This window comes from Rhodococcus sp. T2V, from assembly GCF_029269925.1.
Taxonomy (GTDB): Bacteria; Actinomycetota; Actinomycetes; order Mycobacteriales; family Mycobacteriaceae; genus Rhodococcus_F; species Rhodococcus_F koreensis.
Map to the genome: position 1 here is coordinate 1 of NZ_JARJBD010000031.1, position 55763 is coordinate 55763.

Below are 55763 nucleotides of genomic sequence, written 5' to 3' on the forward strand. Positions count from 1 at the left end.
CCGCCGTGATCGACGCCTACAAGAACCTCTCCCGCGTCGAACGCGACTTCCGCTCGCTCAAGGCGATCGATGTGGACCTGCGCCCGATCCACCACCGCCTCACCGACCGGGTCAAGGCGCACGTGCTGATCTGCATGCTCGCCGCCTACCTCACCTGGCACCTCCGCCAGGCGTGGGCGCCGCTGACCTACACCGACGAACACCCGCCGCACCGGGACGATCCCGTCGCCCCGGCGGCCCGCTCGGCCGCCGCCAACAGCAAGGCGGCCCGCAAGACCACCACCGACGGTGACCTGCCGGCCCGCTCCTACCAGGCCCTGATGGCCCACCTGGCCACCCTGACCCGCAACGACCTGCGCTACGGCGACGACGGACCGATCGTGGCGACCCTCGCCATCCCCACGCCCACCCAAAGACGCGCCTTCGAACTCCTCGACACCACCATCCCCCACACGGTCAGGTAGCCAGAACAACCACAACCGAAAACAACGAACCCCCAGCTCAACCGGGGGTTCGTCCGTCTTCAAAGCCGTAACTTCGGGCTAGGTCGCTACGCGGTGACGAGGTGGCGGCAGCTCATCCGCGGCGACACGGGCAGTTCCGTGAAGACGGGCTCGGACGTGTCGGCGGTCGCCACCTCCAGGTAGAGGTGGCTGCCGTCCGCCACGACGCCCTGCGGATGCAGGCCGATCAGCTCGGCCACCACGTACGTGGCACTGAGGCTGGTGACGTCGCGGATGATCCCGAGCCGCAGCAGCGACCTCGTCTCCGCGATGGCCTCCTGCTCACCGGCCCGCAGGACCAGTCGCAATCCGGGGGACAGGGCCTGGGCTGCCACGGACACCGCGATGTTGTCGAGGTCGTCGGAGCCGACCGCGGCCAGCGCCAGCGCGCGGCGCACGCCCAGCCGTTCGAGAAGTTCGCGGTCGCCGCCGTGCCCCACGACCGTCGGGATGTTCATCGACCGCACGAGTCGCAGGTTCTTGGCGTGGGGGTCGCGCTCGACGCCCACCACCGCGACCCCGAGCGCCTGCAGTTCCCGGCACAGCCGGAGGCCGACCTGGCCGAGACCCACGACGATGACGTGGCCCGACCGGGGCAGGACCCGGCTGCCCACCAGGCCGACGAGCCGGGGGCCGAGCAGGCGCTCGATGATTCCGGCGGTGAACATGGCGGTGAACACCACGGTGAAGAGCATCGCCACCGACGCGAACACGGCGTAAGCGGGGCTGCCGTGGGTGTCGGCTCCCGGGCCCACGGTGGTCACCACGCGGACCGCCTCGTTGAACGCGTCGAGCGGTGCCACGTGCTGACCGAGGATCAGCCACAGCCAGTCGGCGAACAGGACGGCGAGGAGTCCGGCGAGCCCACCGAGCAGGATGCGCGTACCGATGTCGTGCGACCGCAGCAGACCCGTCGCGCCGGTCGCCACCGTGCGCCACCAGTTCCGCCGGGGCAGGTCGACGTGCGCACCCTCGGGGTGGCCGTCGATCGTCCGGACCGTCAGCATGTGCTCGCCCGCGTGCCGGGCCGCGACGAGTTCGGGGTCCAGGCACGGACCGGCGAGCGTCGGCGCGGCGAGGTCTGCCGGTGACGTCACCGTGCACTGCGGGAGCAGGTGGGACAGCTGGTCCGCGACCGTGCGGTCGAAGATCGTCACCACCAACGGAATCGACGCCGAGATGTGCGCGGCGGCCAGCGCGTACCGCAGCGCGACGACGTCGTCGCGCACCAGGACCGCCATCCCGCGCGGTTCATCCGCCATCGCCAGGCGCAGTTCGTCGTCGTCGGGGGCGACGAGATGGCGGACGTCGAAGTCCCTTTCGCGAAGGGATGCACAGACCCGTCGGGCCACGGTGGTTTCGCCGATGACGAGATATGAGTCGTTCACGTGTGGTCCTTCCGGCTCGGGATCACGAGAGCGTACCCGAGATAAACCACAGATCCCACACGAGAACGTCTACCAACGAGTAGCCGGAACACGTTATCGGCCAATGAGTTTGCGATACATCCACCCTACTCGTCGGTAGGAGCGCCCCTGGATCGCCGGGACGAGTCGATCACACCGATCCGGACGAGGCCGCCGAGGGCCGCCGGGAACACCTTTTCGGCGACCGTGGTTGGGTGAGGCATGACCCTCGATGCGAAAGACGACCGGCGTCCACTTCTCGACCTCGTCGCCACACAACCGGGCCGTCCTCGCGACGGTCAAACGCGACGGACGCCCCCAATTGTCGAACGTGATCTATGCCTGGGATCCCGACACGCAGACGGCGCGGGTGTCGGTGACGGCGGATCGGGCCAAGACCCGCAACGCCGCGCGCGACCGCCGGGTGTCGCTGCACGTCAGCGCGACCGACTTCTGGAGTTACGCGGTGGTGGAGGGCGACGCGGAACTGAGCGCGGTCGTGGCGGACCCGCACGACGCGGCGGCGGACGAACTCGTCGAGGTGTTCCGGCAGGCAGCGGGGAAGGAGCACGACGACTGGGAAGATTTCCGCCGCGTAATGGTGTCCGAGCGCAGGCAGGTGCTCCGGGTCCGCGCGACGAATGTGTACGGCATGGCCCAGCTGCCCTGAGTGCGCGGAACGTAGCTGTGGCAGCGGATCGGAGGCGGTGGGACGATTGAGTCGTGCGCAAGAGGCGGTGGCCGGCGGCACCACCGCCTGCCACGGAGGGAATCGTGGTCCACGGGCCGGTCGAGCTCGTGACGAGCCGCGATGTGAGCCTGCGCCTGTCGGAGGTCGTCGCCCACCCGAAGGGCATGCTGCTGCGCATCGAGTTGACGGCGCGAGGCAGATCCGCTGATCTTGCCCGTCACGAGACGCGTCCGCTCGACGATCCCGACGACCCCTCGGCGCGCTGGTCGTATCTCGCGGTGAACGTCCGGGTCGACGACCTCGAGGGCGTCGCCGACGCCCGGCACCCGCATTCGACGTCGAAAACCGCGGCCGCGGACGCGTCCGAATATCACTCCGCGCCGCACTACTGGATCAGCGACTACCCGGAATCGGGAACCATCACGCTGACCGCGGGGTGGAAGGAGATCGGCCTGCTGCCGAGAACCCGGACGATCACACTCGGGCCCAATCCGAGTATGCGGCCCACCCGGTAGCACTACGGCCGGGAGAAATACGAAGGTGCCCTTCGGCGCCGTGGGAGCGTCGAAGGGCACCTTCGCCCTGTGAAGGGACCGCAGATCAGGGCAGGGGAACCCAGGTGCCGAAGAACCAGAATCCGTGCGGGCTCGGCGCCGGTGCCTGCTGCTGCGGAGCGTGCTGCTGCTGCGGCTGGGGCTGCGGTGCCTGCTGCTGCTGGGCGGGGACGGGGTTGTGGCCCACCGGGTCGGCGCTGGCAACGCCGGCTCCGATTCCGAGGGCTGCGAGGGCGATACCACCGGTTGCGACGGCCTTGGTCACGACGGACTTCATGCGGTTCCTCCTGGAACGTATCGGATGCTGTGTCAGAACTTCCTGACACAGATCAGAGTGCTCCCCGTCCCTGCCACAACTCTTCGCTCAGCCTGGCAATCTCCTGCACGTCAGCGAGGCTGCTCCGCCAGCTTGGCGGCGATCACCCCGTTGAGTCGCTGCAGACCGCTCGGCGTGATCCCGTGGATCTGGCTCTCGATGCTGCGCACGACATGGGTGTCGCTGAGGACCTTCTCGCTGGACTGGATCAGAACCGTTCCGGCACCGGTGAAGTCGAACTGCCGCTCCTCCCCGGAGTTGATGCCCATCATGTGGGCGCCCGCCGCGAGGAAGTTGCTGATCCATCCCTGGTCGTAATGGTGGCTCGGGGACGGGCAGTCGGCCCACCCGACGAGCGCCTCGGGGTCGATCCGCAGCGGCGGTTCCGCGAACATGACCGGACCGTTGGACGACGCCAGGAACTTCCCGGTCCCGATGAGTGTCAGGAATCCCGGCACGATGGACTGGTTCAGCGACAGACCCGGTTCGAACGCAAGGAGATTCGATGCCCGGATCGTGAGGTTGCCGTCGTCGAGGTCGTACGAGTTGATGTCGTATCCGCGGTCGCCGATGATCAGTTTCCCGAATCCTTCGGCCACCGCGTAGTCGCCCATGTACAGCGGCGCCGAGAACTGGTTGGCGACCATGTGCAGTGCGGCGCCGTGCAATCCGTGGGTCAGCGCCTGGAACTGCATCTGGCCGTAGTACGCGATCATCGCACCCTTGCGGATGAACCAGGGGGCGGTGAGGTCGATGCAGAACGCGTAGCTGTTGTCGGGAATGTTGTCGCTGGCGCCCAGCGTCGACGGATTGTGGATGGCGGTCACAGTTTCTCCTCCGAGGCCTGAACGTAGACGATTCCCTGACCGGTGCACTGCAGTTGCATCGCTTCTCCGACGCCGCGGCCCATGGCCTCGCGCCAGCCGACGGCGGATTTCAGCTCCACCTGGACGCTCCCGTACGTGCCGACGAACGCGTCGGGGTCGACGAACACCGGATTCGGTCCGCCCACCGGGAGTTCGATGAAGCCGCCGTGTGCGAGCAGGACCGCCGACCCGTACCCGGACAGCTGCGTCGTGAACATTCCGGTGCCGGACAGGGCTCCTGCCGCCGCGCCGCGCAGCGCGCCGAGCATGCCGCGCCCGCCGCCACCGCCGCCCTGACTCACCACCGAGACCACCGAACTCTGCAGTCCCGCATTGTGGGCGAGGAGCCGGGACGCCTCGACGCACAGGGCGCCGCCCTGCGACATGTCGACGACGTGCACCTCGAGCCCGGCGTGGCCGTAGTGCACCTCGCCCTGCCCCTGCGCCAGCATCGTGCGTTCGTGCTCGCCCTGCATCATGCGTCCGGCCATCCGGGTGAATCCACCCATGCCCGCCATCGACTGGGAACCGGGCACCTGGTGCGGAGAGAACTGGACCTGACCGGTGTAGAACAGCATCGCGCCGGTGCGGGCCACCACACCGCCTGCGGCGCCGACGTCGACCTTGACGACCTTCGAGTTCACTTTCGAGAAGACCATGGGGCTCACCGCTCTGCCGGTTGGATGGAGACGACGCCGTGACCGTCCCACTTGAGGGAGAAGGCCTCACCGTTGCCCTGGCCGACGGCGTTGCGCCACGACACGTCGGTCACGAACGACTGCGTCACCTGCCCGCGCGCCGAGACGAACGCGTCGGGATCGACTACGAGGGGGTACTGCGGCGACACCTCGAGGTGGATGAGCGGCCCGCCCGCCGACAGCAGGGCCACCTGACCCTGACCGGAGACGGTCGTGGTGAACAGGCCCTGACCGCCGACCCCGCCGCGCAGTCCGGTGAACGTGACGTTGGTGTTCAGGTTGCCGCTCAGCGCGAGAAGCTGCTGCGACTCCACCTGCAGGGTCTCGTTGGCCAGGTCGACGACCGAGACGTACTGTCCGCCCACCGCGAGATACACGACACCGTGGCCGGAGCATTCCATCAGCGACAGCGCCTCGCCCGTGGCACGCCGCTTCATCCCGGCGAGGACACCGTCGCCGCCACCGAAGCCTGCCGACTTGAAACTGACATTGCCCTCGTAGGCGATCATCGAACCCTGAATCGCCCGGATGGTGGTTCCGGCGAGCTGCGCCTCCACCACCTTCTTCGACTTGCCGAGCAGCCGCCCCATGGTGCCCTTTCCAGTGTCGAGCGGCAGTGCCCGTGACCGAGTCACGTGCACTGCCGCTGGATGTGAGTACAGGCAGAACCTAGCCGACGGACACCGGGTTCTGCTCGTCCACGTCGTCTGGTGCTTCGCCGACCGCCGCGGCCGCCTTGCGGTTGCGGACGATGCTGGAGATGAACGCGGCGCCGATGAGGGCGACACCGACGAGGCCGGTGATGTTCTCGTTGACGTGCACGCCGATCGAGACCAGCAGGATGAACGCGAGTGCGCCGATCGCCCAGTGGGCGCCGTGCTCGAGGTACACGTAGTCCGAGAGCGTGCCCTTGCGGACGAGGAACACGGTGATGGAGCGGACGAACATCGCGCCGACGAAGCCGAGGCCGAGGGCGATGATGATCGGGTCGGAGGTGATCGCGAAGGCGCCGATCACGCCGTCGAAGGAGAACGACGCGTCGAGGACCTCGAGGTAGAGGAACAGGAAGAACCCGGCCTTGCCGGTGGCCTTGGCCAGCGCGGTCGGCCCGCCCGAGGTGGTAGTCCCGGCGTCCTCGTCGCCTTCCTCGGGGGTGTTGAACAGTTCCCCGAGTCCGTTGACGGCGATGTAGGTGACCATGCCGAGGACGCCGGAGATCATGACGGTGGAGACGGTGTCCTCGGGGGCGATGTAGGCGGCGGTGAGCAACAGCAGGGCGCCGGCGACGACGACCTCGAGTTGGTCGAGCTTGCCGATGCGGGCGAGGGGCTTCTCCAGCCAGGACAGCCAGGTGATCTCGCGCTCTTCGAAGATGAAGCCGAGGAAGAGCATGAGCAGGAACATGCCGCCGAACGCGGCGATCTGCGGGTGCGCGTCGGTGAGCAGGGTTTCGTAGCTGGGGCTGCCGTCGGGGAAGTGGGAGGCGCCGTCGGCGGGCGGGTTGAGGGCCAGGTCGAGTGCGGCGACGGGGCCGAGGCCGGAGGCCAGCCAGACGATGACGAGGGGGAAGACCAGGCGCATGCCGAAGACGGCGATGACGATGCCGACGGTGAGGAAGATCTTCTGCCAGAATTCGCTCATCCGTCGCAGGACGGTGGCGTTGATGACGGCGTTGTCGAACGAGAGCGACACCTCGAGGATCGACAGGATCACGACGAGCATGACGGCCTGGGGTCCGCCGTAGATGGCGGCGATGATCAGCGAGACGATCGTGACCGCGAAGGACCAGCCGAATATTCGCAGAACCACGGAGCGTGGCCTTTCTCTAGTGGGCATGCAGGGTGGTTACTGCAGGGGACGAACACCGGGGGAGGGTGTCACGGCAATGCCGTGACACCCTCCCCCGGTCGGGGTACTGAGCGACCGTCAGACGTTGACGCCGTAGTCGCGGGCGATACCGGCCAGCCCGGACGCGTAGCCCTGGCCGATGGCACGGAACTTCCACTCCGTGCCGTGGCGGTACAGCTCGCCGAAAACCATAGCGGTTTCGGTCGACGCGTCCTCGGACAGGTCGTAGCGGGCGAGTTCGGTGCCGTTGGCCTGGTCGACGACGCGGATGTACGCGTTGCGGACCTGACCGAACGACTGCGAACGCGTTTCCGCGTCGTAGATCGAGACGGGGAACAGGATGCTCTCGATGTTCGCGGGGACCGCCGCCAGGTTGACGTTGATCACCTCGTCGTCGCCCTCGCCTGCGCCGGTGGTGTTGTCGCCGACGTGCTCGATCGAGCCGTCGGGGGAGCGCAGGTTGTTGAAGAACACGAAGTGCTGGTCCGACACGACCTTCTTGTCGGCACCCGCACCGATGGCGCTGGCGTCGAGGTCGAAGTCGGTGCCGGTGGTCGAGCGGGCATCCCATCCGAGTCCGACAGCCACCGCCGTCAGGTTCGGCGCCTCCTTCGTGAGAGAAACATTGCCGCCCTTGGTCAAGCTGACGCCCATTCAGGGGTCCTTTCGAGAGGAGGTGGGTGGACCCTCGACAGCTGTCGAAGTTCCGAGTTCGTCGTGCGACACCACGATAATGAATTTGTCCGACTTGTCCCATCCGTCGATCTGTCCACAGGTTTGTGCACAGGCAATTCCGGTCCACTCGGAGTTGTCGCCCCGACCAGTACGATTCAGGGCGTGACGAGCGGATGGGCGGGACGCTTCCGAGGAAGAGCCCGGGGCGACGACTCGGCTCGTCGCGCCCACGACACGATGGTCGCAGCGTTTCTCGATATGGACAACCGGCAGAGCATCGCCGCCGCGGCCGTGGACGCCTCCGCAGAGCTGACTCCGGAACGCGGAATCCGCCGGGCGTGGGAACCGGTCCGCGACGGGTGCTACCAGGCCGCGACGGCATACCTGGCGGCGGAAGACCGGTTCGACACCGTGCAGACGCCCGCGGCCGCCGCCGCGTACGAGCAGGTGACGCGGCAGTTGGTGGCGGCGACGCAGACCCTCGACGAGTTCTATCGCACACATCGAGGCCACCTCGAGGAGTCGACCGCGATGCTGGCGGCCGTACCCCAGGTTGCCCAGCAGGCGCTTCAGGTCGCTTCCGCGGCGCAGCACCGGGTGCAGACCGAGGGCGCCGCCTACGCCGGCTACCCGTCGGTGCGCGACCGGGGAGCCGCACTCGACGCCGCGGTCGTGGCGCTGCAGGGTGCCCGCGGCGCCAACCCGGTCCGCGCCTCGGCGGCGCGGGTGCGGGAGGAGGCGGCGGCGCTCGAGAAGGCGCTGGCCGCGGCTCCGTCCAAGGAGCGGGATGCCGCGCACGCCGTGTCGTCGGTGTCGACGAGGATCGCCGCAGTGCAGACTCGGGCCGAGAGGCTCGCGCCCGCCTACTCGGCCCTGCTCCGCGAATTCAACGCGGCCAGTTCGGCGGATCTCGTCCACAACGACCGCGAGAGCCGCACGCACATCGAGCAGGCGCAGACCGATCTGCAGCAGGCGCAGAAGGCTCTGACCGCGGGAAACCCCGAAGGGGCGCTGGACCTGACGGCCGCGGCGCGGACCCATCTGGTCGACGCGGAGGCGAACGTCGACGGCGTCACCGATCGTCTGCTGTTGCTGCGGGAGGTGCGCGAGAACCCGCGGTCGAAGGAGAACGAGATCAGATTTCGCCTCCGCGACGCCCAGATGTTGGCTGTCAATCGTGGGCTCGTGAGGGAATGGGGGTCGGTCCTGGACGCTCAGCTCGAGCGAATTGACCGAATTGCAGGGACACTGACCGGGCGGCATCCCGACTACTGGGCGTACGTCACCCAGCTCGATGCCGTGTCGGCGTTCATTGCCGAGGTGGTTCAGAAGATGAGAGGACACACAGCGCAGCGATGACACGGGGGGACGATGAGCATTAGCGAAGAGGTCACGACGGCGGTGCCGTCCGGTGTGACGACGGCGGTGCCGTCCGGTGCGACGACGGCGGTGCGGCACGTGCGGCACTTCCACCACCTCGATACCGAGACGCACGGCCGGCTGTTCCTGCACGCTCCGCAGGCGCTGGCGCCGGACGAGGACCGAACGGTGCTGGCCGTTGCGCTGGGCGCGACGCTGTACGTGCCTGCGAACAGGTCCGACCTCGCGGACACCATCCTGCGCCGGTCGGCTGACGGCGTCTGCTCGATGGTCCTTGACCTCGAGGACGCCGTGGCGGACGACCAGGTGGAATCGGCGTTGCTCAACGCCGTCGACGCGCTGGATCTGCTGGCGACCCGCGGTGGCGCGCGGATGCAGCTGTTCGTGCGGGTGCGGGCCGCCGAGGACCTGCGGCGGATCGCCGGCCTGCTGACGACCGGCGTCGAGGTGTTGTCCGGGTTCGTGTTTCCCAAGTTCGGAAGTGCGACGGGCGGTGCGTTCCTCGACGAGCTGGCTGCGGCGTCGGAGCGGCTCGGCAAGCAGTTGTATGCGATGCCGGTGCTCGAATCGCCCGCGCTGGTGCACCGCGAGTCCCGCGACGACGAACTCGCGAAGATCGGCGCACTGCTCGTCGAACACCGCGCGCGGATTCTCGCCGTGCGCATCGGCGCCACCGACATGTGCGCCACGTTCGGCATCCGCCGCGACCGCGACCTGACGATCTACGACGTGCGGGTGGTCGCGGACGCGATTGCCGGCATCGTGAACTTCCTGGGCCGCGCCGACGAGACCGGGCACGTCATCACCGGTCCGGTGTGGGAGTACTTCGCCGATCACGAGCGGATGTTCCGGCCGACCCTGCGCGCCACGCCGTTCGAGGAACACGACGAGGTGCGGTTCCGTCAGCAGCTGGTCAGCCGGGACCTGGACGGTCTGCTCCGGGAGATCGCCCTCGACCGCGCCAACGGCATCCAGGGCAAGACGGTCATCCACCCGACGCACGTCGCGGCCGTGCACGCGCTGTCCGCGGTGACGCACGAGGAGTACCACGACGCGCTCGACATTCTCGGCGCCGAGGGCGTCGGCGGCGTCCAGGCATCGGGGTACCGCAACAAGATGAACGAAATGCGCCCGCACCGCAGCTGGGCCGAGAAGACACTCGTCCGGGCGAAGGTGTTCGGCGTGACCAACGAAGGAATCACGTTCGTGGATCTACTGACCGCACTGGCCGTCCGATGAGTTCATCCACCGCCGTCCGCGCGGTGCCCTGGGCCACGGAGCATCTGGGGTTGACGCTCGCCCACGTGGATTCGAGTTCGGGGCTGACGATCCCCGAACTCGTCCAGCCGGGTCTGCGGCGCAACCCGCGGCGTGCCCATCTGCTCGTCTCGACGGTTCTCGGTAAGCACGTGCCCACCGACCCGACTGCGGTGATCGGCGCCGGCGACCGCCTCGGTGATCTGGTCGCCGATGTCCTCGGACCGGATGCGGACCCCGTCGTGCTCGGGTTCGCGGAGACCGCAACAGGTCTGGGTCATTGCGTCGCCGCGCGGCTGCGCGCCCGGTGCTACCTGCACTCCACGCGCCGGGACGTCCCCGAGATCGGGACGTCCGCCGGGTTCGAGGAGGGGCACTCGCACGCGACCAGCCATCAGCTGCAGCCGACGTCCGTCGAGTTGTTCGCGGGCGATCGTCCACTCGTCCTCGTGGACGACGAGATCTCCACGGGCGCCACCGCGGTCGACGCGATCCGCGCGCTGCACCGGCAGAACCCGCGCAGCCGGTACGTCGTGGCGTCGCTCGTCGACATGCGCGACCAGGGCCACCGGGACGCCGTCGACGCCGCGGCCACGGAACTCGGCGTGCAGATCGACAGCGTGAGTCTGGCGGTGGGGCGCACCGAGCTTCCCGACGGACTGACCGACAGGGTTGGTGCGCTTCCGGATCCCGTGCTCAACCCCGTCGGCGCGCGGACCGGGACCGTGGCGCGGGCCGACATTCCCTGGCCCGCCGCAGTTCCGGAGGGTGGGCGTCACGGCTTCCTGCGGGAAGACACCGAGGAATTCGATGCGGCCGTCACGTCGGCGGCCGCGGCGCTGCGTGATCGGCTCGACCCGCAGCGTCCGGTGATCGTCGTCGGACACGAAGAGCTGATGTACCTTCCGCTGCGGCTCGCGGACACGCTCGCCGCATCCGGGTTCCGGGTTCGATTCCAGACGACGTCCCGGTCGCCCGCCTACGTGCTCGACCAGCCGGGATACCCGCTGCGTCGCGGATTCCGCTTCACCGCCCCCGAGGACGGGGAAGAACAGCCGCGGTTCGTCTACAACGCGCAGTGGCCGGACGAGGACGCCGTCGTGGTCGCGGTCGTCGACGCCGCCGCCGACACCGACCGGCTCACCGCGCGCGGCGGACTCCTCGACGTCCTCACCGCGGCGGGAACCGATGTGCTGCTGGCCGTCGTGTCCGGCGCCGACCCGCGGTCGCTGCGGGCCGCACGCGCGGGTGCCTCGTCGTGACGGCACCGCTGACCGGCCCGGCGTTCGGTTCGTACGCCGCCGACGAGGTGGGGTGGCTGCTCACAGACCTGTCGCACGTCGACCTCGAGGCCGACGTCGCCGAGCGGGAGCGCCGCATCCAGTCGGGTGAAGCCCACTACGCGGAGACGCTGCCCATCGAATACCAGCCCGACGCGGAGTACCGCGAACTGTTCGAGAAGGTGCTGCAGGACAGCTCCATCCGGCTCGCGCGCGCGGTGGGGACGGTCACCGACCTCGTGCTGGCCGAACGGGGCCCCGACGTCACCCTCGTGTCCCTCGCGCGCGCCGGAACCCCGGTGGGCGTGCTCATGCGCCGCTGGGCGCGGGACCTCCACGGCCTGACATTGCCGCACTACGCGGTCTCGATCGTCCGCGACCGCGGGATCGACGCCGTCGCGCTCGACTACCTCGCGCGCCGTCACGATTCGAAGAACGTGGTCTTCGTCGACGGCTGGACGGGCAAGGGCGCCATCGCCCGCGAGTTGTCGCAGGCACTCGCCGAGTACCGCGAGGCCGGGGGCGCCGAGTTCGACGACGACCTCGCCGTCCTCGCGGATCCCGGGCACTGCGTCCGCACGTTCGGCACCCGCGACGACTTCCTGATCGCGTCGGCGTGCCTGAACTCCACCGTGTCGGGTCTGGTGTCGCGCACCGTCCTGAATGACACGCTGATCGGCCCCGGCGACTTCCACGGCGCCAAGTTCTACGCGCACCTCGCGGGCGAGGACGTGTCCAATCACCTCCTCGACGCCGTCAGCGCGTCCTTCGCGGATGTGCGCGAGCACGTTCCCGGCGATGTCGAGGAACTGCTGCGGTCGGACCGGACACCCACCTGGGACGGCTGGAAGTCCGTCGAGGCGGTCCGGGAACAGTACGGAATCTCGACGGTGAACTTCGTGAAGCCCGGCGTCGGCGAAACCACCCGGGTGCTACTGCGCCGGGTGCCGTGGCGGGTACTCGTCCGCGACCTCGACGCCCCCGAGCACGCACACATCCGGCTGCTCGCCGCCGCGCGTTCGGTTCCCGTCGAAGAGGTTCCCGGCCTGGCGTATTCGTGCATGGGCCTGATCAAGGATGTGACATGACCGCGCTGATCGCGACCGACCTCGACCGGACCATGATCTACTCGCGCGCGGCGATGGAACTCGCCGTCACTGAAAGCGACGTGGCGTCCGCGGCCGGCGACGAGAACCTTCTGTGCGTCGAGGTGTACGACGGTAAACCGCTGTCCTACGTCACGTCGGCCGCCGAGGCCATGCTGCGCAGGCTCACCGCGTCGGCGGTGGTCGTGCCCACCACCACTCGCACCGTCGCGCAGTTCGAGCGCATCGACCTGCCGGGGGCGCCGTGGCGGTACGCGATCACCACCAACGGCGCGAACATCCTCGTCGACGGCGTCCCCGATGCGGGCTGGCGGTCGGGCGTCGACATCGCGATCGCCGACGGCGGCGCGTCGCTCGTGGAGGTCGGGGCCGAGCTGAGTCGCCGGATCGACGACAGCTGGGTCCGGTCGTCCCGGGTGGCCGACGAGTTGTTCTCCTACCTGGTCGTGGACCTCGACGCGATGCCTGCGGGCTTTGTCGAGGAGTGGAACGACTGGTGCGGGAAGCGGGGCTGGGGAGCGTCCCGCCAGGGCCGCAAGATCTACACGATGCCCGACGCGGTGTGCAAGAGCCGTGCTGTCGCGGAGGTCCGTTCCCGGCTCGTCGACGACGGCGTGCTCGCGCCGGAAGCGCCGCTGCTCGCGGCGGGGGACGGGGCGCTCGACGCCAACATGCTCAGTGCCGCCGACGCCGCGATCCGCCCCCGCCACGGCGAACTCGAAACGCTCGACTGGCAGCATCCGACTCTGTCCGTGACCGGAAGCAGCGGGATCGCCGCCGGTGAGGAGATCCTGCGCTGGTTCGCGGACCGCGTCGGGCGGGGTGCGGGGACGACGGCGGCCGGAGCTCTTTTGTAGGTTGTAGGCAAATAGACCAAACGGGACAAACCCGACGCTCCCACAGTGAAGGAACCACCGCAGTGTCCACTCCGCTAGCCAAGGGTCAGAACGGCCCACTGAGCGTCGACGACGTCATCGTCTCCCTGGAGCTGACGGCCGCCGCCGACCTGTCCGCGTTGCTCGTCACGGATGCGGGGAAGGTCCGGTCGGACGCCGACTTCGTCTTCTTCAACCAGCCGTCCGGTCCCGGTGTGCAACTCGTGCCCGGGGCCCCCGGACAGGCGGCGTCGCTGAAGGTGTCCTTCGGCGCGGTGCCCGCCGACATCGCCCAGGTGCGCGCGGTCATCACACTCGACGACGCCACCAGCAACTTCGGTCGCTCCGCGCCGCCGACGGCCCGGGTCGCCGACGTCGCCGGAAACGCGCTGTACGAGTACCGGATCGACGGCCTGAACTCCGAGTCGATCGTCATCGCGCTCGAGCTGTACCGCCGCCAGGGCGCCTGGAAGGTGCGCGCGGTCGGTCAGGGTTACGCCGGCGGTTTCGCCGCGCTCGTCACCGATCACGGCGTGTCCGTCGACGACGCACCCGCACCCGCGGCCGCCCCGGTCCAGCCGCCGGCGCCGCCCGCCCCCGCTGCTGCCTACCCGCCGCCGGCCGCCGCACCGGTGGCACCGCCCGCACCCCCTGCGCCCCCGGCTCCGGCCGCTCCGGCCGAGGTCAGTCTCACCAAGGCGCGGCCGGTCAGCTTGAGCAAGGGCCAGAAGGTCACGCTCCGCAAGGACGGTGGCGTCGCGCTGACGTACATCCAGATGGGACTCGGCTGGGATCCGATCGAGAAGCGCGGCATGTTCGGAAACCGTTCCGCCAACGTCGACCTCGACGCGTCGGCGGTCCTGTTCGCGGACAACAACATGGTCGACGTCGCCTACTACGGTCAGCTGACGTCGAAGGACGGGTCGATCCGGCATCAGGGCGACAACCTCACCGGCGAGGGCGCGGGTGACGACGAGGTGATCCTCGTGGATCTCACCCGCATCCCGCCGCATGTCTCGACCATCGTGTTCATCGTGACGTCGTACCGCGGGCACACGTTCGAGCAGGTGAAGAACGCGTTCTGCCGCCTGGTGGACACCACGTCGAACGCCGAACTCGCCCGGTTCACGCTGCAGGGCGGGATGCCGTTCACGGGAATGGTGATGGCCAAGGTGTACCGGGTGGGCGGTGAATGGAAGTTGCAGGCCATCGGTGAGGGCATCCAGGCCAAGCACGCCGGTGAGGCCGCGCCTCAACTCGGCCGGTTCCTCGGCGTCTAGGGGCGGTTGGTGACGGTCCACCTCGTTCCGGGGCAGAACGCCCCGCTGCCGTCGCGCGTACTGTGTTTCCGCGCAGTCGACGCGACGCCGGTCGACGTCTCGGCGTTGATCGTCGACGGCGATCTCCGCGCGCTGTCCTCGGACCATTTCGTGTTCTACAACAAGCGGCGCGCCGCCGGCGTGGAACTCGACGCGGACGGAACGGTCCGGCTGCACCTGGACGAGGTGGACGCCGCCGCGGCGGGCGTGCTCTGCGTGGTCAGTGTCGATCCGGCATCTCCGACCGGTCCGGCGGTGCTGGCCCGCGAGGGCCTGTCGGCCACGCTCACCGATGAAAGCGGCCGTACCGTGGTCGTTTTCGACGTCCCGCTGGTCGGCTCCGAGGCGGCCGCGATCTGCCTGGAGATCTACCGCCGCGGCACCGACTGGAAGGTCCGCGCCGTCGGGCAGGGATACGACGGCGGCCTCGCCGAACTCGTCACCCGGCACGGCGTCGACGTGGACGAACCCGCGCACGCTGTCGCCGAGCAGGTTCCGGCGACGGACGGCCCGGCGGGCATCCCGCTCGACCCGGCCCACTCGTTCGAGAGAGCGTGGATGATCTTCGAGGACGCCGCCCGGTCGGCGGCCTCGTTCCGATCCTCCCGCGACTACGCGCAGGCGCGGCTGGACGACGAACTGTCCGCGTCGGTGGCCGACCCGTCCACCCGCAACAGTCCGGCGGTCGCGCAGTCGCAGGCCAGGGCGCAGGAACGCTGCGATGCGCTCGTCGCCGAGGCACAACGCAAATTCGACGGCGAGACTTCGCAACTGGCCGAGGAACTCCGCGTCATCGACCCGCTGCTCCCGCGATCGCTGGCGACGTTCGAATCCGCGGCGTGGACGAGCCCGGTCACTCACACCGCGGTGACGGACGGCCTGAGACTGGGCGAGTTGTCCGCACCCGACCTCGGTGACCTGCGGGTCCCGTTCTGCGTCCACTACCCGCTCGGGCGTCCCCTGTGGATCGTCGGCGAACCGGCCGAGGCCGCACCGGTGGTCGCGGCGCTGGCGGCCCGCATGCTGGTGGCGTCACCCGCGGCGGCGGGGCGGCTGGAGGTCGTCGACCTCAGCGGCTCGCTGCGCACGTTCACCGAACCCCTCGGAGCGCTCCTGGCCTCGCCCGTCGTGTCCGCGGCCTCCGACATCACCGCCCGGCTCACCGCGCTGTCCGAGAGTGTCGACCTCGCAGAAATGGCGGCCCGCAGCGGAATCCGGGATCGCCAGCCGGAACCGCGGCTGGTGATCCTCGGCGACTTCCCGCACGGGTACGGCACCGAGGACGCCGCCCGCATCGTGCACCTCGCCGACCACGGTCCCGCGGTCGGGACGTCGCTGATCATCGTCGGCGACAGCGCCGGCGCCGCTTCGGATCCGGGTGTCGCGGTGCTCGAACGCATCGCGCAGCAGGTTCCGACTTCAGGAGTCCTCACCGTCTCCGACCCATGGACGGGTAACGACTGGATCCTGACCCCCGACCGGCTTCCGGACCACCCCCTCCACCGGGCGTCGGTGCTGGATTCGCTGACCGGCCACGAAAGGTGAGCGCACAGTGACACGTCTTGCCCGCGGCGAGAACGTCGAGATCGTCTGTTCGCCGACGAGTGTCGCGGTCGCCGGCGCCCGCCGAGGCGAGGTCGACCTGATGGTCTTCCAACTCGGCGCGAATGGACGAGTGCGGTCCGACGAGGACTTCGTCTTCTTCAACAACCCCAGTTCGCCCGAGGGGGCCGTGCGGTTGGCAGCGGCAGACGGCGTCGACCTCGATCTCGCGGCCGTGCCCGCCGACATCGACAAGCTCAGTATCGCCGTCGCCCTCGACGACTCGGTGCCCGGCAGTCTCGCCGATCGCGCCGGATTGGGCGTCGTGGTCGAGAACTCCGGGGTGTCGCTGGGGGCGGACGCGTCCGGGCTGAGCACCGAGCGCGCCGCCGTACTCGTCGAGGTGTACCGGCGTGGCTCCGGGTGGAAGGTGCGCAACGTCTCGGCCGGGTGGGACGGCGGGCTCGCTGTCCTCGTCACCGAGCACGGCGTCGACGTGACGGATTCCGACTCCGCCGACGATGTTGCCGTGCGGACGGTGCCAGACGAGCTGGGTCTGCCGTTCGAGAAGCGGCAGAAGCGCGACATGCGCAAGCGTGAAGTCGCGAAGGTGTTGCTGCACAAGGGTGCAGGTGAGACGCGCGCCCGGGTCGTTCTGGTGATCGACAAGACGGGCAGCATGCGGCATCAGTATTCGACCCGGGCGATCAACCGGGTGGTCGAGCGCATGGTGCCGGTCGCCACGCAGATCGACGACGACGGTCGCCTCGAACCGTATCTCTACGCCAAGAACTTCGCGCGCCTACCCGACATCGCCGTCCACGAGGTCGACAGTTGGTGCGACACGTTCCTGCATCTCGGCGGCGTCCACGGCGGAATCGACTACAAGGCGATCGGCGGCTACAACGACGAACTGCCGATCATGACCGACATCATCTCCAGTCTGCCGCCGCGGGGCGGGACCCCCACCCTGGTGCTGTTCTTCACCGACGGCGGATTTCAGCAGCGCGGTAAGATCAGCGAACTCATGCGCCGGGCGTCGAGTCTGCCCGCGTTCTGGCAGTTCGTCGGAATCGGCCGCGCCGACTACGGACTGCTCGAGAAACTCGACACCCTCGACGGGCGGACCCTCGACAACGCCGGGTTTTTCGCCGTCGACGACCTCGACACGATCGACGACGCCGAACTGTACCGCCGCCTGCTCAGCGAGTTCCCCGACTGGCTGCGCGCCGCGAAGTCGGCGGGTGTGGTCGGGTGACGCAACGACACGAGTCACTCGTCGGGTAGTTCCACCCCGAGTTCGCGGGCCTTCGCGGCGACGGCGTCCGGGAAGACGTTGCGGAACAGGAACAGGTCCTGTCCGATCACCCAGCCGGGCGCGAGTTCGGTGGCGTAGCGCTCGAAGTAGCCGAGTTGCTTCCCGAACAGGACGAGTTCCTCCGGGCTGGCGACGTCCCATTTCTTGCCGATGCCGATGAGCGCCATGATGAGTTCGCTGAGCCGCAACTCACCGAGGTCCCGGCCCAGCAGGGGAGCGAGGGCGGCCGCCACCTGAAGGCCGATCTCGTCGTCGGTGGCGTCGTTGTCCTGCGCGTAGCCGAGGCTGCGAATTCCGCGGGCCATCCGGGAGAAGTCGCCGTCGATCAGGGTCGCGTAGAACATGTCGCGCAGGATCTGCCGCCACGATTCGGGTAGCTCGCCGACGATGCCGAAGTCGAGCATCGCGATGCGCCCGTCGTCGAGGACCCACAGGTTTCCGGCGTGCACGTCGCCGTGGAACGGGCCGTGGAGGATGACCGACTCGATCCACACCTTGACGCCGCGGCGGATCAGCATGCGGGTGTCCATGTGGACGAGGTCGGGGAACCGGTCGAGCGGCAGCCCGTACATGCGTTCCATGCAGATGACGTGGGGACCGCAGAAGTCCCAGTACACCTCCGGGGTGGTGACGCCCTTGTTGTCGCCGAAGGCGCCGATGTTCGTCCTGAACCGGGCCTGCCGGTCGGCCTCCACCGCGCTGTTCAGTTCGGTCATCGTCGCCGCGTGGAGATCGCGGATAATGGCGGTGGCGTTGGCGATGCGGAAGAACTCGAAGAGTTTCTCGAGGATCCGCGCACCCCAGTATGCGGTGCGCAGGTCCACCACCATGCGACGGAAGATGTCGGGGCGCTGCACCTTGATGACGGCTTCCCGGCCGTCGGGGAGCACGCAGCCGTGCACCTGTGCGACGGAGGCGGCGGCGAGGGGGACGTCGTCGAACGACGCGAACAGCGCGTCGACGGGATGTCCCAGGTCTGCCTCGATCACCCGGCGGGCGTCCTGCGCGGACACCGGCGGCACGTCGTCGAGACATCGCAGGCAGGCGTTGGCCAGCGGGGCGGGGAACACGCCGGAGGACGACGCCATCAGCTGCCCGACCTTGACGAACGTCGGGCCGAGCACCTCGAATCCGTTGACCAGGCCTTCCGACGCCGCGTCCGCGAGGGTGCGGCCGCGACGCCGGACGGGCCAGGTGACGAGCGCGAGCAGTGTGTAGGCGACGACGACCACGCCGATGACCAGCGCCCGCCACAGCTCCGCCGCGCGGAATCGGTCGAGTGTCGCCGAATGCACGGTCAGGGCTGCAGGTGGCGGCCCAGAAGCGTATGGGCCGACCGGACGTGGCGTTGGCTCGTGCACAGTTCCTACCTTGCGTTCAGTCCTGCCTGCCGTTCAGAAGGGGACCATACCCCGACCGTTTCGGCGAACGCTTTTCAGTATGCGGTACCCGCCATCACACTATTTCGTTAGCAGAACTCAGAGTCCCAGCGCGCCCGCGAGTTCCCGCAGCGCAGGGATGGGATCGTCACCGGCGGGCAGTACCTGGATCGCGACGTGATCGGCGCCCGCGTCCAGATGCTCGCGGAGGCGGCCGGCGATGTAGGGGGCGTCGCCGTGGGCGGCGAGGGCGTCGATCAGCTCGTCGCTGCCGCCGTTCGCGATCTGCTCGTCGGTGTACCCGAGCCGCTTCAGGTTGTTGACGTAATTGCGCAGGTGCAGGTACGGATTCTCGACTGCCGCACGTCCGACGGGGCGCGCCCGTTCCGGATCGGTGTCCAGCACGACCTTCTGCTCCGGTGCGATCACCGGACCGGGGCCGAGCAGCTCACGCGCTTCCCGGGTGTGCTGCGGAGTGGTCAGGTACGGGTGGGCGCCTGCGGCGCGGGCCGCCGACAGCTCGAGCACCTTCGGGCCGAGCGCGGCGAGGACGCGTCGCCCCGCCGGGACCCCGGCAGCGTCGAGGACGTCGAGATACTCCACGAGCGCGGCGTACGGCTTGCTGTAGTTCAGGCCGGGTTGTTCGGGATGGCCGACGCCGATGCCGAGGAGGAAGCGCCCCGGATGTCGGGCCTCGAGCCGGTGGAAGGAGGTCGCGATCTCGTCGGCGGGTGCGGTCCAGATGTTCACGATGCCGGTCGCGACGGTGATGGTGGAGGTCGCGTCGAGCAGGCGTTCGGCGACGTCGAGGTCGGCCGGCGGCGAGCCGCCGATCCAGATCGCGCCGTAACCTGCCGATTCGATCGCGGCACCCACTTCGGGTGCCAATCCGCCGGCGTGACGCCAGACGCCGAACTGTCCGAGCTGCGGGGTTTCTCCTGAGGTATCCGTCATGTGGCGTGCAACCTTCGCTCGCGGACATTCATTCCGGCATCTCGGATCTGGTGGAGCCACGACCGGAACAGCGGCGCGCTCAGCGTGAACAGGGCACGGCGAGCGGAGTCGGTGGTGAACGCGTTCACCGTGGTCGAGTAGGTCTGGTCGGCAGACGTGGCTCGACGGTATCGGCCGACTCCGCGGCCGCACATCATCCTGCAGAACGATATTCGCCGCCGCAGGCGGTGGGGGTCGATCAGCTGCCGGGCGCCCGGTATTGGGCGTCGCGGCGCACCGCGTCGTCCACCTGCTCCGGTGTCAACAGCGCCACCGATTCCGACCGTGCCGCCCCGGAGGCGGTGGTGCGGATGCCGAGCGCGGCGGCGGCCACGTCGTCGGGCACGTCACCGATCACGAACAGATCCCGGCCACCCAGTGCGAAGTAGCAGGATTCGACTGTGCCCCCGACGCTTTCGACCATCTGGGTGATCGCGTCGCGTCGTGCGGTGCCGCCTTCGGTGAGCAGTCCTTTCGCGCCTTCGGGTGAGTACGTGACCTGCCAGAGGTATCTCGGCATCGGTGCCTCCTCGATTGTGGGGTCTTCTCATGGTTCTCCCGGGACGGGCCACATGCAATAGGTTCCGGCGCTAGGGTCGGGAGATGGCGCAGGCCCGCGTAGGTATTTCCGGCTGGACGTATCCCGGGTGGCGCGGCGACTTCTACCCGGAAGGCCTGGCGCATCGCCGGGAGTTGGCCTACGCCGCGGGGCGATTGACGTCGATCGAGATCAACGGTTCCTTTTATGCGTTGCAGCGGCCGACGAGTTATGCGAAATGGCGTGACGAGACACCGGACGATTTCGTGTTCGCCGTCAAGGGCGGTCGCTACATCACGCACATGAAGCGGCTGGTCGGTGTCGAGGCGGCGCTGGCGAACTTCCTCGCGTCCGGGGTGCTCGCGCTGGGCCCCAAGCTCGGACCGCTGCTGTGGCAACTGCCCCCGACGCTCGCGTTCGACGCGGCGAGCCTCGCAGCGTTCCTGGACCGGTTGCCGCGGACGACCGCGGAGGCCGCGACAGTCGCTGCGCGGCACGACGACAAACTCACCGACGACCGGACGTGGACCGAAATCGACGCCGACCGCCCCGTCCGTCATGCGCTCGAGGTTCGCCACCACAGCTTCGAGGCGGAGGAGGCGCAGGAGTTGCTCCGCGCGCACGACGTCGCGTTCGTCGTCGCCGACACGGCGGGCCGGTACCCGTTCGTGGAGGCTGTCACGAGTGATTTCGTCTACCTGCGGTTGCACGGGGACAAGGAACAGTATGCGAGCGGATACACCGACGAGGCCCTCGACGAGTGGGCGCGAAAGATCGAGCGGTGGCGCGGGCAGGGGCTCGACTGCTTCGCCTACTTCGACAACGACATGAAGGGGTACGCCCCGTTCGACGCGCTGCGGCTGATCGAGCGGCTGCGCTGATTGTCGGTGCCTCGTGGTTCAGTAGCTACGGTTCGACGGATACGAGAAGAGGATCTACCGGATGTGGCCCACTCACTGGCCTGCTGTTGCGCGTGACATCGCCGAAGCGCTGGACGTTGCCCTCGCCGCGGCGCGGGCGTCCGATGCGGCGGCGCTGACCGAGGCGACGGAAGACCTGGCTGCCCTGCCCGCGGAGCAGGTCGGTGCGGTGCTGGCGGGGGTGATCCGGGAACTCCTCGAGACGCTGCACTCGGACGGACTGACGGGGGAGGACGTGCAGGACGTGCTCACCCGGTGCGCGCGGGCGGCGGCGCTCTGGTTACCGGCAGTGGACGTCGACTCGCTGGTCACCGTGCTGACCGGCGCGCTCGGTGTGGCCGACGTCGAGGAGAACCCGCGCAGGCCCGAGCGTGCCGTGGAGGCCGCGATCCTGGTGATCGCCGACCTTCTGAGCGCGGCGGAGGTGCCCGCCGACGGCTACGTGCGCCGGGCGCTCGACGAGATCGCGCGCGCCGAAACCGTGGAGATGCCCTGAGTCGTCAGAGTTCGGTGCGGATGTGGTCGGCGAGCCGACTGATCTGGTCCTCGTTGCGGCGATAGTGGGTCCATTGGCCGATCCGATGGCTGGTGACCAGGCCGGCGCTCTGTAGGGCGGCCATGTACTGCGACGCCGTCGACTGGGAGACCTCGGCCCGCGCCTGAATGTGCTTCAGGCATACGCCGACTTCTTCGGCGGGTTCGAGTTGTGGGGGAAAGCTGTCCGGGTCTTTCAGCCACTGCAGGATGCGCACGCGAGTGGGGTTCGACAGCGCCTTGAAGACGAGGGCGAGGTCGCTGGGATCCGGAAGTTCGCTCACGGGAACCAGCGTACCGCTATATCGCGATTTTCCGATATGTGTGCTTCACTCAACGTATCGTAATTTCGCGATATACCGATAGGAGTGAGTGATGGCGAAGCGCAGAGTGGCAGTGGTCGTCGGTGCTCGTGGTGTGATCGGCGGCAATCTGATCGACCACCTCGAGGCGACCGGGGAGTGGGACGTCATCGGACTGTCCCGCCGGGGCGGGACCGACACCGACCGGGTGTGGCACATCGCGGTCGACCTGCTCGACGCGGCCGACGCCGCCGAGAAGCTGGGCGAACTGCACGAGGCGACGCACATCTTCTACGCCGCCTACCAGGACCGTCCGTCGTGGGCGGAACTCGTCGCTCCCAACGTCGCGATGCTCGCCAACACGGTGAACGCGCTCGAACCGGTGGCCGCCGGGCTCGAACACATCAGCCTGATGCAGGGTTGCAAAGTTTACGGCGCCCACCTCGGACCGTTCAAGACGCCGGCGCGGGAGAGCGATCCGCCGCACATGCCGCCCGAATTCAACGTCGATCAGCAGCAGTTCCTCGAGGACCGTCAGCGCGGCAAGTGCTGGACGTGGTCCGCGATCCGGCCCTCGGTCGTGTGCGGATTCGCGCTCGGGAACCCGATGAACCTCGCGCTCGTGATCGCCGTCTACGCCACGATGTCGAAGGAACTCGGAGTGCCGCTGCGCTTTCCGGGCAAGCCCGGCGCGTACACGAGTCTGATCGAGATGACCGACGCGGGACTGCTGGCCGAGGCGACGGTCTGGGCCGCCACCACCCCTGAGTGCGCCAACCAGGCCTTCAACATCACCAACGGCGATCTGTTCCGCTGGGACGAGATGCTGCCTAAGATCGCCGACTTCTTCGAACTGGACGTCGCGCCGCCGCTGCCGATGTCGATGGACGTCGTCATGGCCGACAAGGAGCCGGTGTGGAACGAGCTGGTCGCGAAGCACGGACTGGCGCCGACGCCGTACTCGGACGTGTCGTCGTGGGCGTTCGGCGACTTCGTCTTCGGCTGGGACTACGACGTCATCGCCGACGGGTCGAAGGCGCGCAGGTTCGGCTTTCACCGTCACGTCGAGACCGAGCAGATGTTCCTCGACATCTTCCGCGACCTTCGGGCGCGGAAGATCATTCCCTGACACGGGCTACGGGCTACGGGCGCAGTCCGGATTCGACGTTGGCGGCGATCCGTCGGAGCAGACCCGCCAGCACCGCGCGCTCGTCCTCGTCCAGTCCCTCGAGGAATTGCCGGTCGCGTTCGACGCGCTGCGGGAATTCGGTGTCGACGAGGGCGCGTCCCGCCTCGGTCAGATGGAGCAGCACGACCCGGCCGTCCCGTTCGAAGGGCAGCCGCTCCACCAACCCCAGCCTGCCCAGGCGGTCGACGTGCTTGGTGGTGGAGGCGCCGCTGAGCATGGTCACGGCCGTGACCTCGCTGGCCCGCAGGGGTCGATCGCTGCGGGCGAGCACGCACAGGACGTCGAACTCGGCCCGCGAGACCCCGCTCGCGTCGAGGGCGCGGTCGAGTTGCTGCAGGGCCTGGGATCCGATCCGGGTGATGCGACCCATCACTTCGATCGGTGACGTGTCCACGTCGGGACGGGTCTCCGCCCATTCGCGTCGTACGCGATCGGTGAAATCCTCATCCGGGCGTGGGGTAGGGCTCATGAAAATCATCGTAGCGACCGACCTCACACTATTTCACAACTATTTTACTAGTGAAGTATACGGTAAGCTGAGGCCATGCAGGCTTCTCCCCGATACGCACCCGACCTCAGCCGGCTCCATCACTCCCGTGGGGCGCTGGCCCACTCGGTGGCGCCGTCGACGTGGCGCCGGGCGTTCGAGGTCCGGACCGCGGACGCCACCATCGCCCCCGCCCTGCGGGTGGGTGCGGCGACGGCTCTGGTGCTGGTGATCGGCGGCCTGCTCGGGCACGGCAACCTCGCCGGCTTCGCGGCGCTGGGTGCGCTGACCGCCGCATTCGGCCGATACGAGCCGTACCCGCGGCTCGCCCGCAAGACGGGTCTCGTCGGTGTCGCACTCGTCGTCTTCGTCGCCGGGGGAGCGCTCCTCGGTGCGGCCGGACTGTCCCTCTGGCTGCAGATAGCGGTCATGGCCGTGGCGTCGGGGATCGCCGCGTGGTTGCTGGCGGCGTTCCGGATCGCCGGCCCCGGTCCCGTCATCCTGATCTTCGCGGCCACCGCGGCGGCCGGGTACTCGACGCGGCTCGCCGATCTCGCGCCGGCGGTCGTGGCCGTGGCGACCGGTGTCGTCGTGGGCTGGATCGCCGCCATGACGCCCTGCCTGTTCGTTCCCCTCGGTCCCGCCCGGCTGGCGGCGGCGCGCGCGCTCGCCGCCGTCGCGGAACTGGACCGTGGGCACGACGCCTCCGCGATCGCGGCCGCCCGCAAGGCCATCGACAACGCGCGAGACGTGATCGCGCACAGCGGCCGGGGCCGGGACGGTCACTCGCACCAGTTGTTCGCGCTCCTCGCCGAAGCGGACACCGTGGTCGACCGGTGGGCGCACGAGCGCGACCACGACACGCTGCGTGCGCTCGTCGATCACGAGTCGGAGCTTCGTAAGATCAAGCGCCGCAGCGACCTTTCGGCTTTCGCTGCGGAGACCGCGGCGCTGCCGAGGCCGGCCGGCTTCCTCGTCGAAGGGGTCCGGGGGCTGCGGTCGCGTGAGGGGATCGTCAACGCCGCCCGCATCGCCGCCGCTGCCGCGCTGGCCGGATGGATCTGTGTGGCAGTGGGATTGGAACATCCGCTGTGGGCGTCGATGGGTGCGATGGCCGCGATGCAGGGGTTCAACTTCAGTCAGACCGTGCAGCGGGGAATTCAACGTCTCGTCGGCAACGTGGCGGGCGCCGTCCTCGCCGCCGGGCTGATCGCCGCGGCGATGGGGTACTGGCAGACCGTCGTGGTGATCGTGGTGCTGCAGACCGTGACCGAACTGGTGGTCATCAAGAACTACGCGTTCGCGTCCGTCGCCATCACTCCCATGGCGTTGCTGCTGACGGGTCTCGGCTCGGCGGTGGCGCCGGACATCGCGGTGAGCCGCGTCGTCGACACGCTCGTCGGTGTGGTGGTCGGTGTGGTCGTCTCGGCCGTCGCGATCAGCCGGACCGACCACCATCACGTGGCCTGAGGAGGCTCAGATTCCCGTCGCGGAAACGTAACCGGCAAATCCGATCGCGCACGCGCCCGCGCAGAGGACGAGGGTCCCGCACGCCACCGGCCACGCGACCGTGCGGCGCGCGATGCGGGCGATCGTGACCGCGCCGCCCATCACGGTCACCAGTGCCGCGACCGCGAGTGCGACGCACACCGCGATCCACGCGTTCTCGGCGCTGCAGGATTCGGGCGGGCAGTAGTCCAGGAACAGCAGCCAGAAGAACGCCGCGACCGCGGAGATGCTGGCGACCGCGACCGCGACGACGATCGCTGCCGCCGACACCGCCACGTCCCAGCCGTTCGGTGACGGGCGCTGTTCGTCACCGGCGCGTGGATGATTCCATGGTTGTGGCGCAGGCCCCCCGTGCTGCATGTTCGTCACAGTACATCCGCGGCCGGGGGGATCGGCGGCGGCAGCGGTGACCCGTCCGGGCGCAACCCGGCGAGGAACACCGTGATCAGCCGCGGAACGAGATTGGCCGTCGTGTCCTCGAACATCAGCACGTGCGGCCGGGTGAGCATCGCGATCCCCATGATGATCTCGAGCGGCACGACGTCCTCGCGGATGAGCCCGAACTCCTGGAGCCGGTGAATGAGCTCGGTGACCGACGCCTTCGTCTGCTCCCGCGTGTCGCGCACGTCGGGCGGTAGTTCGTCGAGGCTGTTGACCAGCGCGGGCACCAACGCTCCCATCCGCAGATCGACCACCGCGTCGACGAACCGTCGCCATGCCGCCTCGGGGTCGTCGGCGCACTCGTGCAGCGCCCGGACTGCGAGTTCGCGGACCTCGGTGAGCGTCGTGCGGGCGACGGCGTGGGCGAGGTCGTCCCGGCTCGGAAAATTCCGGTACAGGGTGGCGATTCCGACGCCGGCGTGCGCGGCGATGGCGTCGAGCGGCGCGTCGTGCCCGCGGTCGGCGAACACCGCCCGGGCTGCCTTGATCAGGGTGTTGCGGCGTTCCAGCGCGTCGGCTCGCATCGGGGCCACCTCTCTCGTTTGACAACCCAGCATAACCGGAGGAATATTCTCCAGAAGTAATGGAGGAATTTCCTCCACTTAGTTGAAGGGGAGTCCGATGAGCGCTGCGGATACCGGGACACTCGACCCGCGCATCGAACCCGCCGGGCAGGCGAGCAACGGCCCGTCCGATCCGGTGAAAATGATCGCCGTCGTGCTGGGACTCACCGCCGTGATCGCTGTGATGCTGCTGGCGTTCGCGCTGCCTGCCGTCCATAGCGGCCCGCACGACCTGCGGCTGGGTGTCGCCGGGCCCGACGCGGCCGTCACCCGGATCGATACCGCACTCGACGCGGGCCGCCCGGGGGTCTTCGCCACCGAGCGATTTGCCGACGCCGAGGCGGTCCGGACGGCGATCGAGCACCGGGAGGTGGTCGGCGGAATCGTCGCGACACCGGAGGGCATGAAGGTCCTGTCCGCCGGCGCAGGCGGGGCGCCCATCGCGCAGACGATGAACGGTCTCGCGGCGGGCATGAGCGCGACTGCGGGACAGCCTGTTCCGGTCGAGGACGTCGTTCCGTTGACGGCTGACGACCCCGCCGGGGCCGGCCTCGGCGGCTTGGCGCTTCCGCTGGTCTTCGGCGGCATGATCCCCGCGATCGTGCTGGTGCGACTGTTTCCGCACAGGGTCACGAGCAGGGTGGCGGGGGCGGTGCTCTTCGCCGTGAGCGCCGGACTGGCGCTGACCGCAATTCTGCAGTTCGGTCTCGGAAGCGTCGACGGCGACTACTGGACGACGTCCGGTGCCGTCATCCTCGGGATCGCCGCCATTTCCCTGACCGTCCTCGGACTCGAATCCGTTCTGGGCATCGCGGGGTTCGCGCTCGGAGCGGTGACGATGATGTTCCTCGCCAACCCGCTGTCGGGGCTGGCGACCTCCCCGGCGTGGCTGCCCTCGGGGTGGGGCGCGTTCGGTCAGCTCCTGCCGCCCGGGGCGGCGGGAACCGTGGTGCGGTCGACGGCGTTCTTCGACGGACACGGAGCCGGCGCGGGCCTGCTCGTGCTGACCTGCTGGATCCTGTTCGGGCTCGGCCTGTGCGTGGTATCCGGACTGCGTGAGCGGCGCGCCCCTCGAGAACCGGCCGTCGCCTGACGCTGTGGTTTGATGGCGGCATGGGGGAACGACGGATCGTCCGCCGGCTGGTCGGCATCGGAGCGGGCCTCGGCGCGCTCGCGGTCCTCGTCGTCGCGGCTTCGACGGTGTGGATCTCGCGTGAGGCCGAGGGGCACGTCTACGACGTCGAAGACGCACCCGAAGCCCCGGTGGTCATCGTTCTCGGTGCGCAGGTGCGCGACGGCAAACCCCGGGAGTATCTGGCCGGGCGCCTCGACGTCGCCGTCCGCCTCGTGCAGGACGGGCGGGCGCGGGCGGTGCTCGTCTCGGGCGACGGCGCGGGCAGGTCCGGTGACGAGATCGCGGCGATGACGGAATACCTGGTCGAGAAGGGCATCGACCGCAGCCGGATCGTCGGCGACCGGTACGGGCTCGACACCTACGACACGTGCGCGAGGGCCGTCCAGACGTACGGAGTGACCAAGGCGCTGATCGTCACTCAGGGTTTCCACGTCCCCCGCGCGGTCGCGCTGTGCCGCGGCGCCGGGATCGAGGTCGCCGGCGTCAACGCCGGGTGCGAATGCCGCCCGATCACGATGGCCAGGAACACTGTGCGCGAATCGCTGGCCCGGCCCAAAGCCGTCCTCGACCTGCTGTCCGGGCGCGATCCGGTGGTGGTCTCCGAACCCGAGGACTCGCTCGGCAAGGCCCTCGCCGCCGGGGGCTGACCTCGAACCGCCGCGGTGCGGTAGTCGCGTCGGTACGCTTCCACGTGTCGACGATCGGGAGGCTCACGATGGTTGCGGGTGCACGACCGGATCCCGGTCCGCGCGAAGTCCGGAAGTGGCGTCGCTACCTCGCCGACGAACGCGCCGAGGCCGCCGTCTACCGCGACCTCGCGAAACGCCGCACCGGTGAGGAACGTGAGATTCTGCTGGCGCTCGCCGACGCCGAGGGACGGCACGAGGCGCACTGGCGTGCACTGCTCGGCGAGCACGTCGGCAAACCCGTTCGCGGTGACGTCCGCACGCGCATCCTCGGCGTGCTGGCCCGGCGGTTCGGATCGGTGTTCGTGCTCGCCCTCGCGCAACGCGCGGAGACCCGGTCGCCGTACCCGACGGACGTCGACGCCCCCGCCGCCATGGGCGCGGACGAGCGCATCCACGAAGAAGTGGTGCGGGCGCTGGCCGCGCGTGGGCGAAATCGTCTGTCCGGCACGTTTCGTGCTGCCGTGTTCGGTGCCAACGACGGCCTGGTCAGCAATCTCGCCCTCGTGCTCGGCATCAGCGGCAGCGGCGTCGACAACCACATCGTGCTGCTGACCGGGCTCGCCGGTCTGCTCGCGGGCGCGTTGTCGATGGGTGCGGGCGAGTACGTGTCCGTGCGGTCGCAGCGTGAACTGCTCGAGGCGTCGACGCCGGGGGAGGGGGCCCGCGCGGCAGTGCCGCTCCTCGACGTCGACGCGAACGAACTCGCACTCGTGTACCGGGCGCGGGGCATGCCCGCCGAAGACGCCGAGAAACGCGCGGCCGACGTGTTGAAGAGAGCCGCTGCGCCCGAGCCTGTTTCGCGTTCGGAGACCGTCGACCAGCACGAGGCCGTCGGCACCGGGCTCGGTGCGGCGGCGGCGAGTTTCTGCTTCTTCGCGTCCGGTGCGGTGATCCCCGTGCTGCCGTATCTCTTCGGGATGGAAGGCACCGCCGCGCTCGTGGTCGCCGCCGCACTCGTCGGCGTTGCGCTGCTGGGAACCGGCCTGGTGGTGGGGTTGCTGTCGGGTGGACCCCCGGTCAAACGGGCGCTACGCCAACTGGCAATCGGGTACGGCGCGGCCGCCGCCACCTACCTGCTGGGCATGCTGTTCGGAACAGGCGCCTGAGAACGTCATCATCACCACGGGTGTGGAATCCGCTCAGGCGGGTGCGGGCGCCACGGCGTCGAGGAGCCCCGGGAAGCGGGCGTCGATGTCGGATCTGCGCAGCTGTGCCATCCGGGAATTGCCGCGATCGACCTGCTTGATCAGCCCCGCCTCACGCAGGACCTTGAAGTGGTGGCTGCGGGTCGACTTGGACACGGGCAGCCCGAACGACGTGCAGTGACGTTCCGCGCCCTCGGCCTCGACCAGGAGCTTCTGCACCACCTCCAGTCGCAGGGGGTCGGCGAGTGCGGCGAGCACGGAGATTAGTTCGATCTCGTCGACTGCGGGATGTCCCTCGGCGTCGGGCACTGCGCACCTCCAGGTTCGGGTCTTCGACCACCAGACTGGAGGTTCGCCTTGCGTCGAACCTCACTCTGGTGCATGGTTCGTATTGTATCGAACCTCTGGTGCACGGGGGCAACGCACACTTCAGGAAGGATCGACATGACCTCGGAGCTGACCACGCCGGACGCCACGACGCCGACGTCACCACCCGACACGACACCGGCCGCCCCGCGACGCGGGAATCTCACCCTCGCCGCGGTCCTCCTGGCCGTGCTCGTCGTCCCGATGTCGATCTCCGGGACCGCGGTGGCGCTGCCCACGATCTCCGCAGACATCGGCGGCGGCCCATCCGGCCAGCAGTGGGTGGTGAACGCGTTCAACCTGGCGTTCGCCTGCTTCACCCTGGTCTGGGGGTCGCTGTCGGACCGTTTCGGCCGGGGTCGCCTGTTCGCCGCCGGCGCCGCCACATTCGCGGCCGGGAGCATCGCCAGTGCGCTGGCCCCGAACATCGTGGTCCTCGACATTGCCCGCGGCGTCGCCGGTCTCGGGGGTGCCGCCATCTTCTCGTGCGGCGCGGCGATCCTGTCGTCCGCGTTCGACGGGCCCGCCCGACTGCGCGCGTTCGCCCTGTTCGGGACGACCGCCGGCATCGGTGTGGCCCTCGGACCGACGCTGTCCGGGCTTCTCGTCGACACGGCGGGCTGGCGGCCCATCTTCGTGATCCAGGCCGCCGTGCTGCTCGTGGTGCTGACCGCGACCCCGTTGATCGGACTGGCCCGACCGACCGGCGACGCACCCGCGAAGTTCGATCTCCTCGGCACCGTCCTCCTGGTTCTGGGCCTGTTCGCCGCGATGGTGGGCATCGTCCAGGGCGGGCCCTGGGGCTGGGGCAGCCCGGCGGTCGTGGCGGCGTTCGTCTTCGCCATTGCGCTGCTGATCGGGTTCGCCCGCGTCGAATCGCGACGCCCGGCCCCGCTGCTGGATCTCGAACTGCTCACCCACCCGCGGTTCATGGCCCTGTGCCTCGTTCCGGTGGCAGCGTCGTTCGGCTTCGTCACGCTGCTCACCTACTTCCCGACCTTCCTCCAGTTCGTGGCCGGACAGTCTTCGGTGAAGGCGGGCCTCGTGACCGTGCTCCTCACGATTCCGGTCGTGGTGGGCCCGCTCGCGGCGGGCCGCGCCGTCGGCGCCGGGGTGAACCCGCTCGTCGTGATCTGGATCAGCCTGGGAGCGTTGATGGCCGGCGACCTGGGGCTGCTGCTGGCCGGCCCCGACACGGTGGTCGCGGTCATCGCGGTGCCGCTGCTGCTCGCGGGATCCGGAATGGGACTGTCCGCCGGTCTCGTCGACGGTCAGGCGCTCGCACTCGTCCCCGAGGAGAAGGCGGGTATGGCTGCGGGAGTGGTGAACACGATGCGGCTGGGCAGCGAGGCGGTCGCGGTGGCCGTGTACGCGGCGCTGCTCACCGGCCTCGCCACTCGCCGCGGCGAGGAAGGGCTGACCCCGGTCGACGCCTACGACAGCGCGTTCCACACGACGCTCGTCGTGCTGGCCGTCGTCGTCGCCGTGTTGTCGAGTCTCATCGCGGTGCTGCTGCGACGCGGGGCGAGCGCGATCAGATCGCGGAGCCGCCGTTCGGGCTGATGGCCTGCCCGACGAGGTAGTGCTCGTCGCTCGCGAGATGCAGCACCGTGGAGGCGTATTCGTCGACCGACCCGAAGCGTCCCGCCGGGCAACTCTGCCAGAGCCGGTTGCGGCCGGTCTCGCCGATCTGCTCGAGGTAGCCGTTGAAGGCGGGCGTCGCGACGCCGCCGGGCGCCATCGCGTTGACGAAGATGTTCGCGCCTGCCACCTCCAACGCCACGGAGCGGGTGAACGCGACCACCGCGCCCTTGGTGGCGCTGTAGTGCGGACTGTGCGCACTGCGCGCCGAGATGCCTGCGATCGACGCGATGTTGACGATGCGCCCGTACCGCTGCGGTTCCATCAGTCGCAGCGCCTCCCGGGTGCAGTAGAACACGCCGTGCACGTTGACGTCCCAGTACCGCAACCATTCTTCATCGGTGATCTCGCTGGTGAACCGGAGCGAGTCGCGTTCCACCGGGGTCTGCAGGTAGGCGTAGAGCGTGTTGCGGCGCTCGGTGTCGATCGGCCGGTTGGGCGTCAGCGCGGCGTTGTTGACGAGCGCGTGCACTGTGCCGAACTGCTCGACCGCGGCCGCGAACAGGTCGTGGACCTCCGCACTCGACGACACGTCGCAGCGCACGGCGAGGCAGGTGCCACCGGCTTCCTCGATTTCGCGACGGGCCTCGTCCAGCGACGCGTCGCTGACATCGCAGATGACGACCTGCGCGCCCTCGCGGGCCAGGGTGACGGCGATCGCCTTGCCCAGGCCCGGTCCGGCGCCGGTCACCACGGCCACTTTGTCCTTCATCCGCATGTTCTTCTCCTCGTGGGTCAGGAGCGCGAGAACGTCTCGCGCAGCTCTCGTTTCAGTACCTTGTGGCTCGGTCCCGTCGGCAGCACGTCCACGACGTGCACCTGCCGCGGGTACTTGTGCTTCGGGAGACGGGATCTGCTCCATTCGATCAACGTCGTCGGATCGAGTCCGGCGGTCGGATCCGCTGGGACGACCGCCACGCCGGCCTCGTCGGCGGCGAGGATGGCCACCTCGGTGGTCGGGCCGTGGCAGACGATCAGCTTCGCTTCGCTGTCGCGCAGCACGTAGGCCACCTCGGTGGCGGTGAGGAGGAGATGGATGGGTACGACCACCGCCCCGGCGGTAAGGATTCCGAAGTACACGACCGGGAATTCGGCGACGTTGCCGATCATCAGCGCAACCCGGTCACCTGGCCGCACACCCTGCTCGTGCAGGGCGGCGGCCACCCGGCGGGCACGGTCCCACAGGTCCCGGTACGTCAGCCGGGTATCGCCGTCGACGACGGCAACCTTGTCGGGGTACTTCCGGGCGGACTCGGCGACGATCGCCGCCGGCGACAGAGTGGCGTGGGGCGCCGAGACGGCGATGGAAATCGGACCTTTCACAGCTCGGAGGGGGTGGCGGAGCGGTGCTCCTGCAGGACGGTGGCGGGGATTCCCTTCACCACGACGACGGCCGCGACCATCAGCAGGGCCGCGATGACGAGCAGGGCGTCGTAGAGGTTCCCCGTCGCCGTGGTGATCTGCCCGATGACGTTGGGGGTGACGAAAGCGGCCACGCCGCCGATGCTGCTGATCAGCGCGATCCCGCCGGCCGCGGTGGCCGCGGACAGGTACGACGGCGGCACCGTCCAGAACACCGGCAGGGTGCCGAAGCACATCATGGCGGCCACCGTGAGGAGCGTCATCGACCCCAGGACACTCGTCTGGGTCAGTGGCAGCGCCGCGAAGCAGAATCCGGCGACCACCAGGGGCCCCGCGACGTGGAACCGGCGTTCCAGGCGACGGTCGGAACTCCGGCCGTTGACGATCATTCCGATCACGGCGCCGGCGGCGGGCAGGGTGCTCAGGGTGCCGATCGTCGTGAGGTCGGTGACACCGAGCCCCTCGAGGATGGTGGGAGTCCAGTACGAGAACACGCTGAACCCCGCGTACATGGCGAAGAACACGAAGCCCGCGATGTACACCCGCCGGTCCGTCAGGAGCCGGCGCAGAACGCTGCCGGTTGGCTCGCCGGCGTGCCGGGCGGTGTTCTCGGCAACGAGTTCGCTTGCCGTGACGTCTCGTTCACGCGGGGTGAGCCATGTGGCGTCGGTGGGCCCGTCGGGCAGGAGGAACCAGGCGAGGACGCCGAGCAGGACGGCCGGGATGCCCTCGTAGACGAACAGCACCTGCCAGCCGTGCAGGCCGTGCGCACCGTCGAACGTGTTCATGATCCAGGTGGCGAGGGGTCCGCTGAGGATCCCGGCGGCGGGGACGGCGAGGACGAACATCGACGTGATCCGGCCCCGTCGCGCTGCCGGGAACCAGTACGTCAGGTACAGGATGATGCAGGGGAAGAAGCCGGCCTCGGCCGCACCGAGCAGGAATCGGAGAATGTACAGCTGGGTGGGGGCGGTGACGAAACCGGTGGCCACCGTGATCAGGCCCCACAGGATCATGATGCGCATGACGGTCGCCCGGGCGCCGATGCGCTGCATGTACAGGTTGCTCGGCACCTCGAACAGGACGTATCCGACGAAGAACAGCGACGCGCCCAGTCCGTAGGTGGCGGTGCTGAGTCCGAGGTCGTCCATCATGCGGAGTTTGGCGAACGAGATGTTCACCCTGTCGATCGAATTGACGATGTAGGCGACGAAGAGGAAGGGCAGGAGTCGGAATGCGATCTTGCGGTAGAGCCGATCGAGTTCGGCCTTCGTCGCCGGTGGGCCGTCACCCCTGCCCGGGGCGCACGACTCCGTGCTCGCGGCGGCACCGCCGCGGGTTCGTGTGATTCTCATGGTGTCTCTTTCACTGGCACGGAAGTCGTGCGCGTCGGGAGGGGACGGCGGTGGGCGTGTCAGACGCCGACAGCCTGGTTGCGCAGTTCCTGCTCCAGGATCGGCAGGGCGAATTCGTAGCACTCCTGGCCCTGCTCGGCGACGATCCGCAGGACCTCATCGATTTGTGCGCGGTCGGCGCCGAGCGCGAGCGCGGTCGCGATGTGCCTGCGTGTGCCCGGGGAGTACATGTGGGTCAGCGCGGCATCGCCGGCGATGCAGAGCAATTCGATCCACAGCGGGGGGAGGATGTCGTCGCGCCAGATGCCGGCGCCCATCGCGAGGAACTTCTCGAGCCAGACCCGGTCCCAGTTGTAGAGGGTTTCCCACAGCGGATTGAACTGGTTCTGTGCCCGCAGCCCGTCGCAGACGGGTGTCGGGTGCGTCGATTCCGGGGGAGCCGACTGGCGACCGGCGTGGACGAGTTCCTGGGCCAGGATCGGCACACCGGTTGCGCAGGCGTGGATCCCGATCACCGCCGACAGCTTGATCACCTCGAGCAGTTCCTCGCGGGTGGCGCCGAGTTCGATCGCGGTCTTGATGTGCCTGCGGACGCCGGGCGCGTACAGATGCGTTGCCGACACGTCGATCTTCAGTCGGACGAAGGCGGCAAGCTTCGGGTCGAGCGTGGAATGATCCATTGCTGCCTACCGATTCAGGCGACGCCGGGGACGGTGAATCCCCGCTGGCCGACACGCCGGTTCGGGGCCATGCCCAGCTTCGCGATCGTCTCGTCGGTGCTGCCGTAGGTCTCGCCGATCTTGTAGATCCTGCGGGCCTCCGTGCCGTCGGCGATGTCACGACCGAGTTCGCGGGCGAGGCGCACGGTCTGCTCGATCTGCTCCACCGACGTGATGCGTTCGCCCTTGCGGCCCCACAGGTTGTCCTCGATGCCGACCCGGACGTGCAGCCCCATCGCGATGGCCATCGCGTTCATCGGCAGCACCGCACGCATCGCGCTCTCCACCGTGAGCACGGCTCCGTCGGGGGTGCGGCGGACGAACTCCATGAGGTCGGCCGGGTTGAACCCGGCCGCGCCGCCGCCGATCGCCACGTAGTTGAGGATCAGCGGGCCCTGGTACAGACCCTTCCGGATGAGCCGTTCCACCGACTCGAGCTGGTGGACGTGGCCGAGCATGAAGTGGGGCTGGATCCCCGACTTGGCCAGCCGTTCGAGGTGTTCGATGTAGAAGGAGGGGCGCGCGTCCGACACCATTTCGGTGTACGCCTGGACGTACTGAGGGTTCTCCAGGATCGTGCCTTGGACGTCGTCTTCGGTGAGCAGTTCGACGATGTTCATCTGGCTGGTGTTGACGGCGACGGTCACCTGGTCGGGCGCCGGGTCCAGCTCGGCCAGCATGTGGCGGGTGTCGTAGTCGAGCCACGTGGCGGCCTGTCCCTCGTTCTCGGGTGCGAAGGAGATCGATCCGCCCACCTGGAGAACCATCTCCGGGACCGCCTCGCGGAGCAGGCCCAGCATCTCGTTGAACTTGGACAGCTTCTTGGAGCCCTTGCCGTCCTCCTCGCGGACGTGGACGTGCAGCACGGAGGCGCCGGCATTGAAACAGTCGACGGCCTTCTGGATCTGGGCGTCCATGGTGACCGCGATGTCGTCGGAGTCGCTCGGCAGCCATTGCGGACCGTACGGCGCGACCTGGATGACCAGCTTCTCCTGGTTTTCGGGGTACAGGCTGTCGTCGAGAAAGTGCATGTTCATCCCTCGGGTTCGGGGGCAGATCTCCTGCTCGTCCGCCCTGTCGCGAACTCAAGGTAATGCGCATCACACCTGGCTATTTATCTCTACGTAACTACTATTTACCTATGCGTTGCAGCTGGCGAACGGGCAGTCATGGCCGGTGAGAACACGGGCCTGCGGGCCCGGTCGATTCCCGTGGGCGCGCTCGCCAACCTGCCGAAGGTGATGGGCAGTTTCGGCGCGGACGCGTGGCCCCTGCTCGAGTCGTACGGCGTCACCGCGGAACTCCTGACCGGGCAACCCCTGCGGTCGCTGCCGATCGAGACACACGGCCGGATCCTGCACGCCGCGGCGATCGAGACGGGCTGTGACCACCTCGGGCTGCTGCTGGGGCAGTTCGCGTCGCTCGAGAACACCGGGCCGCTGCGATTCCTCGTCACGAACGCCGACACGGTCGGGCAGGCCCTCGACGCGGTGGCCCGGTTCAGCCCCATCTGGTACCGGGGGATCGCCGTGGCGCTGACCGTCGAGCGCGGCTACGCCGGCCTGTCGCTCACCCTCGACGGCCTGTTCCCGGGGCGCGAGCAATTGCTGACGGCATATCTCGTCGCCTACGTGAAGATCCTCGAAATCCTTCTCGCACGGTCGTGGCGACCGACGTTGGTCCGCATCTCGTACCGTGAGCCGGCGTCGTCCGACGTCTACCGCCGATTCTTCCGTGCACCAATCCATTTCGACGAACCGCGCCACGAGGTGCTGTTCCCGGAAGAAGTGCTGCAGCAGCCGGTCTCGGGAACCGATCCCACCCTGCAGCGCTTCTTCCACGGGCATCTGCAGCAGCTGCAGACCGGGGCGGGGCAGGACGTCGTGGGCCAGGTTCGCCGGGCCGTCGAGGAATCACTGCACGCCGGCGACTGCAGCGTCGACCAGGTGGCGCAGCTGTTCTCCGTCCACCGCATCACCCTGTATCGGCACCTCGCCCGCGCGGGAACGACGTTCGAGGCGGTGGTCGATCAGACCCGCCGCGACCTCGCGGAACAGTTCCTGTCCCAGACGGACCTGCCGCTCGTCGAGGTGAGCCGGCTGCTCGGGTACCGGAACCAGAGTGCGTTCAGCCGCGCATTCCGGCGATGGCACGACATCCCGCCGCTGCAATGGCGCCGCGGTCGTCGGGACGACGGGTTGCCCGCGGACGGGCACTGATGTCGGACACCGGGGGAGAACTCCCGAATCCCACGGAACCGCAGTGGCTTCGGGCGGATCGCGGCGCGGTGAACGTGCGCCCGGGGAGGGAGTCACAGCGGTTTCCGGATCGGGACACAAATGTTACCGCCAGGTATGGCGTGTGGTAACCGGCGAGCGTACGAGGGCGATGTTATGTTCCCCTCTCCGGGTGTGGCCGGAGTTGACGGAGGGGTCGGGGAATGTCGAAGAGGTGGGTCGCGTCGGTCGCGGCTGTGGCGATCGGTTCGGGCATGATCGCCTACTCCAACCAGAACGCCGCCGTCGCGGAACCCGAGCCGGTATCCAACGGGATTCCCGGCAGCGGACCCTGCGCAAGCGAGGTGTCGAACGAGACGCACTCGCTCATCCCGGACAAGCTCGAGATCCCGATCCCGTACCCGAAGATCACGACGGTGCCCTATCCCGCCCCGGTCACGGACCCCGTCCGCGTCTCGCAGGCGTTGCCCGCCGACACGTGCACCGATCCGTGCCCCGATCTCACCGACGAGACCGGCCATGCCCCGGGAAACCTGTCGAGCGAGCTGAACATCCCGGACGTCAGCGTGAAGTTCACGCCCTTCCACTTCGGCATTCCCGTGCCGGGCGCCGACATCCCATTGCCCCCGCCGCCGCCCCTCGTCCACCCCGCGACCGAGGAGGCGCCGCGCCGCGCGGCCCCGGCCACCCCGAAGATCGGCGACGTGACCCGCGTGGCGAAGGTGACCGGCGCCGGCTCCGTCAGCCGCACCGACAAGCGCTACCAGGTCAACGGCACCGACCTCGGCATTATCTGGGAGAGCGCCCCCGACCAGGTCGCCGTCGCGTTCGGTGACACCGTCGGCAAGGGATTCCAGCCGCCCGGCGGCCAGGGCGACGACTGGCGCAGCAACGTCCTCGGTTTCAGCTCCGACCGCAACCTGTCCGACGGCATGAGCCTCGACAGCATGGTCCAGGACAGCCGGTGCCACGCGGCGGAACTGCTGGGCAGCCGCAAACTCGACAACATCGAGATCACCACCATCCCGACGTCCGGTTTCGCCGTCGGGAACCGGCAGTACATGAGCTACATGTCGATCCGCACCTGGAACAGCATCCCCGCCACGTGGTGGACGAACTACGGCGGCATCGCCTACTCCGACGACGGCGGATCGACGTGGACCAAGGACCCGTACGCGAAGTGGGACAACATCTTCGGAGTCACCAAGTTCCAGGTCGCGTCGATGGTCCCCGCCGGCGACTTCGTGTACATGTTCGGCACCCCCAACACGAGGCTCGGCGCCATCGGTCTGGCGCGCGTCCCGGCCGCCGACGTGCTCAACACGTCCGCGTACCAGTACTGGCAGAACGGCAATTGGACGCCGGTCGGTGGCTACACGGAGGCGACGCCGATCGTGGACGCCCCCGCCGCCGAACTGTCCGTGCGCTACGAGGAAGCCACCGGTAAGTGGCAGATGACCTACCTCGACACGTCCAAGGCGGCCATCGTGCTCCGTGAGTCCGACTCGCCGCAGGGCGCCTGGTCCGGCGGGGCACCGATGGTCAGCGCCGCCGAATACCCGGAACTGTACGGCGGCTTCATCCACCCGTGGTCCAGCGGCGACGAACTGTACTTCACGATGTCGACGTGGTCGGACTACAACGTCTTCCTGATGAAGGCGGACCTAGGCGCGTAGCGCCCGTGCGTGGTTAACGAGTCTCTGGACTCGTTAACCACGCACGGGCGGCGGAGCCGCCTACAGCAGGCCGTGCCGGGGCGGGACGGTGCCCGACAGCGTCCACCGGCCGATGTGCTGGATCTTCCACCGCGTGGGGTCGTGCAGCGTGTGGGTGCGGGCGTCGCGCCAGTACCGCGACAGGTTGGCCGTGTCCGACGCACTGCGGGTGCCGCCCAGTTCGAACAGCACGCTCGACGCCTCGAGGGACGCGCGTGCGGCCGCGACCTTGGCCGCGGCGGCGTCGATCGAGGCGACCGCGGCGGTCTGCTCGGTCAACTCGTTTCGTGCCGCGTCGATGCTGCGCGCACCCTCTCGGAGCAGTGCCGTCGCGGACCGGACGCCGAGCGCGGCCTCTCCGGCCAGCTGGATCAGCAGGGGATCGTCGACGGCGTCGGTGACGCCCGCCTCGAAGTAGGGCCTCGCCCGGCGGGCGGCGCGCACGCCTTCGTTCAACGCGGCCGCGGCGATCCCGGCGTCGATGGCGGCGTGCAGGATCTGCGCCTGCGAGCCGTACGTGGTCGGTGCGTCGAAGATGGGGGAGAACGGCACGACGTGGAATGCGGGCACCCGGACGGCGTCGAGGGTGACGGTTCCGCTCGCGGTGGTCTTCTGCCCCATGCCGTCCCAGTCGTCGACGATCGACAGTCCGGCGGCGGTCCGCGGCAGGTACGCGACGGCCTTGGCGGGTTTCCCCGTCGGCGTCGTCTGCCCGGGAAGCGTGGCCCGCACCGCGATCCAGTCGGCGAACAACGCGCCCGTGCTGTAGAACTTGCGGCCGTTGACGACGAAATCCCCGTCCTGTTCGGTGAGGGTCGTGGCGTCGATGTCGATGGTCTTCGTTCCGCGCTCGCTCTGGGCGTTGGCGAACTGGCGCCCCGCGAGCACCTCGGAGTAGAAGAATTCCTGCTGCGCCGGTGTGCCCTGATGCCGCAGCACCTCGAGGAACGTGTAGTGGCTGTGCGGGATCTGGGCGATGCTCGGATCGCCCTCGGCGAGAAGCCGGAACACTTCGGCGAGGGTTTCGGTCCGCGCGTCGATGCCGCCGTGCTCGCGGGGAACTCCGAGCGCCAGCAGGCCGGACGCGGCGAGCGCCCGCACCTGTTCGTGCGGCAGCTGTCGCCCGGAATCGCGCGCTGCCGCCTCCTCGGCGAAGTGTGCGGCGAGATCGGCGGCGACGGTGAGGGCTTCGGCCTCGTCGCTGATGCGGTGGGCGTTCTGGACGGCGGTCATGGTTCTCCGTGGGTCGGTGGTGCGGACGCACCGAATCCGGCCACCGTCGACGGGTGGCCGGACTCGGGGTTCGGAATCGTTACGTGTACCAGGTGGGTTCGGGAAGTTCTCCGGTCAGCAGGTGGCCGCCGACCTCGCGCCGCTTGTACGCGACGGGATCGTGCAGGGTGTGCGTCCGCACGTTCCGCCAGAAGATGTCGAGACCGACCGTGTTGGACGTGGCACGCGCACCGGTCAATTCGAACACCTTGGTGCCGATCTCGAGGGCGACGTCGGCGGCGCGGATCTTGGCGGCGGCGATACGGACGGCGAGGTCTCCGCGCGCCTGTTCGGTGAGGTTCTCCCGCGCGTCGTGGAGCACCGCGTTCGCCTCGCGGTTCACCTGATCGACGAACGCCTCCGCCGCCCACAGCTTCGACTGCAGGTCGCCGTAGCCCTCGCGCAGGTACCATTCGTCGGTCGCCAGTTCCTTGTCGTCGCCGCCGTACGGCCACGGACGGGTCCGGGTCCGGGTGTATTCGGCCGCGGTGTCGAGTGCGCCGCGGGCGATGCCGACGTAGAAGTTGGCGAACACGATCTCGAGCGCGGGGAAGTTCAGCGTGTTGTAGACGAGGGGCTGGAACTCCTTGTCCACGAACCCGGCCGCCCCGGACCAGTCCACCTCGACGTCGCTGATCTCGACCGTGCCGGAGTCGGTGAGGCGTTGTCCGAGATTGTCCCAGTCACCCCGGAACACGATGCCGTCCTGCGCCGTCGGCACGATCGCGAACACGTGCGTGGCCGTGCCCTCGATGATGCCCTCGAGTACGGTGAGGTCGGTGGCGCGGCCGCCCGTCGAGAACGACTTCACCCCGTTGTAGACGAGCGTGTCCCCGCGGTCGACGATCGTGAGGTCGGTGTCGCGCGGGTTGACCGCCCCGCCGAACAGGAAGCGGTTGCTCGTGTACAACTCCTCGACGGCCCCGATCTGCGGTTCGGTGCCCACGAGTCGCACGGCCCACGCCCAGAGGTAGTGGTAGCCGAGCAACTGTCCGAGGGAGCCGTCGCCGCGCGCGATCTCGCGGACCACCTGGTAGGCGGTCTCCCACGGCTGTCCGGCGCCACCGAATTCGGCGGGCCCGAGCAGGGTGACGAGCCCGCTGTCCTTCAGGAGCCGAACTTCGTCGAACGGTGCACCGCCGGCGCGGTCGCGTTCGACGGCGTCGCGCGCAAGGATCGCGCTCACCTCACGCGCACGCGCGATCCAGCCGTCGGCGGTGGCCGGGGCGTCCGACCAGATCTTCTGTTCGGTGATGACGGTCATGCCTTGTCTCCCTCTGCGCTCGGTGCGGTGCCGATGGCCCACACGTAGACGGGTTCGGTTCCGTTGATCTCGTAGTCGCCGACCACCTTGGCCTTGAACACCACGGGGTTGTGGCTTGCGACGGTGCGTGCATTCCGCCAGAAGCGGTCGAGGTCCCAGTCGCGGCTGACCCCGGACGCGCCGAGTGCGTCGAAGATCGTGGCGGTGGCGGGGACGACGAGCGCGGTGGCGGAGATCTGGCCCTGTGCCGACGCGATCTCGGCGGCGATGTTGGCGGACTTCTCCTCGTCCGGGCTGCCGGTGAACGCGGCCTCGTACGCCCACTGGGCGGGTTCCGCCGCGTGCAGTGCGATCGCCTCGGCGGCGTGCGCCGCGGCCGACACCTCGCCCACCACCTGCTGGATCTGCGCGTCCTGCGCGTACGTGGGGGCGTTGCCGTGGCTGAACGTGCGGGTGCGGGCCGCCACCCGGCGGGCGATCGCGTCCGTCGCCGCCCGCGCGATGCCCGCGAGCGTGGCGAGGTGGAACAACTGGTAGAAGGCGGTCTGGTACTTGAACCGTGTGGAGAAGTCGAAGATGTTCTCCGGTTGGACGATCGCGTTCTCGTACGTCGACGTGCCCGAACCGGTGGTCTGCTGGCCGAAACCGTTCCAGTCGTCGCTGTGCGTGACGGCAGGCTGGCGCGCCTCGACCGCGGCGATCACGAACGCGCCGGTGTCGGTGCGCTGCGAGTACAGGTCGATCCAGTCGGCGAAGATCGAACCGGTGCTGTAGTACTTCGTCCCGTTCGCGAAGAAATGGGCCTCACCGGGGACGGGGGACACCTTGGTACTCGCCTCGCCGAGCGGGACGTCACCGATCTCGGTCCACGCGTTGCCGACCAGTTGACCGTCCGCGAATCTCCGAAGCCACGTGTCGCGGTCGGGACCCTCGGCGGCAACGAGGCGGTCCTCGACGAACGCGAAATGTCCGCGCAGGGCCTGCGTGACGTTGGAATCCGCCGCGGACAGTTCGACGAGCAGCCGGAACAGCTGGGGGATGCTCGCGCCCGACCCGCCGTGGGATCTCGGCACGCGCACCGCCCCGAAACCGGCCTTCTTCAGGGCGTCGATCTGCTCGTAGGGGAGGACATGGTCGCGTTCGCGTTCCACCACACCTTCGGCGATGTCGGCGAAGACGGGGCGGAACCGGGCGGCGAGCGTGTCGTAGTCGGTCTCGCTCGCGATGGGCTGTGCAGCTCTTCGTTCCTGTACGGCTGTCATGCCGTCGAACCTCACACGGTCCCGCGAGCCGGGTGAAGGGTTGGACGCGCGCTGATTGGAAGGGTGGGCGTCTGCGGGGCCGGCGGGTTCCATGCTGGGTATGTCAACCGAACACATCGCTGAGCAGATCAAGTTCGCCTACTGGGTTCCCAACGTCAGTGGCGGGCTGGTCACGTCCGACATCGAACAGCGCACCAGCTGGGACTACGAGTACAACAAGAAACTCGCCCAGACCGCGGAGAACAACGGGTTCGAGTACGCGCTCAGCCAGGTCCGGTACGAGGCCAGCTACGGGGCCGAATTCCAGCACGAGTCGACGAGCTTCAGCCTCGCGCTCCTGCTCGCCACCGAGCGGCTGAAGGTGATCGCCGCGGTCCACCCCGGTCTGTGGCAGCCCGCCGTGCTGGCGAAACTGGGCGCCACGGCCGACCACCTGTCCAACGGCCGGTTCGCCGTCAATGTCGTGAGCGGCTGGTTCAAGGACGAATTCACCCACCTCGGGGAGCCGTGGCTCGAGCACGACGAGCGGTACCGGCGAAGCGCCGAGTTCCTGCAGGTGCTCCGCAAGATCTGGACCGAGGACGACGTCGATTTCCGCGGCGACTTCTACCGCATCCACGACTTCACGCTCAAGCCGAAACCGCTGAACACGCCCGACCGTCCGAACCCCGAACTGTTCCAGGGCGGAAACTCCGCCGCCGCGAGGCAGAACGCGGGCCGGTACTCCGACTGGTACTTCAGCAACGGCAAGGACTACGACGGCGTCACCGAACAGATCGACGACGTGCGACGGGTGGCGCGCGAACACGACCGGGAAGTGAAGTTCGGGCTCAACGGGTTCATCATCGCCCGCGATACCGAGAAGGAGGCCCGCGACACCCTCCGCGAAATCATCGAGAAGGCCAACAAGCCGGCGGTCGAGGGCTTCCGGTCCGCCGTCCAGCAGGCGGGGGCGTCCACCGCCGACAAGTCGGGAATGTGGGCGGATTCCACGTTCGAGGATCTCGTCCAGTACAACGACGGATTCCGCACGCAGCTGATCGGCACGCCGGAGCAGGTCGCCGAGCGCATCGTCGAATACCGCCGTCGCGGAGTCGACCTCATCCTGGGCGGTTTCCTGCACTTCCAGGAAGAGATCGAATACTTCGGCGCCAATGTCCTGCCGCTGGTCCGCGAACTCGAGGCGTCCGAGAGGCTTGCGCCCGTGAGTGGTTAAGGAGTCCAGGGACTCGTTACGCACGCACGGGCGGCGGAGCCGCCTACCGGGCCAGCGCGCGACCTGCGGCCCGGCCGGAGAAGATGCAGCCACCGAGGAAGGTGCCCTCGAGTGCGCTGTACCCGTGGACGCCGCCGCCGCCGAACCCGGCGACTTCACCGGCGGCGTAGAGACCCTTGAACGGTGTGCCGTCGGGCCGGATCACCTGCGAGTCGAGGTTGGTCTCGAGCCCGCCGAGGGTCTTACGGGTGAGCAGGTGCAGCCGGACCGCGATGAGGGGACCATTCTTGGGGTCGAGCAACTCGTGCGGGCTCACGACGCGGGTGATCTTGTCGGCCAGCAGGTTCCGGGCATTGCGGATCGCCATGACCTGGAAGTCCTTGGTGTAGGCGTTCTTCACCTCCCGGTCGCGGGCCACGATTTCGCGTTCGAGGTCCTCGTACTTCAGCGGTGCGTCGGGGGTGAGGGCGTTCATGCCGTCGACGAGGGCACGGAGGTTGTCGCGGACGACGAAGTCGGCGCCGTGCTGCTTGAACGCCTCGACGGGGCCGGGGGCGCCCTTCTTGAGGCGTTCGGCGAGGAGTTTGAAATCGCGGCCGGTGATGTCGGGGTTCTGCTCGGACCCCGACAGCGCGAACTCCTTCTCGATGATCTTCTGGTCGAGGACGAACCAGGTGTGGTGGTGGCCGCTGTTCATGATGTGCTCGAGCGTGCCCATGGTGTCGAAACCGGGAAAGTTGGGGCTGGGCAGGCGTTTGCCGTTGCCGTCGAACCACATCGACGACGGGCCGGGGATGATACGGATGCCGTGGTTGGGCCAGATCGGGTCCCAGTTCTGGATGCCCTCGGTGTAGTGCCACATGCGGTCGCGGTTCACGATGTTGCCGCCGGCGTTCTCGGTGATCTCGAGCATGCGGCCGTCGACGTGCGCGGGAACACCGGCGAGCATGTTCTCGGGGGCCTTGCCGAGTCGTGCGGGCCAGTTCTTCTTGACCAGTTCGGGGTTGCCGCCGATGCCGCCGGACGTGACGACCACGGCCTGCGCGGAGAATTCGAACTCCCCGACCGCGGTTCGCGAACTCTTCACACCACGTGCCTCGGTGGACGGTTCGAGGACGGTGCCGCGCACCCCGGTGGCGGCGCCGTCGGTGACGACGATCTCGTCGACCTGGTGGCGGTGCTTGAACGTGACGAGTCCCCGCTTCGACGCGGCGACGACGCGGGTGAGGAAGACCTCGACGACACCCGGGCCGGTACCCCAGGTGATGTGGAAACGGGGAACGGAATTACCCTGCCCGAGAGCGGATCCGCGTCCGCGTTCGGCCCACCCGACGTTCGGCATCAGGCGCAGCCCGAGGTCGTGGAGGTACTGCCGCTTCTCGCCGGCCGCGAATTCGACGTACGCCTGCGCCCACAGCCGCGGCCACTTGTCTTCACGCTCGCGGTCGAAGGCGGCGGTGCCCATCCAGTCCTGGATCGCCAGTTCGTACGAGTCCTTGATGCCGAGGCGTCGCTGTTCGGGGCTGTCGACGAGGAACAGGCCGCCGAGCGACCAGAAGGCCTGGCCGCCGAGATTCGCCGAACTCTCCTGGTCGACGACGAGGACCTTCCGGCCTGCCTTGACCATCTCGTAGGTGGCGACGAGTCCGGCCAGTCCGGCGCCGACGACGATCACATCAGCCTGTTCGGTCACGAGGACCCCTCTTTCCGGTGTGTGTGGGTGTGGGTGGTGTCGGGTTCGGTGTAGGCGGTCACGACGCGGGTGAACAGTTCGAGGCGCAGTTCCCGCGCGGCCGCGTTCTCGTCGTCGATCAGGCACTGGACGCTGGTGCCGTCGTGCAGGGCCACGAGCGCGCGGCCGAGCACCCGGGGATCGCCGGCGATGCGGCGCCCGAGCCTGTGCAGAGCTTTCTCGAGGATGGGCACGATGGTGTCGAGAATCGTGTCTTCGCGGGCTGCGAGTGCCTTCTTCAGTGACGGGTTGCGCAGGGCGTGGGCGGTGAATTCCGCGTTGATCCGGTACCACTGGTCGTCGACGGGGACGACGCCGAGGACCAGTTCGGTGCCGGCGCGCAGTTTTTCGGCAGGCGTGAGCCCGGAGAGGTCGATGCTCGACGAGTCGGCGGCCAGCCGGATCTGCGCGAGCATCGCGCTGGAGCGCTGTTCCCACATGGCGAAGAACATCTCGTCCAGCGACGCGAAGTTGGAGTAGAAGGCGCCGCGGGTATAGCCGCCGCGTTCGCAGATCTGCTCGACCGTCGACCGTCCGAACCCGTTTTCGGCGAACACCTCGACGGCGGCGTCGAGCAGTCGCCGCCGAGTCTGGCCGCGCCGTTTCGTCACCTTCCGGGGTGTGCCGGTGGCAGGCTCGGAGGAGTGCGCCGGTGACGTCGGCATGGCCTCTCCTCCGATCGGGTCGACAGCAACCGTCGATACACTAGCGTATCGGATACACCGGTGTATCGAACGTGGCCGTCAGAGCCCGTTCGGAAAGTGGGGCGGTCTCAGAGGTAGAGGTCCTGCTTCCGGATCAGGGCGGTCGCCACGACGCTGACGACCGAGGTGGCGACGAGATACCCGCAGGCCAGCCAGGGGGTACCGCCGGCGGCGGCGATCAGGGCGGTGAGGATCATCGGCGTGATGCCCGAGGCGTAGATCCCGGAGAACTGGTACACGACGGACAGACCCGTGTAGCGGATCTCGGTGGGATACAGGCTCGCGTACAGCGTGCCCTGCGCCCCGTAGAAGAGGGCATGGACGACGCCGAACACCAGCACCATCGCGACGCCGAACAGGGCCAGATTCTCCGTCCCGAACAGGGCGAACGCGGGGAAGACCGCGAGTCCGTAGGCCCCGATCCCGATGAGGTAGATCCGCTTGGCCCCGTACCGGTCGACCAACAGTCCGGAGAAGGGCAGGAGCACCGCCATGACCGTCGCGGCGACGGTGACGACGAGGAGAACGGGAATCTTGGCGAACTCCAGATCCTTGGTGGCGTAGGTGATCGCGAAGACGCCCCAGGTGTTGAACGCGGCGCCCTCGCCCCAACGCGAGAGCAGGCCGAGGACGGTGCCCCGGCGCACCCGGCCGCGGAATACGTCCTTCAGCGGAGCGGAGGAGCGCTTCGAGAGGTCGTGAACCTCCTGGAACGCGGGAGTCTCCTCGACCTTCAGGCGAACCACGAATCCGACGAAGACGAGGATCAGGCTCAGCAGGAAGGCAATGCGCCATCCGTACGTGAGGAACTGGGCGTCGTCGAAGATCACCTGCAGTGCGGCGAAGACGCCGGTGCCCAGGGCCAGGCCCAGCGCCAGGCCGATCTGGGGGATGCTGCCGAAGATGCCGCGCTTCTTCGCGGGGCTGTGTTCGACGGCGAGGAGCACTGCGCCCGCCCACTCGCCGCCCAGCGCGAACCCCTGCAGGATGCGCAGCAGGAGCAGCAGGATCGGCGCGATCACCCCGACCTGCGCGGCCGTCGGCAGCACACCCATCAGGGCGGTGGCGATGCCCATGATGAACATGGTGAGCGCGAGCGTCTTCTTCCGTCCGATGCGGTCGCCGATGTGGCCGAAGACGACTCCGCCGATCGGCCGGACCACGAAACCGACTGCGAACGTGGCGAACGCCAGCATGGTGCCGACGAACGAACTCTGATCGGGGAAGAACAGCTGGTTGAAGACCAGGCTGGCCGCCGTCGCGTAGAGAAAGAAGTCGTACCACTCGACAGTCGTCCCCAGCAGGCTGGCGGCGACGACGGTGCGGAGCCGCTTGCGCCGTTCGAGGTCGGATTCGTTCGAGGATGTGTACGGGGCGTCGGACAGCGTAGTCATAGCGCGGCGACCGTAACCTTGCCGGCTGCGGTCGAGCACTACTCTGAATCACGGTGATCGAAACCCTCGCGGCCCGGCTCCGTCGTTGATGAACTGGCCTGCGCTGCCCATCTGTCGTCGACAAGAGGATCGCGCGTGTCTCTGCATTTCCACTGGTTCCTTCCCACCTACGGTGATTCCCGCAACCTGATGGCGGGTGGTCACGGGAGTTCCATGGCAGGAGACCGTCCCGCGACGCTGCGATACCTCAATCAGATCGGCGCAGCGGCGGAGTCGAACGGTTTCGAATCGGTCCTGACGCCCACCGGTGCGTGGTGCGAGGACGCCTGGCTCACCACGGCCATGATGCTGGAGACCACCGAGACGCTGAAGTTCCTGGTCGCGCTGCGCCCCGGACTGCTCAGCCCCACCCTGGCAGCGCAGATGGCGGCGACGTTCCAGTGGCAGTCGCAGGGGCGGCTGTTGATCAACGTCGTCACCGGCGGTGAGGACCACGAGCAGCGCACCTACGGCGACTACCTCGACAAGAACCAGCGCTACGCCCGCTGCGGCGAGTTCCTCGACGTCATCCGAAAGCTGTGGGAGGGAACCGGACCGGTCGACTACGCGGGCGAGTACATCCGGGTGGAGAACGCCCAGTTGCAGCGCATCCCCGACCCGGTGCCGCCGATCTTCTTCGGCGGGTCGTCGCCGGCGGCGGGCACCGTCGCGTCCCAGTTCGCCGACACCTACCTCACCTGGGGCGAGCCGCCGAGTGCCGTCGCCGGGAAGATCGCCTGGATCCGCGACCTCGCCGACGTCCAGGGCCGCACCCTCGACTACGGCATCCGGCTGCACGTGATCAGCCGCGACACGTCCGAGGAGGCGTGGGCCGAGGCCGACCGCCTGCTGTCCGCTCTCGACCCGGCAACCGTCGAGCAGGCGCAGCAGAGCCTGGCCCGCTCGGGTTCCGAGGGCCAGCGGCGCATGCGCGAACTGCACGGCGGTGGGAGCGCCTACTCGAAGGACGCCGGCGCACGCGCCCTCGAGGTGGCCCCGAACCTGTGGTCCGGGGTCGGCCTGGTCCGCGGCGGCGCGGGCACCGCGCTGGTCGGCTCCCACGAGGAGGTCGCCGACCGCATCGCCGAATACGCGGCACTCGGACTCGACCACTTCGTCCTTTCCGGCTACCCGCACCTCGAAGAGGCCTTCAACTTCGGCGAAGGGGTGCGGCCGATCCTCGAACGCCGCGGGCTGGTGCAGTCCCGCACCCACCGTCCCGGCGATCTGTCGGGGTCGACGGCGTTCCTGTCCTCGAGTCGGTAGTCGAGAAGCGGGAGTACACGGAGGAGGATTTCGCACACGGGTCAGCGCGCTCGGTGGCGTCGTACGGCGTCCCGGTTCGCGCACCTGGGTGAGCAGTACCGTTGACGGCCGTTGCGCGAGGTGTCGGCATAGATGGCGGTGCACTCCTCGAGCGCGCAGCGGCCGAGACGATGCATGCCGCGGCCGACGAGGTGCAGCGCGGTGCCGACGGAGAACAGCGCCTCGAGGACGCCGGCGAGGGACTGCTGGTCGTCGCGGTAGTGGAGGTGCCAGCCGTCGCCGGCGTGGTTGGTCAGTCGCGGGTAGGCGGACGCCTTCGTGAGCAGGAGGTTGACCTGTTCGGCCCGGGTTTCGTCGCTGGTGGCGTCGGCGATCGCCGACCATCGGTCGAGCATGGCGAGCACGTCGGCGAGGTCGTCGTCGGTGACGGGGAAGTCGACGACGATGCCGGCGTCGACGCATCGGCCGACGAGTTCCCCGGTCGATGCGGGCGGATGATTCGCGAGGTCGGCGGCGAGCGTGACCGCATACTCCCCGTAAGGGTTGAGATGCACAATGCCATTACATCACGCTGGGTGCATGAGCGAACATCACGAACACGACTGGCAGGAAGTATCCCGGCATCGAACGAGCACGGGCGTGGTCACCTACCTCGGCTGCGCGTGCGGCCGGTGGCAGTTGTCGCTGGTCGAGGCGTCGCTAGGGGAATCTAGCCGTATCTATGTTCGATCGCAGATCTGAATAGATTTGCATACGGTCCGCCGGTTTCCGGGTCGAGGGTCTGGCATTTTCGGCACGAGGCGCACATAATCACCCCGTGAGCCAAGTTACTGTTACTCCGAGTTCACTCATTCTCGCCCAGTCGGGCGGAGAGGGTGGCGGTGCGGCATTCGACCAGATCATCGGAATCACGGTGGCGACGGCGATCATCACCGTGGGTCTGCTGTGGATCGCGTACCTGCATCGCACACGCAAGATCACGTGGCTGCAGACGATCGCCGACGCGACATCGCGCGCACTCGACCGGCCCCCGTGGGTGGCCCTGCCCCTGGTGACGTTCGTCGGGACCATCCTGACGGCGTTCTTCGGTTTCATCTGGGACGTCAGCCTGCACATCGGGCGGGGCCGCGACGACGGGCCGCTCGCGAACCCCGCGCACTACTTCATCCTCGTCGGGCTGTTCCTGCTGTTCATCACCGGAATGCTGGCGATGATCCTGCCGCGCGAGGAGAAACCCGGTCCGGCGGCGATCAAGATCACCCGCACCTGGTACGTCCCGGTCGGCGGCGTCCTCGTGGCCGGAGCGGGTCTGTACGCCCTCATCGGATTCCCGCTCGACGACGTCTGGCACCGCATCTTCGGTCAGGACGTCACGCTGTGGGGACCGACGCACCTGATGCTGATCGGTGGTGCGGGACTGTCGCTGATCGGCGTCCTGCTCCTGGACTACGAGGGCCGGATGGCGACCCCCGGAGAGGTGAAGCCGGACAGCCGGCTCATCTGGTTCCTGCGGTGCGGCACGTTCGGCGGCCTGCTCATCGGCCTGTCCGTCTTCCAGATCGAATACGACTTCGGCGTCGAGCAGTTCCGGCTCGTCCTGCAACCGATGATGATCGCCGGAGCGGCCGCCTTCACCCTGGTGGCGGCGCGCATCGTTCTCGGACCGTTCGCGGCGATCGTGGCCGTGGCGGTGGCAGGTGTCGTGCGCGCGATCACGGCGCTGATCGTCGGACCGGTTCTCGGTGCCCCCACCAACGTGTTCGAACTGTGCCTCGGCGCCGCGGTGGTGATCGAATTGCTCGCTCTGACACCGCTGATCAAGAATCGGGTGGCGTTCGGCGCCGTCTGCGGACTGCTCGTCGCGACGGTCGGGCTGTGGCTCGAGTCGCTGTGGATCGACGCCGTGTACATCTATCCCTGGCCCACCGGCATGTGGCCGGAGGCGCTGGCCATGGCCGTGCCCGTCGCCATCGCGGCCGGAGCCTGCGGCGCCCTGCTCGGGCGGGTGCTCCGCTCCGAGGGGCTTCCGCGCCCTGCGATCAGCCGCACCATCGTCGTCGTCACCGTCGTGGTGATCGCCGGCGCCACCGCGAACGGCCTGGTCGCCACGGTCCCGGACAGCGCCACCGCGACGATCGCTCTCACGGAGGCCGCCCCGGACGGCGGCCGCATGGTCGACGCGGAGGTGCGCATCGACCCACCCGATCTCGCGAGCGATGATCCGGCGTGGGTGTCCATCCTGTCCTGGCAGGGCGGCCCCGGACTCGGCAACGGATTCACGGTCGACCGGCTCGAACGCACCGGGCCCGGCACCTACCGGACGCACGAGCCGGTCCCGGTCCACGGAACGTGGAAGACGTTGCTGCGCGTGCAGGACGGGCGCACGATGACGGCCGTCCCGATCTACCTGCCCAGCGACCCGGGCATCGGCGCGGAGGAACTGCCCGCCGTCGCGTCCTCGACCCGCGACTTCGTCCCGGAGATCACCATCCTGCAGCGGGAGCGGAATTTCGACCACCCGTCCTGGCTGTTCGGCGCCGCATCGCTGGTGGTGCTCGTGTGCACTCTGGCGCTGATCACCGCGCTGGCATGGGGAGCGGGCCGGATCAGCAAGTACACGCAGGGGCAGGCGGCCACCGGCGCCCGCGAGGACGTGACGGTGACATGAATCCGGTGCACGATCCGGACATCGTCTACCTCGCCGATCATTCGGTGCTGCTGGCGATTCCGGCGTTCGTCCCCGCGTTCCTGGTGGCCGGACTGGTCATCTACCTGGCGGTCCGGGACCGCAAGGCGGAAGCCGCCGAGAATGCCGAGAACGCGAAGCACGGTCCGAGCGAGAACGAAGAGGAGAACTAGGTGATCAGGCGGTTGGCCGGAATTGTGGTGATACCCGCTGTCGTCGTCGCCCTGGTGTCGGGCTGCGGAGGCGACGATGACACCCCGGCCACGGAGGACGGCGTCGTGATCGACGTCGTGATCGAGAACGGCACGGTCACACCGGGCAACGAACGTATCGAGGCGACGGTGGGGGAGAACATCACGGTGCGGATCGACAGCGACGCCGACGACGAGTTGCACGTGCACGCCGTTCCGGAGCACTCGTTCGAGATTCACCCCGGAACGCAGGAAACCCAGTTCTCCGTTGATGTTCCGGGCCAGGTGGCGGTGGAATTGCACGACACGGGTAAGACGGTGGCCACCCTGCTCGTGCGTCCATGACCGCTGTTCTCGCGCACGGCCTGGGCGGATCCACCGACCTTCCCATCCCGTTCACGTATGCGCTGGTCGGGGCGAGTTGGGCGCTCACCGTCTCCTTCGTGGTGCTGGCGTTCGCGTGGCGCACCCCGAAGCTGGATCCGGACAACCCGGGGCGCGGGCTGCCCGGCTGGGTGACCCGGTTCGCCGACGCGCCGGTCACGCGGAACGTGCTGGCCGCGGCCGGTGTGGTGTTCGCGGTGTGGGTGGCCCTCGCCGCCTTCTTCGGACCGTCGGCGTCGTCGGAGAACGCACTGCCGGGCGTGTTCTACGTGCTGCTCTGGGTGGGGCTGGTCGCGGCGTCGCTGGCGTTCGGGCCGGTCTGGCGGGTGCTGTCCCCGGTCCGCACCGTGCACCGATCGGTGTGCGCGGCGATCGGGCGCTCACCGGCGGAAAATGATGCGCGGTACCGCAACTCGTGGGGTTACCGGCCCGCGGTCGCGGGATTGTTCGCCTTCGTCTGGCTCGAACTCGCCTCCGGCGACCCGGGTTCCGTGGCCGCGGTGCGCACGTGGCTGCTCGTGTACGTCGTGGTCACGACGGCCGGGGCGTTTCTGTGCGGCGAGCGCTGGTGCGAGCGGGGCGATCCGTTCGAGGTGTACAGCACGCTGGCGTCGCGGCTGTCTCCGCTGAGCCGGGACCGGCCGAGCGGACGGATCGTGCTGCGCAACCCGCTGGATCACCTGGGATCGATGCCCGTCCGGGCCGGCTCGGTCGCGTTGATGGCAACCCTGCTGGGGTCCACTGCCTTCGACAGTTTCTCGGCCTTCCCCTGGTGGTCGCGTCTGGTGGACGGGATCGGTTCCCCGATCGGCGCCACCCTCGTGCGCACGGCCGGGCTCCTGGTCTTCGTCGGCTTCGTCGGGGTGTCGTTCTGGGTGGCCTCGCGGGCCACCGGGGGACTGCGGCCCGAGCAGCGCGCCGCTCTCCCGGGGCAGCTGTCGCATTCGCTGATCCCGATCATCATCGGTTACGTCTTCGCGCACTATCTGACGTATCTGGTGGAGAAGGGGCAGGCGACGGTGATCCTGCTGGCCGACCCGCTGGGGCGGGGCTGGAACCCGCTGGGGCTCGGCGACGCCGAGGTCTGGTACGTGCTGTCCGCGCACCCCGCCGCCTCGGCGTCGATCAAGGTGCTGTTCGTCCTGGCCGGGCACGTGCTGGGAGTGATTGCAGCACATGACAAATCGGTGCGGCTTCTGCCGCGGGGCCATCAGCTGACCGGGCAGCTGGCACTGCTGCTCACCATGGTCACCTACACGTTCGGTGGGCTGTACCTGCTGTTCGGTGGCTGACGGCCCCCAGCGTGCAGTGCGCGTCAGCGTGAGAGGACGACTGCCGCCTCCGCGGTGAGCGAGGCGAACGTGAACGTCTCCTCGAGGTAGAGCGTCACTTCGTCGGCGGTGTGGCTGTCGTAGCCGATCGACAGGTCCGTGCCGAGGGTCAGCTGGTTGTCGCCACCACGCGTGGACAGCACGTATCCACCGCTGATCGCGGGTGCCCAGATGATGTCCCCGGTGACCAGGTCGCGCAGGTGGTGGAACACCGGATGTCCCTCGTCGCGGGTCTCGCTGACCGCGGTGTACGCGTCGGCGTCGAGCACCACCGAGTACGGTCCCTCGACTCCGGCGAGTCGCAGCGCCGACAGCGCGGAGGCGACGGCGTCGGGGATCAGCAGCGGATCCTCCGGCAGACTGAGGACCGGGTTGTCGCTGGACGGTCCGAGCCCGCGGATGCCGGCCTCGTCGAATCCCTGGAAGATCGACTGGTCTTCCGCGAACGCGACCGCCTTCGCGGCGTCCTTGACGGGCTGCCAGTCGGAGTCGAGGGAACCGCGGGCGACATCGTCGACCTCGGCGCGGCTCAGGGTGAACGGGAACCGGAGTTCGACGAGCGGGTCGACCTGCCGCTGCTGGGCGCGGATCCTGCTGTCGGAAGTCTTGATCGGGTTGACCCGGCCGAGGTTGTGCGCCGAATAGGAGTATCCGAACGGTCCCGCGACGTCGACCACGCGCCGGCCCGCGACGTGGCGCTTGAACGTGCGGGTGGCCTCTTCGCCGATCTGCTGCCAGGCTGCCTCGGTGACGGGTGCCAGGTTGCGGTGCAGATTGCTCGAATCACTCATTGCGATACTCCTTTGAGACCACCGATTTTCAGGGACAGTTCGTACGGGTCGGCCGCGGCGGGCTCGACCGGGTCGTCGGGCGCCGACTCCGCGGCGGCCGGCGCGTCGCCGAGCGATCCGAGCACGTCCCGGCTCGGCACGAAGAACAACGTGCCGGTGGCCGCCGTCGAGAAGTCGAGGATGCGGTCGTAGTTTCCGGGCGGCTCACCGAGAAACATTCTTCGCAGCATCAACTCGGTCACGGCGGGATCCTTGGCGTACCCGATGAAGTACGTGCCGTACTCGGCCTCGCCGAGACTGCCGAATGCCATGTTGTCCCGCAGGATCTCGTGCTCGACCCCGTCTTCGTCGACGATGCTGTTGAGGGTGACGTGCGAATTGCTCGGCTGGACGGCGTCGTCGAGTTCGATGTTGTCGAGCTTGGTGCGCCCGATGACCCGCTCCTGCTCCTCGGTGCTCAGCGTGCTCCACCCACCCATGTCGTGCAGGTACTTCTGCACGATCACGTAACTGCCGCCCCGGAAGTCGGGGTCCTCGTCGCCGATCAGCGCGGCGTCGGACGCGTCGTCTTCGGTGGGATTTTCGGTGCCGTCGACGAATCCGAGGAGATCGCGGGAATCGAAATAGCGGAAGCCGTGCACCTCGTCGACGACGGTGGCGGCGGACCCCAGCGCGGAGACGATCTGGCGGCCCAGTTCGAAGCACAGGTCCTTGCGCGAGGCCTTGATGTGGAACAGCACGTCGCCGGGTGTGGAGGGCGCGCTGTGGGCCGGTCCGGACAGTGGGACGAACGGGTGCAGGTGGGCCGGCTTCGACGACGCGCTCACGCGGTCCCAGAACTCCGCGCCGACACCGACCACGCAGGACAGGGAGCCGGCGAGTTCGCGGAATCCCACGGCCTTGAGCGGTCCGTCGATTCCGGAGATCACGTCGCACACCGTCGCGCGGTCTTCGTCGGAGCGTCCGGCGACGAGCACCAGGAACAGGGAGGCAGGGCTGGGCGGAGTGAGGACTGCTTGGGGTGCCAATCTCGCGACTGGGCCTGGCATCTGTGTCTCCGTTCACTCCGACGTACGACGCTGCACTGTCCGGAACCTCAGGTCCCATCTAACCGTTTCGGACCGCCAGGTTCCATTCGATCGGCCCGCGCGCCGCCGCGGAGTACGCCCCGGGAGGTGATCTGTGGGTACTGACCGGCGCCGGTTCGGAGAATGCGCGCCTATCGCGACTTCGCCGGGGCCGAACTCGGCGAACAGGTCGCCATCGATCTCCGGTCCGAGCGCCTGCTGTCGGCGGACACGGGTTCCTCTGAAAGCGGTATCCAACCGCATGCAGCTGGGAAGAGATCGAGCATATAGCCGTGAACTGTGAAAACGGG

56 protein-coding genes and 1 pseudogene are annotated in these 55763 nt (G+C 68.5%); 28 read left to right on the plus strand and 29 right to left on the minus strand.

Going from position 1 to position 55763, the window contains the following annotated elements; all coding sequences use genetic code 11:
- Positions 1-464, plus strand: a pseudogene (locus P3H15_RS24770) (transposase); the annotation flags it as partial.
- Between the two features lie 86 nt (positions 465-550).
- Here the strand turns inward: P3H15_RS24770 and P3H15_RS24775 are convergent.
- The gene (locus tag P3H15_RS24775) at positions 551-1891 is read right to left on the minus strand and encodes a TrkA family potassium uptake protein (RefSeq protein ID WP_276139650.1); all 1341 of its coding nucleotides are present in this window, start codon (positions 1889-1891) and stop codon (positions 551-553) included.
- A 250-nt stretch (positions 1892-2141) separates the two neighbouring features.
- On the opposite strand from P3H15_RS24775, the gene P3H15_RS24780 reads away from it, so the two are divergent.
- Positions 2142-2579 (plus strand): PPOX class F420-dependent oxidoreductase, encoded by a 438-nt coding sequence (locus P3H15_RS24780; protein WP_276139651.1) that lies wholly within the window; start codon positions 2142-2144, stop codon positions 2577-2579.
- A gap of 53 nt (positions 2580-2632) precedes the next feature.
- Positions 2633-3115 (plus strand): hypothetical protein, encoded by a 483-nt coding sequence (locus P3H15_RS24785; RefSeq protein ID WP_276139652.1) that lies wholly within the window; start codon positions 2633-2635, stop codon positions 3113-3115.
- Positions 3116-3200: 85 nt separating this feature from the next.
- On the opposite strand, the gene P3H15_RS24790 is transcribed toward P3H15_RS24785, so the two are convergent.
- From P3H15_RS24790 to P3H15_RS24815, 6 genes are all read right to left on the minus strand, one after another.
- Positions 3201-3431, minus strand: a complete 231-nt coding sequence (locus P3H15_RS24790) for a hypothetical protein (protein WP_054247316.1) — start codon at positions 3429-3431, stop codon at positions 3201-3203.
- A 110-nt stretch (positions 3432-3541) separates the two neighbouring features.
- Positions 3542-4297 (minus strand): AIM24 family protein, encoded by a 756-nt coding sequence (locus P3H15_RS24795; protein ID WP_276139653.1) that lies wholly within the window; start codon positions 4295-4297, stop codon positions 3542-3544.
- The gene (locus P3H15_RS24800; protein WP_043824572.1) at positions 4294-4995 is read right to left on the minus strand and encodes an AIM24 family protein; all 702 of its coding nucleotides are present in this window, start codon (positions 4993-4995) and stop codon (positions 4294-4296) included. Before P3H15_RS24800 ends, P3H15_RS24795 begins: the two co-directional genes overlap by 4 nt.
- A gap of 5 nt (positions 4996-5000) precedes the next feature.
- On the minus strand, positions 5001-5624 hold the full coding sequence (locus tag P3H15_RS24805) for an AIM24 family protein (RefSeq protein WP_072946373.1): 624 nt from the start codon (positions 5622-5624) through the stop codon (positions 5001-5003).
- A 79-nt stretch (positions 5625-5703) separates the two neighbouring features.
- Positions 5704-6843 (minus strand): DUF475 domain-containing protein, encoded by a 1140-nt coding sequence (locus P3H15_RS24810; RefSeq protein WP_276139654.1) that lies wholly within the window; start codon positions 6841-6843, stop codon positions 5704-5706.
- A gap of 117 nt (positions 6844-6960) precedes the next feature.
- Positions 6961-7536: a TerD family protein gene (locus P3H15_RS24815; RefSeq protein ID WP_276139655.1), complete on the minus strand. Its 576-nt coding sequence runs from the start codon at positions 7534-7536 to the stop codon at positions 6961-6963.
- A gap of 258 nt (positions 7537-7794) precedes the next feature.
- On the opposite strand from P3H15_RS24815, the gene P3H15_RS24820 reads away from it, so the two are divergent.
- The 8 genes from P3H15_RS24820 (at position 7795) to P3H15_RS24855 (ending at position 17574) form a co-directional block, all read left to right on the plus strand.
- Positions 7795-8916, plus strand: a complete 1122-nt coding sequence (locus P3H15_RS24820; protein WP_276139726.1) for a hypothetical protein — start codon at positions 7795-7797, stop codon at positions 8914-8916.
- A 99-nt stretch (positions 8917-9015) separates the two neighbouring features.
- The gene (locus tag P3H15_RS24825) at positions 9016-10176 is read left to right on the plus strand and encodes an HpcH/HpaI aldolase/citrate lyase family protein (protein WP_276139727.1); all 1161 of its coding nucleotides are present in this window, start codon (positions 9016-9018) and stop codon (positions 10174-10176) included.
- Entirely contained in the window at positions 10173-11456 is a 1284-nt protein-coding gene (locus tag P3H15_RS24830; RefSeq protein ID WP_276139656.1) for a phosphoribosyltransferase family protein, read from the plus strand. The genes P3H15_RS24825 and P3H15_RS24830 overlap by 4 nt, the downstream gene beginning before the upstream one ends.
- Positions 11453-12562, plus strand: a complete 1110-nt coding sequence (locus P3H15_RS24835; protein ID WP_276139657.1) for a cysteine protease StiP family protein — start codon at positions 11453-11455, stop codon at positions 12560-12562. The genes P3H15_RS24830 and P3H15_RS24835 overlap by 4 nt, the downstream gene beginning before the upstream one ends.
- Positions 12559-13437 carry an HAD family hydrolase gene (locus P3H15_RS24840; RefSeq protein ID WP_276139658.1) on the plus strand — a complete coding sequence of 293 codons (879 nt, stop codon included), beginning with the start codon at positions 12559-12561 and terminating at the stop codon, positions 13435-13437. The genes P3H15_RS24835 and P3H15_RS24840 overlap by 4 nt, the downstream gene beginning before the upstream one ends.
- A 62-nt stretch (positions 13438-13499) precedes the next feature.
- Positions 13500-14735, plus strand: coding sequence for a TerD family protein (locus P3H15_RS24845; RefSeq protein WP_276139659.1), 1236 nt, complete (start codon positions 13500-13502; stop codon positions 14733-14735).
- Positions 14736-14744: 9 nt separating this feature from the next.
- The gene (locus P3H15_RS24850) at positions 14745-16319 is read left to right on the plus strand and encodes a TerD family protein (RefSeq protein WP_276139660.1); all 1575 of its coding nucleotides are present in this window, start codon (positions 14745-14747) and stop codon (positions 16317-16319) included.
- Positions 16320-16326: 7 nt separating this feature from the next.
- Positions 16327-17574, plus strand: a complete 1248-nt coding sequence (locus tag P3H15_RS24855; protein ID WP_276139661.1) for a VWA domain-containing protein — start codon at positions 16327-16329, stop codon at positions 17572-17574.
- Positions 17575-17588: 14 nt separating this feature from the next.
- Here P3H15_RS24855 and P3H15_RS24860 read toward each other — a convergent pair whose 3' ends face one another.
- From P3H15_RS24860 to P3H15_RS24870, 3 genes are all read right to left on the minus strand, one after another.
- Positions 17589-18995 carry an AarF/ABC1/UbiB kinase family protein gene (locus tag P3H15_RS24860; protein WP_276139662.1) on the minus strand — a complete coding sequence of 469 codons (1407 nt, stop codon included), beginning with the start codon at positions 18993-18995 and terminating at the stop codon, positions 17589-17591.
- Between the two features lie 117 nt (positions 18996-19112).
- Positions 19113-19967, minus strand: coding sequence for an LLM class F420-dependent oxidoreductase (locus P3H15_RS24865; RefSeq protein ID WP_276139663.1), 855 nt, complete (start codon positions 19965-19967; stop codon positions 19113-19115).
- 238 nt (positions 19968-20205) lie between these two features.
- Complete coding sequence (locus P3H15_RS24870) at positions 20206-20526, minus strand: GYD domain-containing protein (RefSeq protein WP_276139664.1); 321 nt, start codon at positions 20524-20526, stop codon at positions 20206-20208.
- Between the two features lie 83 nt (positions 20527-20609).
- Between P3H15_RS24870 and P3H15_RS24875 the strand changes: the two genes are divergently transcribed.
- Both P3H15_RS24875 and P3H15_RS24880 read left to right on the plus strand, forming a co-directional pair.
- The gene (locus P3H15_RS24875; RefSeq protein ID WP_276139665.1) at positions 20610-21425 is read left to right on the plus strand and encodes a DUF72 domain-containing protein; all 816 of its coding nucleotides are present in this window, start codon (positions 20610-20612) and stop codon (positions 21423-21425) included.
- A 61-nt stretch (positions 21426-21486) separates the two neighbouring features.
- Complete coding sequence (locus tag P3H15_RS24880) at positions 21487-21960, plus strand: hypothetical protein (protein ID WP_276139666.1); 474 nt, start codon at positions 21487-21489, stop codon at positions 21958-21960.
- A 4-nt stretch (positions 21961-21964) separates the two neighbouring features.
- Here the strand turns inward: P3H15_RS24880 and P3H15_RS24885 are convergent, their stop codons facing one another.
- On the minus strand, positions 21965-22282 hold the full coding sequence (locus tag P3H15_RS24885; RefSeq protein WP_276139667.1) for a helix-turn-helix transcriptional regulator: 318 nt from the start codon (positions 22280-22282) through the stop codon (positions 21965-21967).
- A gap of 88 nt (positions 22283-22370) precedes the next feature.
- On the opposite strand from P3H15_RS24885, the gene P3H15_RS24890 reads away from it, so the two are divergent.
- On the plus strand, positions 22371-23429 hold the full coding sequence (locus P3H15_RS24890) for an SDR family oxidoreductase (protein WP_276139668.1): 1059 nt from the start codon (positions 22371-22373) through the stop codon (positions 23427-23429).
- A gap of 13 nt (positions 23430-23442) precedes the next feature.
- On the opposite strand, the gene P3H15_RS24895 is transcribed toward P3H15_RS24890, so the two are convergent.
- Positions 23443-23967: a MarR family winged helix-turn-helix transcriptional regulator gene (locus tag P3H15_RS24895; RefSeq protein WP_276139669.1), complete on the minus strand. Its 525-nt coding sequence runs from the start codon at positions 23965-23967 to the stop codon at positions 23443-23445.
- Between the two features lie 66 nt (positions 23968-24033).
- On the opposite strand from P3H15_RS24895, the gene P3H15_RS24900 reads away from it, so the two are divergent.
- Positions 24034-25446 (plus strand): FUSC family protein, encoded by a 1413-nt coding sequence (locus P3H15_RS24900; RefSeq protein ID WP_276139670.1) that lies wholly within the window; start codon positions 24034-24036, stop codon positions 25444-25446.
- Between the two features lie 6 nt (positions 25447-25452).
- Here the strand turns inward: P3H15_RS24900 and P3H15_RS24905 are convergent, their stop codons facing one another.
- Complete coding sequence (locus P3H15_RS24905; RefSeq protein WP_276139671.1) at positions 25453-25845, minus strand: hypothetical protein; 393 nt, start codon at positions 25843-25845, stop codon at positions 25453-25455.
- Positions 25846-25850: 5 nt separating this feature from the next.
- Entirely contained in the window at positions 25851-26450 is a 600-nt protein-coding gene (locus tag P3H15_RS24910; protein ID WP_276139672.1) for a TetR/AcrR family transcriptional regulator, read from the minus strand.
- 97 nt (positions 26451-26547) lie between these two features.
- Here P3H15_RS24910 and P3H15_RS24915 point away from each other — a divergent pair, with 97 nt between their 5' ends.
- The 3 genes from P3H15_RS24915 to P3H15_RS24925 all read left to right on the plus strand — a co-directional run bounded on the left by P3H15_RS24915 (position 26548) and on the right by P3H15_RS24925 (position 29419).
- A complete protein-coding gene (locus tag P3H15_RS24915; RefSeq protein ID WP_276139673.1) occupies positions 26548-27582 on the plus strand; it encodes an ABC transporter permease in 1035 nt (344 codons plus the stop codon).
- 20 nt (positions 27583-27602) lie between these two features.
- Positions 27603-28271: a vancomycin high temperature exclusion protein gene (locus tag P3H15_RS24920; protein ID WP_276139674.1), complete on the plus strand. Its 669-nt coding sequence runs from the start codon at positions 27603-27605 to the stop codon at positions 28269-28271.
- 68 nt (positions 28272-28339) lie between these two features.
- Complete coding sequence (locus tag P3H15_RS24925) at positions 28340-29419, plus strand: VIT1/CCC1 family protein (RefSeq protein ID WP_276139675.1); 1080 nt, start codon at positions 28340-28342, stop codon at positions 29417-29419.
- A gap of 33 nt (positions 29420-29452) precedes the next feature.
- On the opposite strand, the gene P3H15_RS24930 is transcribed toward P3H15_RS24925, so the two are convergent.
- Positions 29453-29767 (minus strand): helix-turn-helix transcriptional regulator, encoded by a 315-nt coding sequence (locus tag P3H15_RS24930; protein WP_276139676.1) that lies wholly within the window; start codon positions 29765-29767, stop codon positions 29453-29455.
- Positions 29768-29902: 135 nt separating this feature from the next.
- Between P3H15_RS24930 and P3H15_RS24935 the strand changes: the two genes are divergently transcribed.
- Positions 29903-31387, plus strand: coding sequence for an MFS transporter (locus tag P3H15_RS24935; protein WP_276139677.1), 1485 nt, complete (start codon positions 29903-29905; stop codon positions 31385-31387).
- On the opposite strand, the gene P3H15_RS24940 is transcribed toward P3H15_RS24935, so the two are convergent.
- From P3H15_RS24940 to P3H15_RS24960, 5 genes are read right to left on the minus strand one after another with little or no spacing between them, the layout of a single operon-like run.
- The gene (locus P3H15_RS24940; protein WP_276139678.1) at positions 31359-32183 is read right to left on the minus strand and encodes an SDR family NAD(P)-dependent oxidoreductase; all 825 of its coding nucleotides are present in this window, start codon (positions 32181-32183) and stop codon (positions 31359-31361) included. The two genes, P3H15_RS24935 and P3H15_RS24940, sit on opposite strands and share 29 nt — an antisense overlap.
- A gap of 17 nt (positions 32184-32200) precedes the next feature.
- Entirely contained in the window at positions 32201-32788 is a 588-nt protein-coding gene (locus tag P3H15_RS24945) for an AMP-binding protein (RefSeq protein WP_276139679.1), read from the minus strand.
- Positions 32785-34182, minus strand: a complete 1398-nt coding sequence (locus P3H15_RS24950; protein ID WP_276139680.1) for an MFS transporter — start codon at positions 34180-34182, stop codon at positions 32785-32787. The genes P3H15_RS24945 and P3H15_RS24950 overlap by 4 nt, the downstream gene beginning before the upstream one ends.
- A 59-nt stretch (positions 34183-34241) precedes the next feature.
- On the minus strand, positions 34242-34862 hold the full coding sequence (locus tag P3H15_RS24955) for a carboxymuconolactone decarboxylase family protein (RefSeq protein WP_276139681.1): 621 nt from the start codon (positions 34860-34862) through the stop codon (positions 34242-34244).
- Positions 34863-34876: 14 nt separating this feature from the next.
- Positions 34877-35932 carry a 3-keto-5-aminohexanoate cleavage protein gene (locus tag P3H15_RS24960; protein ID WP_218270275.1) on the minus strand — a complete coding sequence of 352 codons (1056 nt, stop codon included), beginning with the start codon at positions 35930-35932 and terminating at the stop codon, positions 34877-34879.
- 138 nt (positions 35933-36070) lie between these two features.
- On the opposite strand from P3H15_RS24960, the gene P3H15_RS24965 reads away from it, so the two are divergent.
- Both P3H15_RS24965 and P3H15_RS24970 read left to right on the plus strand, forming a co-directional pair.
- The gene (locus tag P3H15_RS24965; RefSeq protein WP_276139682.1) at positions 36071-37120 is read left to right on the plus strand and encodes an AraC family transcriptional regulator; all 1050 of its coding nucleotides are present in this window, start codon (positions 36071-36073) and stop codon (positions 37118-37120) included.
- 221 nt (positions 37121-37341) lie between these two features.
- Positions 37342-38814 carry a DUF4185 domain-containing protein gene (locus tag P3H15_RS24970; protein ID WP_276139683.1) on the plus strand — a complete coding sequence of 491 codons (1473 nt, stop codon included), beginning with the start codon at positions 37342-37344 and terminating at the stop codon, positions 38812-38814.
- Between the two features lie 60 nt (positions 38815-38874).
- On the opposite strand, the gene P3H15_RS24975 is transcribed toward P3H15_RS24970, so the two are convergent.
- The 3 genes from P3H15_RS24975 to P3H15_RS24985 all read right to left on the minus strand — a co-directional run bounded on the left by P3H15_RS24975 (position 38875) and on the right by P3H15_RS24985 (position 42651).
- On the minus strand, positions 38875-40086 hold the full coding sequence (locus P3H15_RS24975) for an SfnB family sulfur acquisition oxidoreductase (RefSeq protein WP_276139684.1): 1212 nt from the start codon (positions 40084-40086) through the stop codon (positions 38875-38877).
- Positions 40087-40165: 79 nt separating this feature from the next.
- Positions 40166-41389 (minus strand): acyl-CoA dehydrogenase family protein, encoded by a 1224-nt coding sequence (locus P3H15_RS24980; protein WP_276139685.1) that lies wholly within the window; start codon positions 41387-41389, stop codon positions 40166-40168.
- On the minus strand, positions 41386-42651 hold the full coding sequence (locus P3H15_RS24985; protein WP_276139686.1) for an acyl-CoA dehydrogenase family protein: 1266 nt from the start codon (positions 42649-42651) through the stop codon (positions 41386-41388). Before P3H15_RS24985 ends, P3H15_RS24980 begins: the two co-directional genes overlap by 4 nt.
- Before the next feature lie 100 nt (positions 42652-42751).
- Between P3H15_RS24985 and sfnG the strand changes: the two genes are divergently transcribed.
- Complete coding sequence (gene sfnG / locus P3H15_RS24990) at positions 42752-43867, plus strand: dimethylsulfone monooxygenase SfnG (protein ID WP_206009640.1); 1116 nt, start codon at positions 42752-42754, stop codon at positions 43865-43867.
- 43 nt (positions 43868-43910) lie between these two features.
- Here the strand turns inward: sfnG and P3H15_RS24995 are convergent, their stop codons facing one another.
- From P3H15_RS24995 to P3H15_RS25005, 3 genes are all read right to left on the minus strand, one after another.
- Complete coding sequence (locus tag P3H15_RS24995; protein ID WP_276139687.1) at positions 43911-45560, minus strand: FAD-binding dehydrogenase; 1650 nt, start codon at positions 45558-45560, stop codon at positions 43911-43913.
- Positions 45557-46264 carry a TetR/AcrR family transcriptional regulator gene (locus tag P3H15_RS25000; protein ID WP_276139688.1) on the minus strand — a complete coding sequence of 236 codons (708 nt, stop codon included), beginning with the start codon at positions 46262-46264 and terminating at the stop codon, positions 45557-45559. Before P3H15_RS25000 ends, P3H15_RS24995 begins: the two co-directional genes overlap by 4 nt.
- Positions 46265-46371: 107 nt before the next feature.
- Entirely contained in the window at positions 46372-47697 is a 1326-nt protein-coding gene (locus tag P3H15_RS25005; protein WP_276139689.1) for an MFS transporter, read from the minus strand.
- Between the two features lie 135 nt (positions 47698-47832).
- Here P3H15_RS25005 and P3H15_RS25010 point away from each other — a divergent pair, with 135 nt between their 5' ends.
- Complete coding sequence (locus P3H15_RS25010) at positions 47833-49002, plus strand: LLM class flavin-dependent oxidoreductase (protein WP_276139690.1); 1170 nt, start codon at positions 47833-47835, stop codon at positions 49000-49002.
- 41 nt (positions 49003-49043) lie between these two features.
- Here P3H15_RS25010 and P3H15_RS25015 read toward each other — a convergent pair whose 3' ends face one another.
- Entirely contained in the window at positions 49044-49556 is a 513-nt protein-coding gene (locus P3H15_RS25015) for a CGNR zinc finger domain-containing protein (protein WP_276139691.1), read from the minus strand.
- Between the two features lie 25 nt (positions 49557-49581).
- On the opposite strand from P3H15_RS25015, the gene P3H15_RS25020 reads away from it, so the two are divergent.
- The 5 genes from P3H15_RS25020 (at position 49582) to P3H15_RS25040 (ending at position 53555) form a co-directional block, all read left to right on the plus strand.
- A complete protein-coding gene (locus tag P3H15_RS25020) occupies positions 49582-49743 on the plus strand; it encodes a hypothetical protein (protein WP_276139692.1) in 162 nt (53 codons plus the stop codon).
- A gap of 76 nt (positions 49744-49819) precedes the next feature.
- Positions 49820-51670 carry a hypothetical protein gene (locus tag P3H15_RS25025; protein ID WP_276139693.1) on the plus strand — a complete coding sequence of 617 codons (1851 nt, stop codon included), beginning with the start codon at positions 49820-49822 and terminating at the stop codon, positions 51668-51670.
- The gene (locus tag P3H15_RS25030) at positions 51667-51861 is read left to right on the plus strand and encodes a hypothetical protein (protein WP_276139694.1); all 195 of its coding nucleotides are present in this window, start codon (positions 51667-51669) and stop codon (positions 51859-51861) included. The genes P3H15_RS25025 and P3H15_RS25030 overlap by 4 nt, the downstream gene beginning before the upstream one ends.
- Positions 51862-52224 (plus strand): hypothetical protein, encoded by a 363-nt coding sequence (locus tag P3H15_RS25035; protein ID WP_276139695.1) that lies wholly within the window; start codon positions 51862-51864, stop codon positions 52222-52224.
- Positions 52221-53555 (plus strand): hypothetical protein, encoded by a 1335-nt coding sequence (locus P3H15_RS25040; RefSeq protein WP_276139696.1) that lies wholly within the window; start codon positions 52221-52223, stop codon positions 53553-53555. The genes P3H15_RS25035 and P3H15_RS25040 overlap by 4 nt, the downstream gene beginning before the upstream one ends.
- A 23-nt stretch (positions 53556-53578) precedes the next feature.
- On the opposite strand, the gene P3H15_RS25045 is transcribed toward P3H15_RS25040, so the two are convergent.
- Entirely contained in the window at positions 53579-54385 is an 807-nt protein-coding gene (locus P3H15_RS25045) for a family 1 encapsulin nanocompartment shell protein (RefSeq protein ID WP_276139697.1), read from the minus strand.
- Positions 54382-55434, minus strand: a complete 1053-nt coding sequence (locus P3H15_RS25050; protein WP_276139698.1) for a Dyp-type peroxidase — start codon at positions 55432-55434, stop codon at positions 54382-54384. The genes P3H15_RS25045 and P3H15_RS25050 overlap by 4 nt, the downstream gene beginning before the upstream one ends.
- Positions 55435-55763: the final 329 nt, after the last annotated feature.

Coding starts and splice junctions, on each gene's coding strand:
- sfnG (WP_206009640.1), top strand. CDS start 42,752: ATGTCAACCGAACACATCGCTGAGCAGATCAAGTTCGCCTACTGGGTT.
- P3H15_RS24900 (WP_276139670.1), top strand. CDS start 24,034: ATGCAGGCTTCTCCCCGATACGCACCCGACCTCAGCCGGCTCCATCAC.
- P3H15_RS24830 (WP_276139656.1), top strand. CDS start 10,173: ATGAGTTCATCCACCGCCGTCCGCGCGGTGCCCTGGGCCACGGAGCAT.
- P3H15_RS24925 (WP_276139675.1), top strand. CDS start 28,340: ATGGTTGCGGGTGCACGACCGGATCCCGGTCCGCGCGAAGTCCGGAAG.
- P3H15_RS24895 (WP_276139669.1), bottom strand. CDS start 23,967: ATGATTTTCATGAGCCCTACCCCACGCCCGGATGAGGATTTCACCGAT.
- P3H15_RS24905 (WP_276139671.1), bottom strand. CDS start 25,845: ATGCAGCACGGGGGGCCTGCGCCACAACCATGGAATCATCCACGCGCC.
- P3H15_RS24935 (WP_276139677.1), top strand. CDS start 29,903: ATGACCTCGGAGCTGACCACGCCGGACGCCACGACGCCGACGTCACCA.
- P3H15_RS24910 (WP_276139672.1), bottom strand. CDS start 26,450: ATGCGAGCCGACGCGCTGGAACGCCGCAACACCCTGATCAAGGCAGCC.
- P3H15_RS24965 (WP_276139682.1), top strand. CDS start 36,071: ATGGCCGGTGAGAACACGGGCCTGCGGGCCCGGTCGATTCCCGTGGGC.
- P3H15_RS24805 (WP_072946373.1), bottom strand. CDS start 5,624: ATGGGGCGGCTGCTCGGCAAGTCGAAGAAGGTGGTGGAGGCGCAGCTC.
- P3H15_RS25040 (WP_276139696.1), top strand. CDS start 52,221: ATGACCGCTGTTCTCGCGCACGGCCTGGGCGGATCCACCGACCTTCCC.
- P3H15_RS25045 (WP_276139697.1), bottom strand. CDS start 54,385: ATGAGTGATTCGAGCAATCTGCACCGCAACCTGGCACCCGTCACCGAG.
- P3H15_RS24870 (WP_276139664.1), bottom strand. CDS start 20,526: ATGCCGAGATACCTCTGGCAGGTCACGTACTCACCCGAAGGCGCGAAA.
- P3H15_RS25020 (WP_276139692.1), top strand. CDS start 49,582: ATGAGCGAACATCACGAACACGACTGGCAGGAAGTATCCCGGCATCGA.
- P3H15_RS24790 (WP_054247316.1), bottom strand. CDS start 3,431: ATGAAGTCCGTCGTGACCAAGGCCGTCGCAACCGGTGGTATCGCCCTC.
- P3H15_RS25030 (WP_276139694.1), top strand. CDS start 51,667: ATGAATCCGGTGCACGATCCGGACATCGTCTACCTCGCCGATCATTCG.
- P3H15_RS24985 (WP_276139686.1), bottom strand. CDS start 42,651: ATGACAGCCGTACAGGAACGAAGAGCTGCACAGCCCATCGCGAGCGAG.
- P3H15_RS24780 (WP_276139651.1), top strand. CDS start 2,142: ATGCGAAAGACGACCGGCGTCCACTTCTCGACCTCGTCGCCACACAAC.
- P3H15_RS24970 (WP_276139683.1), top strand. CDS start 37,342: ATGTCGAAGAGGTGGGTCGCGTCGGTCGCGGCTGTGGCGATCGGTTCG.
- P3H15_RS25050 (WP_276139698.1), bottom strand. CDS start 55,434: ATGCCAGGCCCAGTCGCGAGATTGGCACCCCAAGCAGTCCTCACTCCG.
- P3H15_RS24950 (WP_276139680.1), bottom strand. CDS start 34,182: ATGAGAATCACACGAACCCGCGGCGGTGCCGCCGCGAGCACGGAGTCG.
- P3H15_RS24955 (WP_276139681.1), bottom strand. CDS start 34,862: ATGGATCATTCCACGCTCGACCCGAAGCTTGCCGCCTTCGTCCGACTG.
- P3H15_RS24980 (WP_276139685.1), bottom strand. CDS start 41,389: ATGACCGTCATCACCGAACAGAAGATCTGGTCGGACGCCCCGGCCACC.
- P3H15_RS25005 (WP_276139689.1), bottom strand. CDS start 47,697: ATGACTACGCTGTCCGACGCCCCGTACACATCCTCGAACGAATCCGAC.
- P3H15_RS24840 (WP_276139658.1), top strand. CDS start 12,559: ATGACCGCGCTGATCGCGACCGACCTCGACCGGACCATGATCTACTCG.
- P3H15_RS25000 (WP_276139688.1), bottom strand. CDS start 46,264: ATGCCGACGTCACCGGCGCACTCCTCCGAGCCTGCCACCGGCACACCC.
- P3H15_RS24960 (WP_218270275.1), bottom strand. CDS start 35,932: ATGCACTTTCTCGACGACAGCCTGTACCCCGAAAACCAGGAGAAGCTG.
- P3H15_RS24815 (WP_276139655.1), bottom strand. CDS start 7,536: ATGGGCGTCAGCTTGACCAAGGGCGGCAATGTTTCTCTCACGAAGGAG.
- P3H15_RS24915 (WP_276139673.1), top strand. CDS start 26,548: ATGAGCGCTGCGGATACCGGGACACTCGACCCGCGCATCGAACCCGCC.
- P3H15_RS24875 (WP_276139665.1), top strand. CDS start 20,610: ATGGCGCAGGCCCGCGTAGGTATTTCCGGCTGGACGTATCCCGGGTGG.
- P3H15_RS24800 (WP_043824572.1), bottom strand. CDS start 4,995: ATGGTCTTCTCGAAAGTGAACTCGAAGGTCGTCAAGGTCGACGTCGGC.
- P3H15_RS24920 (WP_276139674.1), top strand. CDS start 27,603: ATGGGGGAACGACGGATCGTCCGCCGGCTGGTCGGCATCGGAGCGGGC.
- P3H15_RS24820 (WP_276139726.1), top strand. CDS start 7,795: ATGGTCGCAGCGTTTCTCGATATGGACAACCGGCAGAGCATCGCCGCC.
- P3H15_RS24880 (WP_276139666.1), top strand. CDS start 21,487: ATGTGGCCCACTCACTGGCCTGCTGTTGCGCGTGACATCGCCGAAGCG.
- P3H15_RS24975 (WP_276139684.1), bottom strand. CDS start 40,086: ATGACCGCCGTCCAGAACGCCCACCGCATCAGCGACGAGGCCGAAGCC.
- P3H15_RS24865 (WP_276139663.1), bottom strand. CDS start 19,967: ATGACGGATACCTCAGGAGAAACCCCGCAGCTCGGACAGTTCGGCGTC.
- P3H15_RS24940 (WP_276139678.1), bottom strand. CDS start 32,183: ATGCGGATGAAGGACAAAGTGGCCGTGGTGACCGGCGCCGGACCGGGC.